The sequence below is a fragment of the Bradyrhizobium sp. SZCCHNS3002 genome, assembly GCF_032377435.1.
Taxonomy (GTDB): domain Bacteria; phylum Pseudomonadota; class Alphaproteobacteria; order Rhizobiales; family Xanthobacteraceae; genus Bradyrhizobium.
In genome coordinates, this window is sequence record NZ_JAUHHY010000028.1 from 1 (window position 1) to 48167 (window position 48167).

45 protein-coding genes are annotated in these 48167 nt (G+C 65.1%); 22 read left to right on the plus strand and 23 right to left on the minus strand.

Going from position 1 to position 48167, the window contains the following annotated elements:
- Positions 1-244: 244 nt before the first annotated feature.
- Positions 245-1360, minus strand: coding sequence for a PAS domain S-box protein (locus QW845_RS33455; protein WP_315805771.1), 1116 nt, complete (start codon positions 1358-1360; stop codon positions 245-247).
- A 324-nt stretch (positions 1361-1684) separates the two neighbouring features.
- On the opposite strand from QW845_RS33455, the gene QW845_RS33460 reads away from it, so the two are divergent.
- Entirely contained in the window at positions 1685-3364 is a 1680-nt protein-coding gene (locus QW845_RS33460) for a PAS domain-containing methyl-accepting chemotaxis protein (RefSeq protein ID WP_315805772.1), read from the plus strand.
- Positions 3365-3409: 45 nt separating this feature from the next.
- Here the strand turns inward: QW845_RS33460 and QW845_RS33465 are convergent, their stop codons facing one another.
- Both QW845_RS33465 and QW845_RS33470 read right to left on the minus strand, forming a co-directional pair.
- Entirely contained in the window at positions 3410-4588 is a 1179-nt protein-coding gene (locus tag QW845_RS33465) for a cytochrome P450 (RefSeq protein ID WP_315805773.1), read from the minus strand.
- Positions 4589-4678: 90 nt separating this feature from the next.
- The gene (locus QW845_RS33470) at positions 4679-5470 is read right to left on the minus strand and encodes a helix-turn-helix transcriptional regulator (RefSeq protein ID WP_315805774.1); all 792 of its coding nucleotides are present in this window, start codon (positions 5468-5470) and stop codon (positions 4679-4681) included.
- A gap of 176 nt (positions 5471-5646) precedes the next feature.
- Here QW845_RS33470 and QW845_RS33475 point away from each other — a divergent pair, with 176 nt between their 5' ends.
- Complete coding sequence (locus QW845_RS33475) at positions 5647-6792, plus strand: ABC transporter substrate-binding protein (protein ID WP_315805775.1); 1146 nt, start codon at positions 5647-5649, stop codon at positions 6790-6792.
- A gap of 290 nt (positions 6793-7082) precedes the next feature.
- Here the strand turns inward: QW845_RS33475 and QW845_RS33480 are convergent, their stop codons facing one another.
- The 5 genes from QW845_RS33480 to QW845_RS33500 form a co-directional block, all read right to left on the minus strand.
- Entirely contained in the window at positions 7083-8714 is a 1632-nt protein-coding gene (locus QW845_RS33480) for a GMC family oxidoreductase (RefSeq protein ID WP_315805776.1), read from the minus strand.
- A 63-nt stretch (positions 8715-8777) separates the two neighbouring features.
- Positions 8778-9371 (minus strand): GNAT family protein, encoded by a 594-nt coding sequence (locus QW845_RS33485; protein WP_315805777.1) that lies wholly within the window; start codon positions 9369-9371, stop codon positions 8778-8780.
- A gap of 186 nt (positions 9372-9557) precedes the next feature.
- Entirely contained in the window at positions 9558-10484 is a 927-nt protein-coding gene (locus QW845_RS33490) for an SMP-30/gluconolactonase/LRE family protein (protein ID WP_315805778.1), read from the minus strand.
- A 148-nt stretch (positions 10485-10632) separates the two neighbouring features.
- The gene (locus tag QW845_RS33495) at positions 10633-11502 is read right to left on the minus strand and encodes a GyrI-like domain-containing protein (protein WP_409998001.1); all 870 of its coding nucleotides are present in this window, start codon (positions 11500-11502) and stop codon (positions 10633-10635) included.
- Between the two features lie 49 nt (positions 11503-11551).
- Positions 11552-11878 carry a hypothetical protein gene (locus QW845_RS33500; RefSeq protein ID WP_315805808.1) on the minus strand — a complete coding sequence of 109 codons (327 nt, stop codon included), beginning with the start codon at positions 11876-11878 and terminating at the stop codon, positions 11552-11554.
- Positions 11879-12063: 185 nt separating this feature from the next.
- Between QW845_RS33500 and QW845_RS33505 the strand changes: the two genes are divergently transcribed.
- Positions 12064-12336, plus strand: a complete 273-nt coding sequence (locus QW845_RS33505) for a hypothetical protein (protein ID WP_315805780.1) — start codon at positions 12064-12066, stop codon at positions 12334-12336.
- Positions 12337-12359: 23 nt separating this feature from the next.
- On the opposite strand, the gene QW845_RS33510 is transcribed toward QW845_RS33505, so the two are convergent.
- From QW845_RS33510 to QW845_RS33520, 3 genes are all read right to left on the minus strand, one after another.
- Entirely contained in the window at positions 12360-12836 is a 477-nt protein-coding gene (locus QW845_RS33510; protein WP_315805781.1) for an HXXEE domain-containing protein, read from the minus strand.
- A gap of 308 nt (positions 12837-13144) precedes the next feature.
- On the minus strand, positions 13145-13579 hold the full coding sequence (locus tag QW845_RS33515; protein ID WP_315718052.1) for a cupin domain-containing protein: 435 nt from the start codon (positions 13577-13579) through the stop codon (positions 13145-13147).
- A 350-nt stretch (positions 13580-13929) separates the two neighbouring features.
- On the minus strand, positions 13930-14583 hold the full coding sequence (locus QW845_RS33520) for a glutathione S-transferase family protein (RefSeq protein WP_315805782.1): 654 nt from the start codon (positions 14581-14583) through the stop codon (positions 13930-13932).
- A 190-nt stretch (positions 14584-14773) separates the two neighbouring features.
- Between QW845_RS33520 and QW845_RS33525 the strand changes: the two genes are divergently transcribed.
- The gene (locus tag QW845_RS33525) at positions 14774-15994 is read left to right on the plus strand and encodes a polyhydroxyalkanoate depolymerase (protein WP_315805783.1); all 1221 of its coding nucleotides are present in this window, start codon (positions 14774-14776) and stop codon (positions 15992-15994) included.
- On the opposite strand, the gene QW845_RS33530 is transcribed toward QW845_RS33525, so the two are convergent.
- Positions 15984-17027 (minus strand): AraC family transcriptional regulator, encoded by a 1044-nt coding sequence (locus QW845_RS33530; RefSeq protein ID WP_315805784.1) that lies wholly within the window; start codon positions 17025-17027, stop codon positions 15984-15986. The two genes, QW845_RS33525 and QW845_RS33530, sit on opposite strands and share 11 nt — an antisense overlap.
- A gap of 131 nt (positions 17028-17158) precedes the next feature.
- Between QW845_RS33530 and QW845_RS33535 the strand changes: the two genes are divergently transcribed.
- The 3 genes from QW845_RS33535 (at position 17159) to QW845_RS33545 (ending at position 20337) form a co-directional block, all read left to right on the plus strand.
- A complete protein-coding gene (locus QW845_RS33535; protein WP_315805785.1) occupies positions 17159-17608 on the plus strand; it encodes a cupin domain-containing protein in 450 nt (149 codons plus the stop codon).
- Positions 17609-17896: 288 nt separating this feature from the next.
- The gene (locus tag QW845_RS33540; RefSeq protein ID WP_315805786.1) at positions 17897-19384 is read left to right on the plus strand and encodes an NAD(P)/FAD-dependent oxidoreductase; all 1488 of its coding nucleotides are present in this window, start codon (positions 17897-17899) and stop codon (positions 19382-19384) included.
- Positions 19385-19542: 158 nt separating this feature from the next.
- Complete coding sequence (locus QW845_RS33545) at positions 19543-20337, plus strand: extracellular solute-binding protein (RefSeq protein ID WP_315805787.1); 795 nt, start codon at positions 19543-19545, stop codon at positions 20335-20337.
- A gap of 78 nt (positions 20338-20415) precedes the next feature.
- Here QW845_RS33545 and QW845_RS33550 read toward each other — a convergent pair whose 3' ends face one another.
- From QW845_RS33550 to QW845_RS33565, 4 genes are all read right to left on the minus strand, one after another.
- Positions 20416-21213: a transporter substrate-binding domain-containing protein gene (locus tag QW845_RS33550; RefSeq protein ID WP_315805788.1), complete on the minus strand. Its 798-nt coding sequence runs from the start codon at positions 21211-21213 to the stop codon at positions 20416-20418.
- A 165-nt stretch (positions 21214-21378) separates the two neighbouring features.
- Positions 21379-21612, minus strand: coding sequence for a hypothetical protein (locus tag QW845_RS33555; RefSeq protein WP_315805809.1), 234 nt, complete (start codon positions 21610-21612; stop codon positions 21379-21381).
- A 164-nt stretch (positions 21613-21776) separates the two neighbouring features.
- A complete protein-coding gene (locus QW845_RS33560) occupies positions 21777-22682 on the minus strand; it encodes a hypothetical protein (protein ID WP_315805789.1) in 906 nt (301 codons plus the stop codon).
- Positions 22683-22843: 161 nt separating this feature from the next.
- The gene (locus QW845_RS33565; protein ID WP_315805790.1) at positions 22844-24037 is read right to left on the minus strand and encodes an MFS transporter; all 1194 of its coding nucleotides are present in this window, start codon (positions 24035-24037) and stop codon (positions 22844-22846) included.
- Positions 24038-24099: 62 nt separating this feature from the next.
- Between QW845_RS33565 and QW845_RS33570 the strand changes: the two genes are divergently transcribed.
- Positions 24100-24906 (plus strand): helix-turn-helix transcriptional regulator, encoded by an 807-nt coding sequence (locus tag QW845_RS33570; RefSeq protein WP_315805791.1) that lies wholly within the window; start codon positions 24100-24102, stop codon positions 24904-24906.
- A 126-nt stretch (positions 24907-25032) separates the two neighbouring features.
- Positions 25033-26382 carry a malonyl-CoA decarboxylase gene (locus QW845_RS33575; RefSeq protein ID WP_315805792.1) on the plus strand — a complete coding sequence of 450 codons (1350 nt, stop codon included), beginning with the start codon at positions 25033-25035 and terminating at the stop codon, positions 26380-26382.
- 943 nt (positions 26383-27325) lie between these two features.
- On the opposite strand, the gene QW845_RS33580 is transcribed toward QW845_RS33575, so the two are convergent.
- Positions 27326-27736 (minus strand): SRPBCC family protein, encoded by a 411-nt coding sequence (locus tag QW845_RS33580; protein ID WP_315805793.1) that lies wholly within the window; start codon positions 27734-27736, stop codon positions 27326-27328.
- Between the two features lie 424 nt (positions 27737-28160).
- Here QW845_RS33580 and QW845_RS33585 point away from each other — a divergent pair, with 424 nt between their 5' ends.
- Positions 28161-28793 (plus strand): hypothetical protein, encoded by a 633-nt coding sequence (locus QW845_RS33585; protein ID WP_315805794.1) that lies wholly within the window; start codon positions 28161-28163, stop codon positions 28791-28793.
- A 159-nt stretch (positions 28794-28952) separates the two neighbouring features.
- Here the strand turns inward: QW845_RS33585 and QW845_RS33590 are convergent, their stop codons facing one another.
- From QW845_RS33590 to QW845_RS33605, 4 genes are all read right to left on the minus strand, one after another.
- Positions 28953-30008 carry a hypothetical protein gene (locus QW845_RS33590; protein ID WP_315805795.1) on the minus strand — a complete coding sequence of 352 codons (1056 nt, stop codon included), beginning with the start codon at positions 30006-30008 and terminating at the stop codon, positions 28953-28955.
- Positions 30009-30541: 533 nt separating this feature from the next.
- Positions 30542-30790, minus strand: a complete 249-nt coding sequence (locus tag QW845_RS33595) for a DUF3297 family protein (protein WP_006614234.1) — start codon at positions 30788-30790, stop codon at positions 30542-30544.
- Entirely contained in the window at positions 30787-31263 is a 477-nt protein-coding gene (locus QW845_RS33600) for a glutathione peroxidase (RefSeq protein WP_315805796.1), read from the minus strand. The genes QW845_RS33595 and QW845_RS33600 overlap by 4 nt, the downstream gene beginning before the upstream one ends.
- Entirely contained in the window at positions 31263-32657 is a 1395-nt protein-coding gene (locus tag QW845_RS33605) for an amidase family protein (RefSeq protein WP_315805797.1), read from the minus strand. The genes QW845_RS33600 and QW845_RS33605 overlap by 1 nt, the downstream gene beginning before the upstream one ends.
- A gap of 463 nt (positions 32658-33120) precedes the next feature.
- Between QW845_RS33605 and QW845_RS33610 the strand changes: the two genes are divergently transcribed.
- Together QW845_RS33610 and QW845_RS33615 are read left to right on the plus strand one after the other, a co-directional pair.
- Positions 33121-34224 carry a lactonase family protein gene (locus QW845_RS33610; protein WP_315805798.1) on the plus strand — a complete coding sequence of 368 codons (1104 nt, stop codon included), beginning with the start codon at positions 33121-33123 and terminating at the stop codon, positions 34222-34224.
- A gap of 216 nt (positions 34225-34440) precedes the next feature.
- Entirely contained in the window at positions 34441-34875 is a 435-nt protein-coding gene (locus QW845_RS33615; RefSeq protein WP_315805810.1) for a group III truncated hemoglobin, read from the plus strand.
- Between the two features lie 52 nt (positions 34876-34927).
- On the opposite strand, the gene QW845_RS33620 is transcribed toward QW845_RS33615, so the two are convergent.
- Positions 34928-35185 carry a DUF6894 family protein gene (locus QW845_RS33620; RefSeq protein ID WP_172111173.1) on the minus strand — a complete coding sequence of 86 codons (258 nt, stop codon included), beginning with the start codon at positions 35183-35185 and terminating at the stop codon, positions 34928-34930.
- A 305-nt stretch (positions 35186-35490) separates the two neighbouring features.
- Between QW845_RS33620 and pqqA the strand changes: the two genes are divergently transcribed.
- From pqqA to QW845_RS33670, 10 genes are all read left to right on the plus strand, one after another.
- Positions 35491-35571 (plus strand): pyrroloquinoline quinone precursor peptide PqqA, encoded by an 81-nt coding sequence (gene pqqA, locus QW845_RS33625; RefSeq protein ID WP_012029362.1) that lies wholly within the window; start codon positions 35491-35493, stop codon positions 35569-35571.
- Positions 35572-35786: 215 nt separating this feature from the next.
- A complete protein-coding gene (pqqB, locus tag QW845_RS33630) occupies positions 35787-36716 on the plus strand; it encodes a pyrroloquinoline quinone biosynthesis protein PqqB (protein ID WP_315805799.1) in 930 nt (309 codons plus the stop codon).
- Positions 36717-36736: 20 nt separating this feature from the next.
- Positions 36737-37492, plus strand: coding sequence for a pyrroloquinoline-quinone synthase PqqC (pqqC, locus tag QW845_RS33635; RefSeq protein ID WP_409998002.1), 756 nt, complete (start codon positions 36737-36739; stop codon positions 37490-37492).
- A 301-nt stretch (positions 37493-37793) separates the two neighbouring features.
- Complete coding sequence (pqqD, locus tag QW845_RS33640; RefSeq protein WP_315805801.1) at positions 37794-38102, plus strand: pyrroloquinoline quinone biosynthesis peptide chaperone PqqD; 309 nt, start codon at positions 37794-37796, stop codon at positions 38100-38102.
- Positions 38099-39292 (plus strand): pyrroloquinoline quinone biosynthesis protein PqqE, encoded by a 1194-nt coding sequence (gene pqqE, locus QW845_RS33645; protein WP_315805802.1) that lies wholly within the window; start codon positions 38099-38101, stop codon positions 39290-39292. The genes pqqD and pqqE overlap by 4 nt, the downstream gene beginning before the upstream one ends.
- Complete coding sequence (pip, locus tag QW845_RS33650) at positions 39285-40274, plus strand: prolyl aminopeptidase (protein WP_315805803.1); 990 nt, start codon at positions 39285-39287, stop codon at positions 40272-40274. The genes pqqE and pip overlap by 8 nt, the downstream gene beginning before the upstream one ends.
- A 151-nt stretch (positions 40275-40425) precedes the next feature.
- Complete coding sequence (locus QW845_RS33655; protein ID WP_315805804.1) at positions 40426-41094, plus strand: DUF4286 family protein; 669 nt, start codon at positions 40426-40428, stop codon at positions 41092-41094.
- Positions 41095-41554: 460 nt separating this feature from the next.
- Positions 41555-43354, plus strand: coding sequence for an FAD-dependent oxidoreductase (locus QW845_RS33660; RefSeq protein WP_315805805.1), 1800 nt, complete (start codon positions 41555-41557; stop codon positions 43352-43354).
- Entirely contained in the window at positions 43324-45174 is a 1851-nt protein-coding gene (locus tag QW845_RS33665) for a 2-oxoacid:acceptor oxidoreductase subunit alpha (RefSeq protein ID WP_315805806.1), read from the plus strand. The genes QW845_RS33660 and QW845_RS33665 overlap by 31 nt, the downstream gene beginning before the upstream one ends.
- A 196-nt stretch (positions 45175-45370) precedes the next feature.
- The gene (locus QW845_RS33670) at positions 45371-46426 is read left to right on the plus strand and encodes a 2-oxoacid:ferredoxin oxidoreductase subunit beta (protein WP_315805807.1); all 1056 of its coding nucleotides are present in this window, start codon (positions 45371-45373) and stop codon (positions 46424-46426) included.
- A 207-nt stretch (positions 46427-46633) separates the two neighbouring features.
- Here the strand turns inward: QW845_RS33670 and QW845_RS33675 are convergent, their stop codons facing one another.
- Complete coding sequence (locus QW845_RS33675) at positions 46634-47899, minus strand: TMEM143 family protein (protein WP_315805811.1); 1266 nt, start codon at positions 47897-47899, stop codon at positions 46634-46636.
- Between the last annotated feature and the right edge of the window lie 268 nt (positions 47900-48167).

The window sequence follows — 48167 nt, forward strand, 5'->3', positions numbered from 1 at the left end:
CGTCTGGCACAGCCGTCACGTCCATCGCAGCCCGCCTCCACGTTCGTGACGACGCGTACGTCCCTCTGCTCGAGGCGGGATGGGCAAGACCATCGTCCTGATTTGCCCGACGACGCAAGCCGGCGCGGCTGCGGCAAACTAACTCGACGGGCATTTCGCGCATACGAAGCATGCGGAGATTGCCCGTCGGGCACATCTGGCCGGCGCTCCATCCAGATGTGAAGCCGTGAAGATCGGCTGACAATCAGCGGACGGACGGAGCAGCGGCGGCTTCCCCCCGCGCCGCAAGCGGCAATGACGCCTGCCTCAGACTTTCCGACGGCGTCTCACCGTAGATCTTTCGATACTCCCTGGCGAAATGCCCGGGATTGCTGAAGCCACATCGCAAGGCGATCGACGTCACCGTGTCACCTGCTTTCGCATCGTACAGCAAGCGGTGCGCATGTTGGATTCGCGTCAGCTTGATCTTCTCGGCCAAGGAGACGCCGCTCTTCGCGAAGTACTGATAGAGCGTGCGAGGGCTGACGCCGTAGCGAACCGCGAGCTGCTGGATCGATATCTTCTGATCCCAGTTCGTCTCAATGTGTTCCAGGATCCTGCGAATGGACTCCGGCACCTGGCCATCGCGATCGAGATGATCCGTGGTGACGTCGATCGTCGCACCGACGAGATGGGTTCGTCCGTCGGACGGGCTGTAGACAGAGGTCGCCATGCCACGGACCCAGCGCACCGTACCGGCTTTGCCAAGCACCCGGTAGTCGCGCGTATAGCCGGTTCGCTTCATGATCGCACGACGGATGACCTGCGCGAGCCCGTTCCGATCCTCGGGATGCACGTGGCACAACATGTCGCGCAGCGACGATGGCGACGCCGGCGGAAAATCTCCCTTGGAATCGTCTGCATCGACGATCAGGTTGAACGTCGACAGCCCAGCGAGCTTCTCCGCGGCCGCAAGCTGTTCTTCCAGGATCCTGGTTGTCGTGATGTCCTCGACTACGGCGCAGAACCACTTCAGGCGACCCCTGGCGTCCCTGACCGGATTGACGGTCACGCGTCCCCACACGATGCTTCCGTCCGGCCGGAGATAGCGCTTGTCGAGCTGATAGGTCGCGATCTCGCCTGCAAGCAGCTTGTCGTGCTGCAGCCGATTGCGCTCCCGGTCCTCTGGATGGGTCAGATCGACAAAGGTCAGCCCACTGGTCTTGAGCTGCTCCAGCGTGTATCCGACGATCCGGCAGCATTCGGCGTTCGCAAACCGGATATGTCCCGTTGCACTGTCGACGATCGAGATGCCGATGCCGAGGCTGTCGAGAAACACCCTCGGCACCGCGATGACTTCGGCAATGTCCTTCTCTGGCATGTCGAAGCCGATAGCATCCAATTTCCATTCAGCCTAGCTGCGAGGATCATGTCGATCTTGATCTAAGGCAATCCCGGCCCTGCGACACCTGAACACGCCCCGCAGATTCACGGCCATTCCTGCACAATCAGAACATCGCTGCAGATTGCTGCCTAACCGAATCTTACTGACGAGCTGTTAGATTGAATAAAGCCCCCGGAAATTTACGGGGATCATCGAGTTCAGGAATGATCGCAGTCAGCGCCGTCTCCGGATCACAGCAACTATCGCGTGATCACGAGCATGTGCACATCGCTGGCGTGATCGTTTGCACAGGAGACCATCATGTTTGGCCGCAAGAACAACGCCGCGTCCCTGGCCGCCCTGGCCGCAAACGCGATCACCGCGAAGGTGATGGTCGCTGACGACAAACTCAACATCGTCTACATGAACGAGGCGGTAAGGGCGCTGATGCGTGAGGCGGAGGCCGATCTCAAGACGCAATTGCCGAACTTCCGCGTCGACGGACTCATCGGCACCAACATCGACGTGTTCCACAAGGACCCGACGCACCAGCGCCGCATGCTGCAGGCCCTTACCTCCGAGCACCGGGCCACCATCAAGATCGGCAAGTGGACGTTCGATCTGGTCGCGCAGCCCTTGAAACACCCGGATGGAACCCGCGCCGGAACGGTCGTCGAGTGGTCCGACGCGAGCGTGCGGCTGCAGAACCTCGACTACAGCGCCCAGGTCGCGGCAATCGGCCGATCACAGGCCGTGATCGAATTCAACCTGGACGGCACGATCGTCACCGCCAACGACAACTTTCTGCATGCGCTTGGCTACAGCCTGCCGGAGATCCAAGGCAAGCATCACAGCATCTTCGTTTCGCCGCAGGAGCGCGACAGTGCCGGCTATCGCGAGTTCTGGGCCGCCCTGAACCGCGGCGAATACCAGGCCGCAGAATACAAGCGGATCGGAAAGGGCGGCAAGGAGGTCTGGATTCAGGCGTCCTATAATCCGGTGTTCGATCAGAACGGAAAGCCCTTCAAGGTCGTCAAGTTCGCCACCGACGTGACCGCCCAGAAGCTTCGGAATGCCGATCTCGCCGGACAGATCGCCGCCATCAGCAAATCGCAGGCCGTGATCGAGTTCGAACTGGACGGCACCATCATCAACGCCAACGACAATTTCCTGCAGGCGCTCGGCTATACGCTGTCCGAGATCAAGGGCCGGCACCATTCGATGTTCGTCGATCCGTCGGAGCGCGACAGTCCGGCCTATCGCAACTTCTGGGCCGCCCTGAACCGCGGAGAATATCAGGCCTCGGAATACAAGCGGATCGGCAAGGGCGGTCGCGAGGTCTGGATTCAGGCCTCCTACAATCCAATCCTCGACCTCAATGGCAAGCCGTTCAAGGTCGTGAAATACGCCACCGACGTCACCAAGCAGGTGCTGGTGCGGATGGGCAATGAGCGCGTTCGCGGCATGATGGAGTCCGTCGCAGCGGGTGCCGAGGAGTTGAACGCCTCGGTGCGCGAGATTTCCGAGGCCATGACCAAGTCGCGCGAGACCGCCATGGGGGCGGCTGACCGGGTCGCCTCAGCCGATTCGCAAGCCAAGCGGTTGAGCGAGGCGACACAGGCGATGAGCGGCATCGTCGAACTGATCGGCAACATCACCGGGCAGATCAACCTGCTGGCGCTCAATGCCACGATCGAATCGGCGCGCGCCGGCGATGCCGGCCGCGGCTTTGCCGTGGTCGCGTCGGAGGTCAAGAATCTCGCCACGCAGGCCAAGGCCGCCACCGACAAGATCGGCGCGGAGATCTCCGGACTGAACGGGATCTCCAGCGAGGTCGTGAATGCGCTGAACGCGATCAAGGTCGAGATCCAGAACGTCAGCGAATACGTCACCTCGACCGCCGCCGCCGTCGAGGAGCAGAGCACGGTCACCGGCGAGATGTCGTCCAGCATGCAGCGCGCAGCCGCAGAGGCGCAGGCGATCGCAGCAGGCAGGGCGTAGAGACCGCCCGAGCGCGGCGCTTCCCCGCGAGGGCCGCGGCCAGGATCAATCCCGCGTCGCGTCCCAGGTCACCGGCAGATTGAGCAGACCGCGAAACGCCCAGCCGCCGATGCGCACCGGCTCGGTGTCACGCAGGCGCAGGTCCTTGAGCCGCGCGAACAGCGTCGGCAGCGCGACGTCGGCGATCATCGCGCGCGAGGCCCAGGCGCCCGCGCAGAAATGCGGGCCTGCGCCGAAGGCGATGCTCTTGGAGACGTCGCGGCGGATGTCGAAGCGATCGGGATCGGTGAAATGCGCCTCGTCGCGGTTGGCCGAGCCGAACATCAGGAACACGCGCTCCTCCGGCTCGAAGGCGACGTCGCGGATGCTCCATGGCCTGGCGATCCGCCGCGGCGACATGCCGATCGGCGAGATCCAGCGGGCATATTCCTCGAACACCTGGAGCCAGCGCACCTCGCCAGTGATGGCCAGCGCGAGCTGCTCGGGATGCGTCAGCAGCGCCCACACCGTGCCGGCGATCGCGTCGCGCGGTTCGTTCTGGCCGCCCGAGATGGCGAGCTTGATGTTGGCGCGGATGCTCTCCATCGGCATTTGCGCGGCGAGCATCACGCCAAGCAGGCTCTGGTTCGGGGTCTTCTCCAGCACCGGCAGCATGTCGTCGATCGCGGCATCGATGCCGGCGGTCGCGGCGTTGCAACGCGCCTCGACCGCGGGATCGCCGGTGTAGTTGGCGATGCCGTCGATCATCGCCTGCGACCACGCATTCATGTCCTGGAAGCGCATGTTGGTGAGGCCAGTGATCAGCTTCAGGCATTCGGCCGAGAACGGCAGAGCGAAATCGCCGACGAGATCGATATCCATGGCTGGATCGAGCGCATCGATCAGCCGGTCGGCATGGGCCTGGAACTGCGCCAGCCAGTGCACGCGCACGGCGCGCGGCGACACCGCAGGCGCGATCGCCTGGCGCTCGGCCATGTGATCCGCGCCATCCTTGCGCATCATGTTGTGGCCCATCAGCCGGTTCATCAGCCCTTGCGGCTGATGCGAGCTGAAGACGTCGACCTGCTTTTCGGACACGAAGATGTCGTCGCGGCGGCACAACAGCGTGCTGCCGAGTTGCGGCACGAACGCGATCGGCGCTTCCTTGCGCATCCGCGCCAGCGCTGGATAGGGATCGGCCCAGAAAGTGGCAGTGTCGATGTCGAAGCGCGGTGCGGTGCTCACTGTCGATCTCCGGTCGGACGGCGCAAGCTAGCCCGCGCGCACAGGCGACGTCTGTCCCGGTGATGGGTGACAGCATGCGTGCTGCATCGCTCAGTTCAGCGGCCGCGGCGTCGACATCAGCCGCAGGGCGATCGCGAACAGCTCGTTCTGCGAGGCGATGCCGAGCTTCTCATAGGCGCGCTTGCGATAGGTGAAGACGGAATTGAGTGCGATGCCGAGATCACCGGCGATCGCCTCGGAGGTGAAGCCCGAGAGAATACGGCGGCAGACGTCCTTCTCGCGGACGGTCAGGACCGACAGCGGACCGCCGGCGGCGAACAGCAGCGCAAATTTGTCAGCCGGATCCATTGCAGCGGCGCGATCCTGGCAATGACGCGCGACGATGGCGCCCACGATCGGGGCGACTGCCGCGATGCGCTGGCGTTCGCCGGGCGCGAAGCCGCCTTGCGCAACGGTGCGATAGAAGTTCACGTAGGTACAGTGGTCGCCGATCCAGATCGCGGTGGCGGCCTTGTCCACGATCTCGGAATCCTCGAAGAACAGCTTGCGGTAGCCCTTCGGGTACATGCGGCGCGCGAAATTCGGCAGCAGGATGTGGTGCGCGTCCGCACGCTCGCGGAAGATGGCGTCCCGGTTCGGATCAGCGGTGTGGAAATGCTCCGAATAGGCCGCGCCGAGGTCGGGCCCGATCGCGATGTTCCCGGTGCTGAGCAGGCAGCGGGCGGAGTGCTGGTTCTCGAAGGTGAACACCATGCAGTGGCCGACATCGGCAACGATGCGCAACGTCTCGATCAGAACTTGGGGGAACGAGGGCTGTCCGATCGCGAGCACCATCGCGCCGACAGCGCCGGCCGCGTCGACATCAGGCCGCTGAGCCTCCATGCGTTCCTCCCGGATGTTTGTTCGCCGAAGCCTAGCAGCAACCCGCCTTGGCTGGAAGCGCCGCGCCCCGCGTCACCAACCATGGGGACAGACGGAGGCCCTTGGTCCGGCTACGCTCCTCCGCCAAAGTCTCGGCCAGTCAACGCGCCGAGCATGCTCAACGGGGAGGACATGCGATGAGAGCCGCACTCACGGCGATCGGAATTGCTGCAACGATGGCCTTCGGCTCGCCCGCGCGCGCCGACATCAAGGTCGGTATCGTGGTGTCCGCGACCGGGCCCGGCTCGGCGCTCGGGCAGCCGCAGATCAAGGCCGTGGCGGCGCTGCCGAAGGAGATCGGCGGCGAGAAGATCGTCTACATCGCGCTCGACGACGAGTCCGACAGCGTCAAGGGACTGCAGAACGCGCGCCGGCTGGTGATCCAGGATGGTGTCGACGTCATCATCGGCTCGTCGCTGACGCCGGTGACCATGCCGATGCTCGATGTCGCGCTCGAAAGCAGGACGCCGCTGCTGTCGCTGGCGGCCTCGACAGCGATCGTGCAGCCGATGGACGACAAGCGCAAATGGGCGTTCAAGGTGGTGCCCAACGATGACATCATGGCCGCGGCGATGCTGAAATACATCGCGAAAAGCGGGGTGAAGACGCTCGGCTTCATCGGCGTGTCCGACGGCTATGGCGAGGGCTACTATCAGGAGGTGAGCAAGCTGGCGCCGAAGCTCGGCATCACCGTCACCACCCACGAGGTCTATGCGCGCGGCGACACCAGCGCGGCCGGCCAGGCGCTCAAGGTGATCGCCACCAATCCGGACGCGGTGTTCATCGCCTCGGCCGGCACGCCCGCCGTGCTGCCGCAGCAGGCGCTGCGCGAGCGCGGCTATGCCGGCAAGATCTTCCAGACCCATGGCGTGGCGACGCAGGAGTTCATCAAGCTCGGCAAGGAGAATGTCGAGGGCGCGGTGTTCGCCGGAGAGGCGTTCTCGATCGCCGACGATCTCGCGCCTGAGGATCCGTTTCGCCGGGCCAACGACGCCTTCCTGTCAGCCTACCAGACTGCCAATGGCGACAGGCCGAACATCTTCGCCGCGCATCTGTGGGACACGGTCACCTTGCTGAAGGGCGCCATCCCCGGCGCGCTGAAGGCGGCCAAGCCCGGCACGCAGGAGTTCCGCGCCGCGCTGCGCGAGGAATTGGAGCGCGGCAAGGACATCTATCTCAACAACGGCCTCTCCAACATGAGCCCGACCGACCACAACGGTTATGACGAGCGCTCGGCGTTCTTGATCAAGGTCGAGGGTGGGAGATTCAGGCTGGTGAAGTAGGTGCTGTCGCATTGTCACGCCCAACTATCTCGGCACGAGCGGTGCAACCTCTCCCCGCCCTTTTTGCGGGGAGAGGTCGGATTGCGCAGCAATCCGGGTGAGGGGCATGGCACGTACAAAGCCACATCGTGGCTCTATCGGACGGGCACGGCGGCGTCCCGTAGCGGCACCGCCCGTGTGGCTGCCCCTCACCCCGGCCCTCTCCCCGTAAGAACGGGGCGAGGGAGCGCACCGCGCGCTCGGTGGCAGCTCGAATTCAAATGGCGAGGACGCGCCAATGGAGCCCTCGCCTACGCCGAGACGCTCTCGACCGCCGTCTTGCCGAGGATCAGGTCCGCCGCCTTGTCGCCGATCATCAGCGTCGCGGCGTTGAGATTCGCCGAGATCATGCGCGGCATGATCGAGGCGTCGGCGACGCGCAGGCCCTGCAGGCCGTGGACGCGGAGCTGATCGTCGACCGTGGCCCAGGTCGAGTCGGCCGGGCCCATGCGGCAGGAGCAGCCGGGATGGAAGGTGGTGGTGGCGCGCTGCGTCGCCGCGGCCAGGAACTCGTCGTCGCTGTTCACCTTCGGTCCCGGAAAATCCTCGTAAGCATAGTACGGCGCGAGCGGGGCCGAGGCCAGCAGGCGACGCGCCAGCTTCATGCCGGCGACGACCACGCGGCGGTCGAGCTCGGCGGTGAGATAGTTGGTCTGGATCAGCGGCGGCGCGAACGGATCCGCCGAGCGCAGCCGCACATAGCCGCGGCTCTCCGGGCGCTGCTGCCAGGACGCCACCGTCATGCCGGGCTCGTCCTCGAGCTGGCCCTGCACGCCCTCCTTGTAGCTTGCCGGCGTGAAGGTGAGCTGCAGGTCGGAGCTTTCGGCGGTCTCGCCGGAATGCCAGAAGCAGTAGACCATGGTCGGCGACAGCGACAGGATGCCGCGCCGCGTCACCGCCCATTTCAGCGCCTCGCCCCACAGATTGAGGCCGCGCGCGAGCTCGTTGACGGTCTTGATGTTCTTGACACGCGCCACCGTGCGGGGCGCGTAATGGTCCTGCAGGCCCTCGCCGACGCTTCGGAGTGCATGACGCACCTCGATGCCGTGCTCCTGCAGCAGCTCGGGCGCGCCGATGCCGGAGAGCTGCAAGAGCTGCGGCGAATTATAGGCACCACCGGACAGGATCACCTCTTTACGCGCGCGCACCTCGACCGGCACGCCGCCGCGCCCGCCGCGATGATAGCGCACGCCGACCGCGCGTTTGCCTTCCAGCACAACGCCGGTGGCATGGGCGTGGGTGCGAACCTCGACGTTCGGCCGCTTGCTGGCCGGACGCAGGAATGCGGTCGCCGACGACACGCGGCGGCCGTTCTGGATGGTGCGCTGGACGTAGGAGACGCCTTCCTGAATCGCGCCGTTGTAGTCCGGGTTGCGCGGGATGCCGAGCGAGACAGCGCCATCCATGAAGGCCTCGCACAGCGTGTCCTTCCACTCCATGGTGGTCACGATGAGGTTGCCGTCGCGGCCGCGATACTGGTCCTCGCCGGCGCCGATGCGCTTCTCCATGCGCTTGAAATTCGGCAGCACGTCGGAATAGCTCCAGCCGCGATTGCCCATCTGCGCCCAGGTGTCGAAGTCCTGACGCTGACCGCGATTGTAGACATGGCCGTTGATCGAGGAGGAGCCGCCGAGCGTCTTGCCGCGCGGCGCGTAGATGCTGCGCCCGGCCGTGTAGGGCCCCGGCTCCTGCTGATAGCCCCAGTTGATGCTCTTCATGTAGAAGGTCTTGATGAAGCCGGCCGGCAGATGGATGTAGGGATGCCAGTCGCGCGGCCCTGCCTCCAGCACGCACACCGTGACCTCAGGGTCCTCGCTGAGGCGGCTCGCCAGCACGCAGCCGGCGGAGCCGGCGCCCACGATCACATAGTCGAAGGTATCCATCTGGTCGTTCGTCCCGGTCTCATCGTCATCAGCCGCGCGAGGCGGCAAGCGGCCATAGCGCGGTCAGCGCGGCTTGTCATTCAATTGGTAGTCGAGATGCGCCTTCACGGTGGGCCATTCGGCCGCAGTGATGCTGTAGACGACGGTATCCCGCAGCGTGCCGTTCGGCGCGATCTGGTGGCTGCGCAAAATGCCGTCCTGCCTGGCGCCGAGCCGCTCGATGGCGCGGCGGCTCTGGTGGTTGAAGAAATGGGTGCGGAACTCGACCGCGATGCAGTCCATGGCCTCGAAAGCATGCGCCAGCAAGAGCCGCTTGCACTGGGTGTTGAGCGCACTGCGCTGCACCCGTTTCGCATACCAGGTCGAGCCGATCTCGACGCGACGGTTGGCGGCATCGACGTTCATGTAGGTGGTCATACCGGCGACGCGGCCGTCGGCATCGAGCACCGTGAACGGCAGCATGCTGCCGGCCGCGAGCAGGCCGAGCCGGCGCTCGATCTCCCTGGCCATGGTCTCGGGTTTCGGAACTGCGGTGTACCACAGCTTCCACAATTCGCCGTCACTGACGGCCTCGACCAGCGCATCGTGATGGTCCGCCGACAGCGGCAGAAGGCTCGCATGCGGGCCGCGAAGGGTGACTGGTTCAAGAAAGGGCATCAAAGACTCCTTCCCCTCATCCCGAGGAGCAGCGCGCAAGCGCTGCGTCTCGAAGGATGAGGCCACGATGGAGGCCTCATGGTTCGAGACGCGCCTGCGGCGCTCCTCACCATGAGGAGCAATTCCGACGACGTTCCAGCCAGCTGGTTATCACCGGCGCGCCGTGATGACGATGCCCAGCCGCATTCACTTGTTCAGAAAATTTAGCGGCAGGCCGGGCCGCGGCCAGTCCATCGCCACCAGCTCGCCCCGGCCCGACAGCGTGATGTAGGCGGTCTTCAGTTCGGGACCGCCGAAGGCGATGTTCGTCGTAACGCGGTCGCCGGTCGGGACCTGCTCGACCAGCGTGCCGTCCGGCGCGATCACGCTGATGCATCCGGAGATCAGCGTCGCGACGCAGACATTGCCGTTCGCTTCGACCGCGAGCGAATCGAACATCTGGTAGCCGCCGAGGCCGCAGATCGGCCGGCCGCGCTCACCACGATAGATCACCTCGCGCGGCTTGACGGTGCCGGGCTCCGGAACGTCGTAGGCCCAGAGCCGCGCGGTCGGCGTCTCCGCGATGTAGACGGTCTTTTCATCCGGCGAGAGCCCGATGCCATTGGCCGGCAGAATGCCGTGGACGGCCTCGACGATCTCGCTCATGCCGGGCTTGAGGTAATAGAACGCGCCGACGTCCATGTCGCGGGCGCGGCGCTTGCCGAGGTCAGAGAACCACAGGCCGCCGTGACGGTCGAAGACCAGATCGTTGGGCCCGCGCAGCGCGTGCTCGCCGCAGCGGCTGACGACGGTCTCGATCCTGCCGTTCTGCAGATCGACGCGCTGGATCGAGCCGCCGAGATAGTCCTCGGGCTGCGGGCCCGGCATGATCATCTTGCCAGTCGGAATCCAGGAGAAACCGCCATTGTTGCAGATGTAGATCTTGCCGTCGGGCCCCAGCGCCGCGCCATTCGGCCCCCCCGGAATCTGCGCCACGATCTCCTTGCGGCCGTCGGGAAACACCCGCGTCAGGCGCTTTCCGCGGATCTCGACCAGCACCACCGAGCCGTCGGGCATCACCACGGGCCCTTCCGGAAATTCCAGATCGGTGGCGAGCACGCGCATGTCGGACATCGGACGACCTCCCGCTTTCGTCGCCGCGCTGCGGCGCATTGTTGTTAGGCGTGAGGTTATCGCAAACGTGCCGCTGCTTGCCAAGCAATCGGCAGGGTCCGGCGCCGCAGGGCTGGCCTGCAGCGTCTCGACACAATTCGGGACCGCCTCAGCGAATCACCGGAACCCAGATCTCGAAGCCGCCATCACCGGTCCTGGAATCGAAGCGCTGATCGTAGCGTTCGAAATTCGGTGCATCGGCGACCGTGCAGCCCGATTGCGGCAGCCAGTGATTCCAGATCGTGCTGACGGTGCGACGGATGGTCGAGACGTGGCCCGGATGGGCGAACACGGCAAAGGTGGCCGCGGGAATCCGAACCTTGGCGAAGCTGCGCGGCAGGTTGGAGAAGTCGGCTACCGCGACGCCTGCGATATAGTCGAAGTTTCCGGCGTCGTCACCGTTGCAGCAGACGCCGTAAGCGACGTCGCCGACGCGCGCCGGGATATCCTGCTCGACCAGGTGGAAGCGCTGCCAGAGCGCCGGAATGCCGGCCCCGTTGTCATGGCTGAAGCGCTCGGCCACACCGGCAACGAGCAGCGGCTTGGCCGTGACGAAACGTGGTGCGGCGAGATCGGCGAGCGGAGTCTGGTCCATCATGATCGGCTCCTGAAGCGACAGGCCATCGAGGCGTGAGCTGGCGCGCACCGATTCCGGCGTGACGCCGAACTGGTCGCGGAACGCGCGCGTGAACGCTTCGTGGGAGCCGTAGTCGGCCTCGAGCGCGAGACTGAGAATGTCCGGCGCTCCCGAGGCCAGAGCCCGTGCCGCCTCGCTGAGACGGCGCAGCCTGACATAGCGCATCACCGAGACGCCGGTCGCCGCCGCGAACGCGCGCACGATGTGGAAGCGCGACACGCCGGCAATGGCAGCGACATCATCCAACGTCAACGGCGCCGACAGATGGCTCTCGATGAACCAGAGCGCCCTCTCGGCCGGGTTGTTGGACACGCGCCTCTCCTTGTCGAAGCGGCCGATCATGCGCGCGGACGTCCTCGTGCGCTTGATCGTTATTGCGCTGCGGACCGTGCTATTTGCCGGCCGGCTTCGCCGGCGCCGCGTCCTTGGCGCCCGGCGCATCGGCCTTCTTCCTCAGTTCGTCCGCAAGCTTCGCCTGCGACGCCTTCAGTTCGTCGATCAGGCCCTGCTGCGAGATCAGCGCAGCCTTCAGCGCCTGGATCTGCCGATTCGCCGCATCGAGCTTCTGCTGCTGATCGAGCGCTTGCTTGGTCATCGTCTTCTGCAGGAAATCGATGTTGCTCTGCAGACATGATGTCCGACGATCCATCGCCTTTTCTGCAGTGCATATCTCGATGCCCGGAATATCCTGCGCATATGCGGCAGAACTCACACACATCGCGAGCACACTCGCGGCAAAAATGATTCCCGCAGCAACGATTCTTCGCATCACAATTTTCTCATTGGCTTGCCCAACACATGATTTTGCGTGGAACTGAAGGAGTTTCCTGATTGATACCATACTGAGACCTCAATCGCGCATTGAAGTTCCGGCCGGGACCCGTTTTTAGGGAGATGGACAGAATGGCTACGCGCGAAAAACGGCTGGCGCAATTCGACGGCAGCGGTGAGCCGCCGCCCGGACAGACGGTCGAGGTGCTGTGCGAGGATCACAGCGGCACCTACCAACTACCGTTCCCCTGTTTCTACATTGATGGCAAATGGCACAACAAGGAATCCGGCGGCGCGCTCGAAGCCACCGTCATCGGCTGGCGCTTCCCACGCTCGCGATTTGACGAGCGCAATGGACGCCGTCCGCAGCCGAGCTTCGTTGCCGATCGCGCTTCGTCTTATTGATCATGCCGGGCCCTGAGTTCTGCTCAGGGCCGGTCTTGCCGAAAATATGGTTTCGAACGCAGATTGAGCATCACGACCGGATAGGCCATCAGCAGCGCGCCGGCGACGACCGCGAGGACAACCGTTCCAACGTCGAGCACACCGTCGCCCCACGCCCGCCGCCACATTGCAATGGCAATCGGAAAGAACAGAATCAGCGCCGTCGCCAGCCCCGGCGAGAATCTGCCTCCGCTGCGCAGGAACGGCAGAATGTGAAAGAAGATGGCGTTGATGATCATCAGCGCCGCGTAGGTGAGCGCGGCCGGCGGCCATGTCTCGGCAAGCTCCGCCTGCACCGCGCCGAGCACGACAACCAGCGCGTTCGTCACGTAGAAGTCGCTCCACTCGACCGGCAGCTTCATCACCGTACGCGCCCAATTGCGCCAATCGAACGTGTATTCCTCGAGAATATGCGCGCCGTAGGCCGCGAGCGCGAGCCAAGCCAATGTGGTCAAGGTCATGATCGATGCTCCCCTTGCGGGTGATGGACCGGCACCAGATCGGTCGCAAGGGGCAATGTGGAGCACCAAGGCGCGAGACAGGCAGCGCGCGTGCCGTGTGTCAAAACGCGACGGCGCTGCCTTGCAGTCTTAATCCTTGGAACGCTGCCGGAACGAATCGCGTCCGAATCGGACGCCGCATCTGGTGCGCGATCTGTTCACGCTAGATGTCGGACACATCGGAGACGACCCACCACATCGTGAGGAGACGCCTCCGGCCGCTTGCCGCAACCGGATGCCAAAGACTAACGGAGAAGGAGTTCAGGCGCTCAGGTCCAGGGCGTGACCGGCGGCACGTTGTCGGTCGCCGGCGGCATCTCGACCGTCTTGAAGTCGGCCGGGCTGACGATCTCCATATATTCCATGTCAGGGGAATAATCGTAGAGGTAGTGCACGATGCCGGGCCGCTGGTGCACGACGTCGCCGGCCTTCACCAGGGTCGGCTTGTCCTCGTACATGAAGCGGGCCCAGCCCTTCATCATGATGACGATCTGGAAATCGCAATCGTGGCGATGCCAGCCTGTGCCATCCACCGGCGGACAATCCGGATTGGCCTTGACGAGGTGGCAGATCACCTGCCCGCCGGTGGCGTCGGCGATGCCGAGATCGCGATACAGAAAGAAGTCGCGCAACCCACCGCCCTTGTAGTCGGTATCCTCGGGCTTCACGTGCGAGAACTTGGTCACCACTGCATGCTGGTTCATGACGGCCTCCACCGGTTGATTGCGACATCGGCGACCGTTGCGGCCCATCGATCGGCCACAGCGGCCACCACGTCAGAAAGCGGATTGTGCCATGCGAAAACCACGCCACGCCCTGTTCGCAACGCAAAGATCGGCAGGCGGTGACGGCATCGCGCGCCGAACTGATTGCCAACAACCGGGTTTTGGCCGACGCCACACGGCAATGGTGACGTGCTGACAGCTCACGCCACGCGCCGAGAGGACGCAAATCCGGCTTCAAATTGAGCAGCACCTGCCCGCGACATGAGCCGTTCTCGCCGGGGCCGGCGGCTGCCAAGGGCCGCGGGCATGGTCCGCTGACGGCAGGACACCTAGTACTCGACCTCCAGCTCCTCGATCTCCTCGGGCTCGGCCTTGGCGGCCTCGATCCATTGCTGCATCTCCGGCATCGCCATGATCAGGTCGGCATAGGCCCTGAGCTGCGGCTCCAGCTTCACGTCATAAGTCACGAAGCGCGTCACCACCGGCGCATACATCGCATCCGCCATGCCGCGCTGGCCGAACAGAAATGGACCGCCGGATCTCTCCAGGCAGTCGCGCCAGATCGCCCAGATGCGATCGATGTCGGCCTGCGCCCGCGTCCAGACCTTGAAGCCCGGAAAGTGGCCCTTGAGATTGACCGGCAGCGACGCCCGCAGAGTCGTGAAGCCGGAATGGATCTCGCCCGAAATCGAGCGGCAATGCGCGCGCTGGATGCGGTCGGCTGGCAGCAGGCCTGCCTCCGGAAAGGTCTCGTTGAGATACTCGCCGATCGCCAGCGTATCCCAGATCGTCGCACCATCGTGGCGCAGGCACGGCACCAGGATCGAGGACGACAGCAGCAGGATCTCGGCGCGAGCCGACGCGTCGTCCGGACCGACGATCACCTCGTCAAAATCCAGTCCGGCAAACCTGGCCAGCAGCCAGCCGCGCAGCGACCACGACGAGTAATTCTTGCTACTGATGGTCAACGTCGCTTTGGCCATGTCGCCCTACCCTGTTGCCGCATTGTCGATTGTCGTCCGCCCATCGTGCCGCTCGTGCAAGCGGCGCGATGGGCGGAGCCGGATATGTGAGAGATTTCATCGAGCAAGCGACATGCCAGTTTTTCAGGCAAGACTCGGCCGCTCTGGCTTCGATATTGCATACACCAATGCATGTAATGGATCGGACGCGATGGCGCTGCTGTACCAAGCCTATCAGAACCACATGGACCTGACCGAGCCGTGGCGCCAGAGCGCGGCAGCCGCCATGCGCTATCTCAACCTGATCCCATCAGGGCTATCCAGCCGTGCCATGCGGCGTCTGTCCGCCGCGCTCGAGCTGATCTCCCGCTCGGCCTTGACCTACGCCCGCCCGGCCTATGGCATCGACAGCGTGATGGTCGGCAACCGCGAGCTCGCCGTCACCGAAGAGGTCACGTTCAAGACGCCGTTCGGCTCGCTGCTGCACTTCAAGAAGGATGCCGCACCGGATCAGCCCAAGGTGCTGCTTGTCGCGCCGATGTCCGGCCATTTCGCCACCCTGCTGCGCGGTACCGTGAAGACGCTATTGCAGGATCACGACGTCTATATCACAGACTGGCACAATCCGCGCGACATCCCGCGCGATCATGGCCGCTTCGGCCTCGAAGATTACACCGATCATCTCATCACCTTCCTCGGCCAGCTCGGGCCGCGCCCTCACATGGTGGCGATCTGCCAGCCGTCGGTCTCCGCGCTCGCGGCCACCGCCGTGATGTGCGAGGACAACCATCCGTCGCGGCCAGCCACCTTGACCTTGATGGCCGGACCGATCGATACGCGGATCCAGCCGACCAAGGTCAACGAGTTCGCCAAGAGCAAGCCGATCGACTGGTTCGAGGACAACCTGATCCACTACGTGCCCTTTCAATGCAGGGGCGCCTTCCGCAAGGTCTATCCTGGCTTCGTGCAGCTCACGGCATTCGTCTCGATGAATCTCGAGCGACACGTGAAGCAGCACATGGATCTCGCCAACCATCTCGCCAAAGGCGAGGTCGAGAAGGCCGAGACGATCAAGACCTTCTACGACGAGTACTTCGCGGTGATGGATCTGCCGGCGGAGTTCTACATCGAGACTGTGCGCGACGTCTTCCAGGAACATCTGCTGCCGCAGGGCAGACTGATGCACCGCGGCCGTCCCGTCGACCCGAAGGCAGTCCGGCGCATCGGCCTGATGACGGTCGAGGGCGAGCGCGACGACATCTGCTCGATCGGCCAGACGCTCTCGGCGCAGGACATCTGCACCAACGTGCGCGCCTATCGCCGCGTCCATCACATGCAGGCCGGCGTCGGCCATTACGGCGTGTTCAGCGGCAAGAAGTGGAACAACGAGATCTATCCGCTGCTGCGGGATTTCGTGCACGTCAATTCGTGAAGCGGCCGCGCTGTGCGCGTTGCAGCGTGGCCGACGGCGCCTCCCCGAACTTGTCGCGATAGGCCCCCGCCATCCGCCCGAGATGGGTGAAGCCGAGGTCGAAGGCGATGTCGATGATCCGCGCCTCCGGCGCAGCCGTCATCAATTGCGCATTGAGCCGCGCCAGCCGGATGTCGAGCAGCATGTCGGAGATCGACATGCCGAAATGGCGGCGGAAGCCGCCCTGCAGCGCCCGGATCCCCACGCCTGACGATGCCGCAAGCTGCGCCAGATCGAGCGGTTCGGCTGCGTGCGCTGCCAGGAGATCACGCGCCCGGCGGACGGCCTGCGGCAGCGTCTCGACCCGGCCGGAATGCAGCCTGATCGCCTCCGCCAGGCCATTTCCCGGCTGCGCGAACAGAATATCCAGCAGCGTCTCGCGCCAATTGGCGGCCGCGACCGCTGGCAGTCCGCGCCCACCGCCGAGACGCTCGGCGAGGTCGGCGAGCCCGAGCATGTGAGCCCGGAGCCGCGAGCCATGACATCCCGACAACGCGATTGCGGGATCGAATTCGATCGGTTGCACCGCGCGCCCGGACAGCGCTGCTGCGCGCTGTTCCACGAGACGGCGGTCGAGCAACAGGATCAACTGAGCGCACCCCTCCCAGACCATGCGCGTGGGCAATGTCGGCGACAGCAGCGACGCCGCATGATCCGGCGCCGTCGCGACCTCGCCGGTCCCGGCGAAGACCCGCGCGGTCCCCGCCAGCGGGAGCTGCAGCAGGAAGAAGCGGTCGAGACAGCCCGGATCAATCGTTACCGCACCGCCATAGGCGACGTAGTTGATGGAAAAGCCATCGAATGCCGCGCAATTATGCAGAGCGAGGAAATCGCGCGCAGTATCCGCCTCCGGTTGCAGCCCATGCGGACAGAAGATGCGGCCTATTTGTTCAGCGGCCTCATCGACATCGTGCGTTGCAACACGACCATAGGCGGTCAGCCGCGGCACCGCCGGTGACTTCCAACTACGATCAGCGGCTGCATCTGCAGTCATGGCCTACATCGCCCGTCGAGATCGTTTGAAACCTATAATAATTAGCAACTGACGTCGAGGGATTCGTTTTCCGGATAGACTTGGGCAGGCCCCGGCTCGATCCTCCCATGCGTGCAGCAAGGAGATCCGCCATGATCACACTCGAAAAAGGCATCACGCGCGCAGGTACCGGCTATGCCGGCAAGACCTGGAATATCCTGGGTCAGCTCTATTATCCCAAAGCCGTCACCGACTCCACGTTCGCCTTCGAGACCAACAGCGAGCCCGGGCAGTTCGTGCCGGTTCACGTTCATCCCACCCAGGACGAGTTCATCCTGGTGCAGGAAGGCGTACTCGACCTCAAGCTCGACGGCGTCTGGGTCAAGGCGAATGCCGGCGACCTCGTGCGCATGCCGCGCGGCATTCCGCATGGCTACTTCAACAAATCCGACAAGCCGGCGCGCGCGCTGTTCTGGGTCTCGCCGATGCAGAAGCTGGAGGCGCTGTTCAACATGCTGCACAATCTCGCCGACCCGGCCGAAGTGGTGCGAATCTCGGCGGAGCACGAGGTCGACTTCCTGCCGCCGGAGGCCAACGACTAGGCGACAGCGCGGGCCCCAGCGAGCGCCCCCCGATTGTTGCGGTACGAACGGCGCGCGATCATCGCTGTCGGCTCCGTGCGCCTGCAGCATGAGCAGCCGCTGCGCTCGGACGAGATGCGACCGGCGAGATCCTTCTCGCCCTGATTTCGATGCCGACCCATCCGTCGGCATCGCACGTCTCGGTCGCGCCGAGCGACCTTCGTCACCATCGAACTCTCGCGGGCTTCTGCAGCGCGGCGGGCGAATGCCGCCCGAACGCGGCTGCGCGCTCGACAACAAGGAGGTCCCATGATCAGCCGAAAGAATGTCTGTGTGATCGGTGCCGGCGTCTCCGGCCTGGCTGCAGCCAAAGCATTCACCGCCCGCGGGCACGACGTCACCATCGTCGAGCGGAGCGCCGATCTCGGTGGCGTCTGGGAGCCCGCGCGGTCCTATCCCGACGTGCAGACGCAGAGCCCCAAGGAGCTCTATCGCTACACCGACAAGGCGATGCCGGATCACTACCCCGAATGGCCGAAGGGACCGCAGGTCTATGCGTATCTTGCCGACTACGCGAAATCCCACGACCTCATCCGCCTGATGCGGTTGAACACGACCGTGCTTGCGATGCAGCGCCGCAGTGACGGCAAGCCTGGATGGAGCCTCGACCTCAAAACCGGAGACCGAACGAGCCGGGAGGATTTCGATTTCGTCGCCGTCTGCACCGGTCAGTTCAACGAGCCGCAGACGTTGTCGCTTGGCGGCGAAGATCAGTTCGCGGCCGCCGGCGGCTTGATCCTGCATTCCTCGAAATACAACAATGCCGCGCTCACGAAGGGGCGCGACGTGGTGGTCCTCGGCGGCTCGAAATCGGCAACCGACATCGCAGTCAACGCCGTACGCGCCGGCGCGCGCTCGGTCACGATCGTGCTTCGCGAAGCGGTGTGGCGCATTCCCTACTTCGTCGGCGGTCTGATCAACTTCAAGCGCATCCTCTATATCCGTGCCCAGGAGCAGATGTTCGCAAGCTGGGGCATCGGCCCGCTCGCGCGCGTTGCCCATCTGCTGGCCAAGCCGCTCGTCTGGGCCAATTGGCGCGGCCTGGAGAGCGTGCTCAAGACGCAGTTGAAGCTCGCCAAATGCAACATGGTGCCGAAGGGCAGGATCGAGGACGGCGTGAACTGCTCCGTCCCGATCGCCACGCCCGACTTCTTCCCGATGGTCGCAGACGGCCGGATCAAGCCGGTCTACGGCACCTTCGACCACTACGAGCCGAACACCATCGTGACCAGCGGCGGTGAACGGATTCCGGCCGACGTCGCGATCCTCGCCATCGGCTACAAGCTCGGGGTCCCATTCCTGTCGGATGCCGACCGCGCCAGACTGGTCGATCCGGACGGGCAGTACCGGCTCTATCGGCTGATCGCCAATCCCGATCTTCCCGACATGGGATTCGTCGGCTTCAATTCGAGCTTCTGCACCGTGCTCTGTGCGGACATGGCCGCCAACTGGCTGGTGCGCTACGCCGACAAACAGCTGGCGCATCAACCGAGCGAGCGCGAGATGCGCGACAACATCGAGATGATGCTGCATTTCAAGCGGATCGAGCGCCCTGCCGCGGGCGTGTATGGCGGACTTTGCGTCGCGCCCTATCACTTCAAGCATTTCGACGAACTGCTTGCCGACATCGGCGCTCGGCGCCGACGGCGCAATCCATTGGCGGAGATGTTCACGCCGCCCGATGCGGACGCGTATAACGACTTTCTCGCATCCGCGCCGGCCTATCAGGCCGGCTGAGGTGGCGGCGAACAGTCTCGCCGCGCTGCAGACACAGTGACGCCGCGAGCGAGACGCATTGCGGAGGGATGGCCGGCCCCGCGGGGCGCTGGCCTTCCCGGCACAGTCGGGCTATCCAAAGCGCCCCCGGCCTCCAGCCGTTCGCCTCGGAGCCTGCCATGATCCTCTCGACCCATCTCCGCACCATCGGTCTCGCCGCTTCGGCCGCGTTCCTCCTGACCACCGCGGCCCAAGCCGCAGAAGTTCACGTCATGATCTCCGGCGGCATGACCGCTGCATTCAAATCCCTGGTGCCGGAGTTCGAGCGGCGCTCGGGTCACAAGGTCGCGATTGCGTACGGCCCGTCGATGGGAACAACCACGAATGCGATTCCGGTTCGCCTCGAGCGTGGCGAACCTGCCGATGTCCTCATCATGGTGGGCTACGCGCTCAGCGATCTCACCACCAAGGGCAAGGTGACGCCGGATAGCCGTGCGGACCTCGCCAACTCGCCGATCGGCGTCGCCGTCAAGTCGGGGACGCCGCATCCCGATATTTCGAACGCGGAAGCCGTGAAACGCATGCTGATCGCCGCCAAGACCATCGCCTATTCGGACAGCGCCAGCGGCGTCTATGTCTCCACCGAGATGTTCGACAGGCTTGGCATCAAGGACGAGATGAAAGGCAAGGCGCGGATGATTCCGGCCACTCCCGTCGGCGAGATCGTGGCCCAGGGCGAAGCGGAGATCGGCTTTCAGCAGATCAGCGAGCTCAAGCCGGTGAAGGGCATCGACATCGTCGGGCCGCTGCCGGCCGGACTGCAGAAGATCACCGTGTTCTCCGCCGGCATCGCCACGGCCGCCAAGGAGCCGGAGGCCGGCAAGGCGCTCATCAAGTTCCTGCAATCACCGGATGCGCGTCACGTCATCGCGGAAAGCGGCCTTGATCCGATCGTGAGGCGGGCGCCGAACTGATACCGAAGGAGCCCGGCTGAGACGATGGCTCTCCCCCGCCCCTGGCGCGGGAGAGTCCGGCAGGCAGCGTCGGTGCGCTTACTGGGTGAGCAAAGTCGACTCGCTCAGATTGTTGGCGCCGTAGGCCTTCTTGAGCAGACCGTTCGCCTTGGACTCCGTCATGAACTTGGTGACGAAGGCCAGCGACTGCGGATGCTTCAGCGGCACCGCAACCGCGGTGTCCGTCTTCTTGAAGGTCTCGGCCAGCACCTTGGTGCCGGGAATCTGCTTGGCGATGAGATTCAGTTGATCGCGGGCCAAGGCCAGCGCGTCGATCTCGCCGGCACTCAGCAGCGCATAGACTTCCTCATAGGACTTGAAGCCGGTGACGGTCGCCTTCTTCAGGAAGGCCTTGGCGCCGCGCATCACGGTCGTATCGTTGATGGCCGCAACCTCGGTGCCGGCATGGTCCAGCGCGGCGACGTTGGCGACGTCGAGACCGGCGCGGACGATGAAGGTGGTCTCGACCGAATCGTAGACCGGACCGAACGAGACCTTGGTTTCGCGCTCCGTGTCCCTCGGCATGAAGGCCACATCCCAGATGCCCCGCGCAGCATCTTCGGTGATCGCATTGGAATTCGGATGCTCGACGAATTCGACGGGCACACCGACCTGCGCGGCCATGGCCTTGCCCAGTTCGACCGGAACGCCTGAATAGCCGCTGTCCGACTTGACGCACCAGAACGCCCCGCCGGCGGCGCCGACGGCGATGGCGACGCGAAGCTTGCCGGTCGGCGCGATTTCTTCCTTCAAACCGGCTGCGCCGGCGGCGTTGCCGGCAAACGTGACTACCGCAGCTGCCAGGGCTGCGTCACGCAGCCAGCGCCAAAACGCCATGGCCCTCTCCCATCGAATTGCAAGTTGGATACGAGCCGCACCTTGCCGGGAGCACCGTTAAATACAGCTTACCTCGCTTGCGCAAAGCAGCATGCGACGCGCAAAACTTGCGCGTCGCAATTACGGTTTCAAATAACTCGATACCGAAAACCAATTAAGCGTCGCTTAAACGCAGCGCCGAACCGCGACGCCATTGACGATCACCGTGCGGCACGCCGCAGCCGCCACCGGCGGCTTGCGAACCACCACGGCGCCCGCCGCACCGGCGCAGCCGGCTCGCACGACGCCGCGTGCGCAGACCACGGCGTTGGCATCCGACATCGACACGAACGGCATTACCGCCAGGATGAACAATCCGCACAGCGTGGAAATAATGGCACGTGAAAGAATGGCGCTCATCTTCAAACTCCTGATCATGATCTGATTGGTCAAATATCCACCCTGTTGCGACCTTGCCTGGGACGTCCCCACCCGACAATTGGGACAATTTGGGTGGATTCGCTCTCCTGTGCATCCCCGCGTGCACTGCGGTGGTAACCGTGAACGGCGACAGCCGCCCTGCATCAGCGATTGGCCGCAAACTGCGCGAGCATGCCCTTGCAGCCAGGTGTCAGCGCACCGGCATTGGCCGCGAGGCACTGCGCGATCCGGCCGCCGCCCGGCTCGATGCCGCTGCACAACGCCCGCGCGTCCGCGCCGCAGGCGGCCCTCACGATGCGCAACTCCTCGAGCGGCCGCAGCGGTCGCAACACCAGCGCGGGCGCCGCCGGTGCAGCGGCGGTTGTCGCCGCGGGCCGGGCAACAGCCGCGGTCGCCGTCGATGCCCCGCTCGGCGTGACGCCGCCGCTCGAAGACGCCATCGCCTGAGCGCAGGGGCCGGACACTCTCACCTTGTTCTGCTCCAGGCACTGCAGCGCCGCCGCGCCGCCCGGCGGCACGCTGCTGCAGACCTTGCGGTAATCGGCGCCGCAGGCAGTTCGGATCGCGGCCACCTGGGCCTCGCTCGGCTTGCCCGCAGGCGCCGCCGCAGCCGGCTTGGCCGCGGCCGTGGCCAACTGGGCAGGCGCGGCCGGGACGGACGCGGCCGGCTGCGCCGCAGCCTTTGGAGGTTCGGCGGAAGGCTTGCTCGCCTCGGCGGCGACCGGCGCGCTCGCGGCCGGCGGCGCCGAAGCCGGCTTGGCCTCCACGACAGGCTTGGCGTCTGCCGGAGGCCTTGCCTCTGCCGCGGGCTCGAGCGCCTTGACCGCCGTCTGGCAAGCTGAGGACAGGCCCGCGATGTTCTTCTGCAGGCATTGGAACGCCGCCGCGCCGCCGGGCGGCACGCTGGCGCATTTCGACATGTAGTCCGACCGGCATGCCGACTTGATCGCGTTGCGCTGCGCATCGCTCTGCGCCAGCGCCTGCGTTGCTACGAGGCCGGCCGCCGCGGCCATCCCGAGCACCAGCAGTCTCTTGAAGCAATTGATCATCGGCGGATCCTCAATGGTATCGTGCTTCAATCTCTTGTCGCCACCGCAGTCGCCCGCAGGGTGGCCAATCGGGTCTCGTCAGTATCAGCACGCGCATATCGGCCAAGGCTGCGCCGGCGGCGCAGGCCTGGCAATTGGGAAAATTTGGGTGGATCGCATTCTCACTCCGCCGGCGCCTGCCGCAGCGCCGGCTGCGCCGCCGGAAGCTCCGGCGGCAGGATCAGCGCGGCGATGACCGCGACCAGGCAGAGCGCAGCGAAGGCCTGCAGCATGGTGGCGAAGCCGCCGTGCTCATACAGCCAGGCGACCAGGCCGACCGAGGCGCCGGCCGCGGTGAAGCCGATGAAATAGCGCACCGCATAGGCGCGCGAGCGCCACTCCTCAGCGGTGTACTTGCCGACCATCGCGTCGTTCACCGTGACCTGCCCGAATGCCCCCATGACGATGCCGATCGAGGCCACGATCAGCGCCCAGTCGCGGGCATCCGCGGCGAGATAGAGCAGCGGCGCCAGCACCAGCGACAGCGGCAGCGCGATCGTCTTCAGCGCGTGGCGGTCGAGCAGCCGCCCGATCGTATACTGCGTCATGGCGCCGAACACGTAGACGCCGGCCGCGATCACACCGAGCAGCGCCGGGCTCTGCGTCAGCCCCGCCAGCCGCTCCGCGAACAGTTTTGGCAGCGCCACGGTGATCGCGTTGAACGTCGTCGAGATCGCGATCACCACCAGCAGCAGCGCCAGCACCACGCGCCACATCTGATCACGCGCGACCCGGGCCTGCGCCGCCGCCTGCTTCGATCCGCGGCGGTCCTCATGCGCGACCGCCAGCGCGAACACCACGCCGATGCCGACCGTGATCACGCCGGGCACGATGAAGGCGAAGCGCCAGCCGAGATATTGCCCGACCACCCCGGTGACCAGCGCCGACGAGGCGACGCCGAGATTGCCGAACACGCCGTTCAGCCCCATGTCGCGGCCGAGCCGGTCGGCATAGGACACCAGCATCGCGGTTCCCACCGGATGATAGATCGAGGCAAACAGGCCGATCGCGAGCAGCGCCGCGCCGAGCTGCCAGGGCGTCTGCACCAGTCCGACCGAGATCATCGACAGGCCGATGCCGAGATAGAAGATCAGCATCATGTGCCGCCGGCTCCAGCGGTCGCCGAGCCAGCCGGTCAGGAGCGAGCCGGCGCCGAAGGCGATGAAGCCCGGCGTCGCATAGGGCAGCAGGTCCGCATAGGCCATGCCGAGCGCAGGGCCCATGATGATCACCGCGGCTGCGAAGATCAGCATCGCATAATGGTCGATGAAATGGGCCGCGTTGACGAAGCCGATGACGCGGCGGGGGCTGTTCATGGGAGCTGTCCTCGATTCCTGGCAGATCGGTTATAGTCGAGGTGACCAACGAGAAGCCGCCAATGACCATCGTGGACACGCCATTGAAGCCGCTCGGCGCCGACCGGGTGACGACCGAGCCCGGCGTCCACCTGATCGCGCGCCTCTATCACAAGGGCGCCCGGCTCGATCCGCACATGCACCGCGAGTCCCAGTTGATCTACGCCTCGCGCGGCACGATGCAGGTGACGACGCCGCGCGGACGCTGGCTGGTGCCGCCGGACCGCGCCGTCTGGGTTCCGGCGCGTCACGGCCATGCCATCGACATGCTGGCCGACAGCCAGATGCGCACGCTGTATTTCGAGCAGGACTGGCTGACGCGGGAGACGCGGGGCGTGCGGCTCGACCGCGAGTTCGTGGTGCAGGTCTCGCCGCTGCTGCACCAGGCGATCCTGGCGCTGTTCGCCGCCGACGGCGACCGTGCGCGCACCGCGCTGCTGGTGCGGCTCGCGCTGCTCGAATTGCGCCGCGCCGAGGATTCCTCGACCTTCATCCCCCTGCCGCAGGATCCGCGCGCACGCCGCGCCGCCCAGCTCGTCCTCGCCTCTCCCGCGAGCGAGGAGGATCTGGCGACCCTGGCGGGCAAGGTCGGCAGCTCGGCCCGCACTCTGTCGCGGCTGTTCGCGGCGGAGACGCGGCTGAGCTTCAAGGCGTGGTGCCAGCGCGCCCGGATCGCCGCCGCGATCGAGCGGCTGTCCACCGACCGTCACCTCTCCGTCAAGCAGCTCGCCGCCGATCTCGGCTATGCCAGCGTGCCGGCGTTTTCGCATGCCTTCAGGCAGGTCACCGGCCGCACTCCGACCGAATTCGCGGAGCAGACAGGTGCATGACACGCCGGCCGCATATGCACGCCGCGGCGGCGGCGTTGACGATTTGTTATGTTTGAATGTCGCCAGCTTTGCCATAAATCCATGTAACATCGCCCTCATCACGCTCCGGGATTCGACCGACATCAGATGGCCAACGCCTTTTTCACCGACCTGATCACCACAATTTCCGAGCGAGGCCGGACGCTGCTGCGCGGCGGCGGCACCCCTACCGACAAGCATGATGCGAAAAGCCTGGCCGAGCTGTGCGAGGCGCTGGTGTCCGGCGCCGGCGAGGCCTCGGGCACGGCGATGGCCCGCGACGTGCTCGACGGCTATCACGATCTCGACCCCGAGGGCCGCAAGGCGTTCTTCACCGCGCTGGTGCATGATTTCGGGCCCGACAAGGCCAAGCTCGCCAAGGCGATCGACGATTGGCGCGCGGCACCGTCGGACGAAGGCGCGAGCGCGCTGCATTTCGCCTCCGAGCCGCGCCGGCAGGAATTGATCCGCCGGCTCAACCGCGCGCCGGGCGGCACGCCCGAACTCGTGGCGATGCGCACCGATCTCCTGGATCTCATCAAGGGCAATCCGGAACTCGCCGCGCTCGATCGCGACGTCGTGCATCTCTTGAGCTCATGGTTCAACAGGGGGTTTCTCGTGCTGCGTAAGATCGACTGGTCGACGCCGGCGAACATTCTGGAGCAGATCATCCGCTACGAGGCGGTGCACGAGATCCACGACTGGGACGACCTGCGCCGCCGCATCGATCCGGTCGATCGCCGCTGCTACGCCTTCTTCCATCCGGCGATGCCCGACGCGCCCTTGATCTTCGTCGAGATCGCGCTGACCGAGACCATCCCCGGCGCCATCGCGCCGCTGCTCGCGGTCGACCGTCCGCCGGTGCCCGCCGACCGCGCCCGTACCGCCGTGTTCTATTCGATCTCCAACACCCAGCGTGGCCTCGGCGGCATCTCGTTCGGTAACTTCCTGATCAAGCAGGTGGTCGAGGAGCTCCGCCGCGAGCTGCCGAAGCTCGACACCTTCGTCACGCTGTCGCCGGTGCCCGGCTTCATGAACTGGCTGAAGTCGACCCCCGATGCGACCGAAGAGGATCGCAACGTGCTCAAGCTGCTGAACGAGCCGCGCTGGGTCGAGGATGCCGAGATGACCGCCGAGCTGCGCCCGGTGATCGAGCCGCTCGCCGCGCACTACTTCCTCAAAGCGCGCACGTCGAAGGGCAAGGTGATCGATCCCGTCGCCCGCTTCCACCTCGGCAATGGCGCCAGACTCGAGCGCATCAACTGGCTCGGCGACCTCTCCTCCAAGGGCCAGCGCGAATCCGCAACCGTGATGGTGAACTACCTGTACCGGCTCGAGGACATCGAGAAGAACCACGAAGCCTATGCCAATGACGGCGAGGTCGTCGCCTCCAGCGCGGTGAAGAAGCTGCTGCGCGGCGAAGGCCGGCGGCTGCTGGATATGCGGCTGTCGTCGTAGTCTTGCACTCACAAGGCTCATGAGACGGAACGCTCAAGCTACAAAGTCAGTGTCATCCCGGTGCACGCCGGGATCCATAACCACAGGCAGTCGTTTGAGGCAGGTCCGGTCGTTAGACCTCGCCAGGCCACATCCGCCGCGGCGTATGGGTCCCGGATCGGCGCCGCGACGCGCCTTGCGCGTCACGGCTTGTCCGGGACGACAGCGGAGGAAAACGGCTGCGTCGGTAGCTCTCAATGGCCTCCATGAGGCAGCGCGCTCCTGCAACAACCACCGCGTCATACCGGCGAACGCCGGGATCCATAACCACAGGACCTCGTTTGAGGCAGGCTCGTCGTTGGACCTCGCCAAGCCACTTCCGCCGCGGCGTATGGGTCCCGGCGTTCGCCGGGACGACGATGGGGCTAGACCGGATTCACATCTCAAACAGCTCAAAGGACGTGCGACCGTAGCCTCGCGGCGCGTGGCGCCCGAGTTCTGCATCGACATGTCCCCCTGATCAAAGACAGAGGGCGCAGGGAAGACCGGGTGCTGGCCACACCCATGGCCCCCGTGCGAGAAAAATGCACGGGGCAGGAACCACAGGTACGACCGATGCATTCCGGCCTTCCCTGCGCGATGGTTTTCACGGTGTCCTTCGTGCTCTCCCTGGGGATCGGGCTTTCTTGCCCCCATCGCCCGCGCGTGCCGTCAAGCAACAACGCAGACTTGACCTCAGCGTCGAGAGGCCAGGACCACACGACTTCTCCGTCCGCAAGGACGCCGGTCGTCTGCCGACATCCTCACAGCCACCGCATCCCTGCCCCGACGTTCGTGACGACGCGTACGCCCCTCTGCGATGAGGCAGGATATCAGCAATATTGCTGATTTTCGGAATTTGTCAAGGGAGAAGATTCAGGCCGTTCACGACGCCCCCCATCGGGACGCCGTGCGCCCGGCACGCTCAGGACGCCTTCGCCTCCACGTGCCGTTTGAAATTGTCGAGAATGGCCTGCCAGCCTTGCTGTTGCATCTCGACCGGGTGCGTCGTTTCAGGATCGAAGACAACGCGAACGAGAACGCCGTTCGGACCGGTCTCGAAATGGACGTCCGCTTTCCGGTCGCCGAAGGCGTAGGCGATCAGCTTGTGCTCGACGATCTTCGTGTAGGTCCCGGCGAAGTCGAAGCCCATGCTGCCGTCCTTGGCCTCCATGCGAGAGGAGAAATCTCCGCCCTCCCGCAGATCGATCGTGGCCTTGGTCGTATGCCAGTCGTCCGAGGCAGCGTTCCACTTCACGATATCGGCCGGCGTCGTATAGGCGCGCCAGACCTGATCGATCGGGGCTGAGACGGTGGTTTCGACGGTGATCCGCATGACCATTGCTCCTTGGTTCGATTTGACGGCTCGCTGCAGACGTGCAGGAGTTTGTGCTCGAAGGACGATACAGACTGGCAGATGCCGACAGACCGTAGAACAAATCTTGCCTCCAGGGATGCCGCAGGCTTGCGATGGGAAAAGCGATACGAGCGTCATTCGTTGCCGCCACCGCGCTGATTGGCGGCGCGCTTGGAGCGGTCGGTCTCGGCTACACGGCCTTGGCAGCCGGCTTCTTTGCTCTCAGTTTCGCGCCTAGGGGCATTCACAGCGACTGGAGCATGCTGGCGCTGTTGGGTGTCGTGGTTGGCATAGGTCTGGGCGGCCTCCTTGGAATTTGGGCGGGCGTGACAGCGGCAAAATTCTTGCTCCGGGAGAAGCAGACACCGGAACTCCGAGGACATTCCGACACCGAGAGATATTCATGAGCACCTCAGCGGAGATTTCGAAACGCATATCCGAATTGCTCTCGGAAGATGGCTTTCGGCAGCCTTCCCGCGGGATCTATGTGAAGCCATGGACCAACGCGTGGCGAGGATGGATCGGTGTGGACTCCGGACGTTACAGCCTGGGCCCGGTTGTCGGCGTGTTCAACGACGAGTTCCTGAAGGCCAGCAGCGAAGCGCTGAAGATGTCGGGTGCTCCATGGCGATACGGCAAGAATGGACCGCCACTGATCATGATCAACTTGCAGCAACTTGCCGAACAGGACGCTGGCAATCGGGCTAGGATTTCTTGGACTTATCGCGGCAAAGCGTTGGAGCCAACCGTTGCGGACGACATCGTTCACTGCATCCGGACCTGCGGGTACCCATACATTCAGGCGCACACCAACATAGAGTCCTTGTGGCGCGAAGCCGTGGCTGAACGAAGGGCATCACCTGCCTTCGTGATGTATGTGCCGATCTTCCTCATCAAGCTCGGCCAGCTCGATACCCTTCGTCAATACGTCGCTGCCAACCGGGAGCGCCCTGTCAGCGCCGATCTCTCTGTCAGCTACCCGCAATATGTCGATGCGATGCTGAAAATCCATGGCATCGCACCGCTCGGATCGTAGCGTCGCGCCCAGGCGCCAACCGCTCGGGGCTCATGGTTCGAGACGCGCCGCGAGCGGCGCTCCTCACCATGAGGAACGAAGCCGTCTCAGCGGATACGGACCTCGTCCTGAGGAGCGCGCCGAAGGCGGGCGTCGCGAAGAAGGGCCGTAGCGCAGGCTTTAGGCCGCGGCTTGCTGCGGCCGCAGCCGCAGCACCGCTGCCGGCAGATTGGCCGTGAGCCACGCCGCAATCACCTTCTGCTTCCTGTGATACGCCAGCCCCACCGCCACGACCGCGACGCCGATCAGCGACAGCGCGAACGGGAATAGCAGCGAGTTCTTGAACACGACGTCGGCGAGGTGGCCGAGATACATCGTGATGCCGATGGCGCCGAACACGGCGTAGGCGCGGCGGACGATGATGACGGCGATGGCGAGCAGGCCGACGTTGAGCAGACAGTAGACCGCCTTGCCGAGCTCGGTCGCGCCTTCGGTGGCGCTGATGCCGCCCCAGAAGGCCATCAGGCCGAACAGGTGCAGCCAGAAGCCGAAGTCGCGGCTGCGGCTGTTGTAGTCGACGGTCCAGGCGACCGCGAGAATGCCGAGGCCGAACCAGATCGAGACGATGCGGCGTATCTCCCAGTCGATGTGGCTGACGTTGAAGATCCAGGGCGTGAGGTCCATCGACATGAACCACAGCGCGACCGAGATGATCGCGACGATGAAGGGCACGCGATAGAAGCGTAGCGCGATCGCGCCGGCCGCGAGGGTGGCGAGCTCCATGAACAGCCAGCTGCCCTTGATCCAGACGTAGAAGTCCTGAACCGTGCCGGGCTTGCCGAACCTGCCCCACCAGCCGAGCTCCTCCTGCACGCCGTAGACGGCGAGCGGCGCCATCGACACGGCGATGGCGATCAGCAGGCCGCCGGGGACGCGCAGGCCGCGGCGCCAGAGGTGGTTGCCGGCGAGACCGAAAGCCGCGGCGTAAGCGAGCGCGCAGGCGGTCAGCGCGCGGCCGCCCAGCTGCGAGAACGCCACCGTCGAGAACAGGCCCATCGCGCCGATCACGATCAGCGCGCCGGCGTACCAGAGCAGATGCGCGGCATCGAATTGGGCGCGGGAGGCGTCGGTGGAGGGGGCGCGCTGGTGGAGATAGGTGAGCAGCCGTTGCAGCTCGTCCGGGCTGATGGCCCCGGCGCTTGCGGCGGCGCGGAGGTCGGTTTCGGAATAGGACATGGTCGTCACCTCAAATGGTCCGCCGGAAAGCATGCGCGTCCGGTCGCGCAAACGCTGCTCGCGTTGCGCGTCACGGGCCGATGCCGGCGTCGCATAAGGGTGAGTGTAGCGAAACGTGAGCGACGTTCAAGAAATATTTGAGCGACGCTCAAATATTCTCAAGGTGCGGGCTTAGGCGCCCCAGTATCGTGCATCGGCTTCCTGTCTGTGGGGTCGACGTCGCCCTCACCCTTGCTGTCATTCGCCGCGAAGGTGGGGAATCCAGTACGCCGCGGCCTCTCGATCAATCACTGCCGCCTCTGGAATACTGGATCGTCCGCCTTCGTGGACAATGACAGCAGAGTGTGAGGGGGCCCCGTCCGCCCCACCGGCGTCATGGCCGGGCTCGTCCCGGCCATCCACGTCGTGCCGCGACGAAGGACGTGGATGCCCGGGTCAAGCCCGGGCATGACGAGGTCTGGGTTGGCGGTTGCCTGATCTCAGAGGCCAGAGACCGGCTGATAGGGATATGAGCAGGTCAGCGTCCCCGCCCCTCAATCCTTGAAATACGGCTCCACCGGGCCGTGCACCTTGATGGTCAGCGGGTTGCCGTGGCGGTCCTTGGCGGTGCCGGCGGCGACGCGGATCCAGCCTTCGCTGATGCAGTATTCCTCGACATTGGTCTTCTCGGCGCCCTTGAAGCGGATGCCGACGTCGCGCGACAGGATCTCCGCGTTGTAATAGGGGCTCTTCGGATCGACCGAGAGGCGGTCGGGGAAGGTGAAGGTCTCGTTGTCGCTCACAGCAGTGCCTCGATCTCTTTCTTCAACGCCTCGGGCGTGGTGGTCGGCGCATGGCGCGACACCACGTGGCCGGTGCGATCGACCAGGAATTTGGTGAAATTCCATTTGATCGCCGAGCCCAACAGGCCGGTCTTCTCGCCCTTCAGGAACCTGTACAGCGGGTGCGCGTCAGCGCCGTTGACGTCGATCTTCGCAAACAGCGGGAAGGTGACGTCGTACTTGCCGGCGCAGAACGCGCCGATCTCCTCGGCCGTGCCGGGCTCCTGGGCGCCGAACTGGTTACAGGGAAAACCGAGCACGGCAAAGCCCCTGTCCGCATAGGCGCGGTGCAGCGCCTCCAGGCCGCGATATTGCGGCGTGAAGCCGCAGGCGCTGGCGGTGTTGACGATCAGGAGCACTTGGCCCTCGAAGCGCTGCAGCGGCACCTCCTCGCCCTTCAGCGAGGTCGCGGTGAAATCGTAGATGCTGGCCATCAGCCCAGCACCGGATCGATCGGTGACGGCGGCGTGCCGCCGGCCTCGATGGCCTCGCCCGCGGCAAGGCACATGTCCTCGCGAAAACGCTGGCCGACGAGCTGCACGCCGACGGGGACGCGGCCGACCATGCCAGTGGAGACCACGAGGCCCGGCAGGCCGAAGAAGGGAATGGCGATCTGCGTGAGCTGGGCATGCCAGACCTGCCTGAACGACTCCTCGTCCTTGCGGTCGAGCTGGTCGGCGAACGGCAGCATGCCGGAGACCGGCATCAGCAGCAGCGGATGCTGCTCCATGAACAGGAGCCATTGCCGGGTCAGCGCGGCGCGGCGGGCCAGCGTCGCCGAGAGGTCGAACGGATGAACCTTGTCACTGACGCCGCGCAGGCAGGCCAGCGCGCCGGGATCGCCTTCCTTCTCGGCTGCGGCGAGCTGCGCCTCGTAGCCGTCGCCGAGCCAGAGCCGGGTCTGCAGCAGCGCGGCCTCCTGCAGCGGCGGCGTGTCCTGGATCTCCTCGACCGTCCAGCCGGCCGCTTCGAGACGCCTGGCGGCATCGCGCAGCGCGGCGACCACCTCGGGCACCGGGTTCAGTCCGTCGGGGTTGACGCAGAGCGTGACGCGCTTGGGCAGCGGCGGTCCCTCGAGCGGCACCGGCATCCACCAGACATCGCGGACGTCGCGCGCCGACATCGCCGCCAGCGCGATCCTGACGTCGTTGATCGTCCGCGCCAGCGGGCCGGAGACGGCGCTGATCTGCGGGCCGATCGGACGCTCCGGCAGGCAGGTGTTGAAGGCGGGGATGCGCCCGACCGTGGGGCGCAGGCCGTGGATGCCGCAGGCGTAGGCGGGATAGCGCACCGAGCCGGCGATATCGGTGCCGTGGCCGATATGGCCGATGCCGGCGGCGGTCGCCGCGCCGGCGCCGCCGGAGGAGCCGCCCGGGGTGATGCCGGGGTCGCGCGGGTTCCTGGTGTGCCCGTGGATGAGGTTGCTGGTGAACCAGCGGTAGGACACCGCCGGGGTGTTGGTGCGGCCGAGCAGCACGGCGCCGGCCTTGACGAAGTTGTTGACGACCGGATTGTGCGCCGACGCGATCGCGTCCTTCTGCAGGTTGAGGCCGTTGGTGGTGGCGAAGCCTGTCTGGTCGACATTGACCTTGATCGTCACTGGCACGCCGGCGAGCGGCCCGGGGTCCTCGCCGTTCGCCAGCCGGGCGTCGATGGCGTCGGCCTGTTTCAGAACCTCGTCTGGACGGTGATCGATCACGGCGTTGATCGCGGGGTTCACCGCATCGAGCCGCGCCAGCGCGGATGTCGCGGCCTCGCGGGCGGAGACCTGTTTCGACTTGATGAGGGCGGCAAGATCGGCAGCCGGCAGGCGCCAGAGATCGGTCATGGGGAGCTCCGTGGTGGTCTCGCGTTCTTAGCGCGACGGAGAGCACGGAGAAAGCCGCGCCAGGCGAGGTGGCCATGCACAAGCGCGGTCCCGCTGGCCTGCGTCTCACGCTCATGTTGCAGAGCAGCCGTGCCCGCGGCCGTCCTTCGAGACGCCCGCCTGCGGCGGGCTCCTCAGGACGAGGGTTGAGGGTGTGCGCCGAATGTTCGCGGCACATTGCAATGCCTCCCCTCATGATGAGCGAGCTGCTCATGGTCAATGTGCCGCGCCGGCCTCGCTACCAAATCCTCATGGTGAGGAGCCCGCCCCAGGCGGGCGTCTCGAACCATGAGGCCTGGATGCCTCGACGCGACGCCCGAACGATCGATACCCAACCTGCATCGATCGATCCGGAATCAGGCTTGGTCAAGCTTCACATTCGACTTTAAGAGCTGAAGCAACAACATCACAAAGGGGGAAACAGATGATCAGACCGGGCACCATCATGGCCGCAACCTTCGTTCTCGCCGCTGCAGCAACGCTGGCGCCGCGCGCCGGCCAGGCCGAGACCTACGCCTATGTCGGCAACGCCGACAGCAACGACATCAGCGTGTTCAAGTTCGACGCCGCCTCGGGCGAGATGACCCCGGTGCAGACGGCTGCCTTCGTGGGCGTGGAGAAGCCGGGCTCGTCGACCCCGCTCGCGGTCAGCCCGGACAAGCGGGTGCTGATCGCCGGCGTCCGCTCGCAGCCATTCGTCGCCGAGAGCTTCGCCATCGACGCCAAGACCGGGCGGCTCAGCCACATCGGCAACGGGCCGCTCGCCGACAGCATGGCCAACATCGCCTTCGACCGCACCGGCAAGGTGCTGTTCAGCGCCTCCTATGGCGGCAACAAGGTGGCGGTGAACCCGGTGCAGGCGAACGGCGTCGTCGCCGCACCTGGCCAGGTGATCCCGACCGGGCTGAACGCGCATGCCTTCCTGCCCTCGCCCGACAACCGCTTCGTGTTCGCGACCAATCTCGGCTCCGACCAGGTGCTCGGCTTCGCCTTCGACGCCGCGACGGGCACGCTGACGGCCAAGGAGGCGCTGACGGTGAAGACGCCGGAGAAGTCCGGGCCGCGGCACTTCATCTTCCACCCGAACGGCAAGTTCATCTACCTTCTGCACGAGCTCAACGCCGATCTCGCCGTCTACGCCTATGATGCCGAGAAAGGCACCTGGAGCGAGCAGCAGCGCACGACCGCCCTGCCCTCGGGCTTCACCGGCAAGCCCTGGGCGGCGGATCTTCATGCGACGCCCGATGGCAAGTTCCTCTACGCCTCGGAGCGCGGCTCGAACACGATTGCCGGCTTCAAGGTCGATGCGGCCAGCGGGCGCCTGACGGCGATCGGCAGCGTGCCGACCGAAACCCAGCCGCGCGGCTTTGCCATCGATCCCACCGGGCGCTACCTCGCCGCTGTCGGCGAAGTGTCGAATGGGATGACGGTGTATCGGGTCGACCCGGCCAGCGGCGTGCTGGAGAAGACGAAGTCGTACGCGGTCGGCAAGAAGCCGAACTGGGTGGAGTTCGTCAGCCTGCCGTGACCGGCGGGCTGCAACACCGCTGTTGCGGCCATCCTTCGAGACGCCCGCCTCCGGCGGGCTCCTCAGGATGAGGGGCTGAGGGTGCGGCAGGAATTCTTCCGCGTTGTGATGCCTCCCCTCATGGTGAGGAGCCCGCCGGAGGCGGGCGTCTCGAACCATGTGGCCCGGATGGCTCCAGCGTTTCCATCCGCGCTGCGAGTGCCTATATCCAACGCCATGACCATGCCTGCCGCCCAGCCCGACCGCCATCCCCTCGCCGTTCAACATCCGGACCTCGACGACGCCTCGATCCGCCTGCTGGTCGAGACCTTCTACGGCCGCGCACGGGAGGACGAGCTGATCGGCCCGATCTTCAACCGTACGGTGGAGGATTGGGACGAACATATCGGCAGGATCAGTGATTTCTGGTCGTCGATGTTCCTGAAGACGGGCCGCTACAGCGGCGCGCCGATGCGGCCGCATCTGCTGCTGGAGTTGCAAGGCGGGCATTTCGACCGCTGGCTGCGGCTGTTCGAGACGACGGCGAAGGACCTGTTCGCGCCCGAACTCGCGGAGCTCTTCATCGTCCGCGCCCGCCGCATCGCCGACAGTTTCGAGATGGGCATCGCCAGCACGCGCGGCGACATCGCGCGCCCGCGCCATTCGGTCTGACCTCGGCCGCAAGCACGCCGGCGTTCGGAAGCGCCGATGCGGCCGTCTGCGCTCAATGGCGCGTCATCGACTGCGCCGGCATGTTGAAGATCGCTTCGGAGAACGGGAACTCGAGCACGATCTCGCCGTCCTCGTCGGTGACCTCGATGACGGCCGTCATCAGCGCCGCGTTGCCACCTTCGGTGCGCAGCAGTTCCTTGATCATGTCGCGCGCGACTTCCCAGGCGCGGTCGGGATTGCGCAGCACCTCGCCGTCGGTGTCGGAGACCAGTTCCTCGCCGATCCGTGTGTTGAAGAAATATCTAGGCATCATCAGCTTCCAATGGGGTCGCGCGCTGGGGTTTTGAAGTCTCGAACATCTCACGACTGCTTTATCCGGCCAGCTCAGCCCCTCAAGCTAGGGGCTGAATTGTACGGCGTTGCGAAGCCATCGATCACGAATTCGTTGTTTTCACGGCTCAATCCGACGAAAACGGCAGCAACTCGCATCTGCAACTTCGCACTGCAATAAACAGGCCTGAGAGGCTCAAACAAAAAGATTCCACTGGCGAACTTTTCGTAGCACGGTAGTTTATTGCTGAGGACGATAACCGTCCCGTCTTGAAGGAGAGGACAATGGCCTGGAAAGCACCGAAGATCGTTGAAGTGCCGGTCGGCATGGAAATCAACATGTACGCCTGCGCGGCCCGCAAATAATTCGCGGGTGTGACGTCCAGGTCTCGGCGATCAGGACGTCGACGCTTGAGGGTGGGGATCAGCGACCGCGTATGTGCCAGCCCGTGCGCTGGTCGGATGTCCCACCCTCGTCACCTTCCCTGCGGGCGATCCTGACCGTCGGTCAGCGTGTCCGTCGGTGATCCTGCCGCTGGTAATCGCGTGCGCCACCACAGCTGAATTCCAGGAGACGGCTCATGCTTCGCCTCGTCGTCCTGGGCGCCGCCGCGGGCGGTGGAGTGCCGCAGTGGAATTGCGGCTGCGCCGTGTGTCGTGCCGCGCGCACCTCACATCCCGAGATCAGCAACAGTCAGGCCTCGGTTGCGGTCAGCGCAGATGGCGCCAACTGGTTCCTGATCAACGCCTCGCCCGATCTGCGTCAGCAGGTCACCCGCACGCCGCAGCTGCATCCGAAGCCAGGCGCCCTGCGCCACAGTCCGATCGCCGGCGTGATCCTGACCAATGGCGAGATCGATGCGGTGACCGGCCTGCTGTCGATGCGCGAGAGCTCGCCATTTTCGATCCATGCGCACCCCAAGGTGCTTGCGATCCTCCGCTCGAACAACATCTTCGATGTGCTGAAGGACGAGACCGTCAAGCGCGTGCCGATCGTGATCGACGTGCCGTTCCGGCCGCTGCTGCAGGACGGCAGGCCCTCGGGCCTGGAGATCACGGCCTTCGCCGTCTCGGGAACGAGCGCGTGGTATCTGCGCGACAAGCAGCATCCCGGCGGCAGCTCCTCGACCGGCGACACGCTGGGCCTGAAGATCGCCGATCTCGAAGGCGGGCAATATTGCTACGTCATCGCCGCCTGTGCGGTCGTGGACGATGATCTGAGAACGAGATTGAGGGGCGCGCCCTTGGTGCTGTTCGACGGCACGGTGTGGCGCGACGACGAGATGATCCAGGCCGGACTCGGCAACAAGACCGGGCAGAGCATGGGACATATCGCGATGTCCGGAGAAAGCGGTGCGATCAAGCAGCTGGCGGACCTCGCGATCGGCAGGAAGGTCTTCCTGCACATCAACAACTCCAATCCGGCGTGGCTGCACGCCTCACCCGAGCGGCAAACGTTGGAACGCGAGGGATGGGAAATCCCCGCTGAAGGGATGGAGATCGTACTGTGAGTGAGGTCAATCTGAGCGGAATGACGGCGCTGTCGATCGGTAGCGGCGTAACGCTGAACAATGCGAGCGAATTGGAAGCGGCGCTGCGCCATATCGGCGCGACGCGCTATCACAACCACCACCCGTTTCATAAGCTGCTGCACGGCGGCAAGCTCAACAAGGGCCAAGTGCAGGCCTGGGCGCTGAACCGCTACTACTACCAGTCGACGATCCCGCTGAAGGATGCGATGGTGATGACGCGCTTCCGCGACCGCGCCACGCGGCTGGAATGGCGGCACCGCATCGAGGATCATGATGGCGATGTCGGCAGCGAGGGCGGCATTGAGCGCTGGATCAAGCTGACCGAAGGCCTCGGCCTCGACACCGCCTACGTGGAATCCACCGAAGGCATCCTGCCGGCCACGCGCTTTGCGGTCGAAGCCTATGTGCATTTCTGCCGCGACCGCTCGCCGCTGGAGGCGATCGCCTCGTCGCTGACCGAATTGTTCGCGCCGAGCATCCATGAAGAGCGCATCTCGGGCATGCTCGAGCACTACGATTTCGTCAACAACGACACCATGAGCTACTTCAAGCGGCGTCTCACCCAGGCGCCGCGCGATGCCAATTTCGCGCTGCATTACGTCAAGGAGCACGCCACCACGCCGGAGCAGCGCGCCGCGGTCTGCAACGCGCTGATCTTCAAGACCAACGTGCTGTGGGTGCAGCTCGACGCGCTGTATCATGCGTATGTCGAGGGGCACATTCCGCCGGGTGCGTTCGTGCCGAAGGAGGGGTGAGTGGTTGCATCGGAGCAACGCCGCCTGGTCCGGGGGGCCTCATGGTTCGAGACGCGCCGCAAGCGGCGCTCCTCACCATGAGGGGCAAGCGGCGGAGCGGCCGCTGCATACGGGACCATGAACACGCTGTTAGCGTGTTCATGGAGAGGGTTCAGGATATCGCCGCAAGTTCCGCCCTCGTCCTGAGGAGCCCGCCGCAGGCGGGCGTCTCGAAGGACGCTGGCAGGCGCGGCGGCGGCTCCGAACTCCAAATCTGCGCGATCTCGCCGTTTGATCACAGCTGCTGCTAGAGAACCCCACCATGGCCCCGCGTCACATCCAAGTCACCGAGACCAGCCGCGTGGTGCTGCCGCGGCATACGAAGTTGAAGTTCGACGAGACGCGCCAGGTCTGGGTGATCCTCGCCCCCGAGCGGGTGCTGGCGCCGGATGAGATCGCGGTCGAGGTGCTCAAGCTGTGCGACGGTACGCGCAGCGTCGCCGGGATCATCGACGAGCTGGCGGCGAAATACGCCGCGCCGCGTGACGTGATCGCGATCGACGTCGTCGCCATGCTGCAGGATCTCGCCGACAAGGGATTCCTGACCGAGGTTCGGGAGACGACATCATGACCGAGCTGACCGACACCTCACCGCCCAGCGACAGCAATGACGGCCTCGCCGTGCTGGAGCGGCGCGGCTCCGTGGCCGAAACCTTCGGCATTCCGCTCGCCGTGCTGGCCGAGCTCACGCATCGCTGTCCGCTGCAATGCCCCTATTGCTCCAACCCGCTGGAGCTCGACCGCGCAGGCCAGGAATTGACCACGGGGGAGTGGAAGAAGGTGCTGTCCGAGCTCGCCGAGATCGGCGTGCTGCAGATCCACTTCTCCGGCGGCGAGCCGACCGCGCGCAAGGACCTGGTCGAGCTGGTGCAGCATGCCAACGACGTCGGACTCTACACCAACCTGATCACCTCGGCCGTGCTGCTGACGCGCGAGCGGCTGAAGGAGCTGGCCGATGCCGGGCTGTCCCATGTCCAGATCAGCTTCCAGGGCAATGAGCCTGATGTCGCCGACCGCGTCGGCGGCTACAAGGGCGGCCACGCCAAGAAGCTCGAGGTCGCGCGCTGGACCCGCGAGCTCGACCTGCCGCTGACGGTGAACGCCGTGATGCACCGGCAGAACCTGCATCAGCTGCCCGACATCATCCAGATGGCGGTCGATCTCGATGCCGACCGGCTCGAGGTCGCCAACGTGCAATATTACGGCTGGGCGCTGAAGAACCGCGCCAGCCTGATGCCGACCTATCAGCAGCTCGAAGAGACCGACCGCCTGGTCGAGGAGGCGCGCGAGCGGCTGAAGGGCACGCTGACCATCGACTACGTCGTCCCGGACTACTACGCGCTGCGGCCGAAGAAGTGCATGGGCGGCTGGGGCCGGCAGTTCTTCAACATCTCGCCGTCGGGCAAGATCCTGCCGTGCCACGCCGCCGAGAGCATCACCGGGCTCGACTTCATGTCGGTGCGCTCGAACCATTCGATCGCCTGGATCTGGCAGAACTCGGAGGCCTTCAACCGCTATCGCGGCACCGGCTGGATGAAGGAGCCGTGCAAATCCTGCGAGTTCCGCGAGATCGATTTCGGCGGCTGCCGCTGCCAGGCCTTTGCGCTGACCGGCGACGCCGCCAACACCGATCCGGCCTGCACGCTGTCGCCGCTGCACGAGAGCATCTTCAAGCAGGCCGAGCGCGATGCCGCCTCCGGCCAGGACCGCTTCCTGTATCGCAACTTCGCCGGCGGCACGCCCGAGAGCAATGATGCCTGACGCCGAAGCCGGCCGCGCCTCCGCGCGCCGCAGCGATCCGTTCGCGCCGCTGACCTCGGAATGGCTCGACGTCTCCGGCGGCCATCAGATCTATGTCGAGAGCGCCGGGCGAGTCGGCGGCCTACCCGCCGTCTACCTGCACGGTGGGCCCGGCTCCGGCTGCCAGCCGGATCACCGCCGGCTGTTCGATCCCGAGCGCTTCCACGCCGTGCTGTTCGACCAGCGCGGCGCCGGCCGCTCGCGTCCCGCGCGCAGCCGCGACAACAACACTCTGCACGATTTGATCGCCGACATGGAGGCGATCCGCACGAAATTCGGCTTTGAGAAATGGATCGTCGCCGGCGGCTCCTGGGGCGCGACCTTGGCGCTGGCCTACGCCCAGGCGCATCCCGCGCGCGTGAGCGGCCTGGTGCTGCGCGCGACCTTTCTCGGCACCCGCGCGGAGGTGGAGACGGCGTTCGGCGAGACGCTGGCGCGCTTTCACCCTGCCCTGCATCGCGACTTCCTGGAGATGCTGCCGGAGAACGAGCGCGCCAACCCCTGCGAGGCCTATTTCCGCCGCATCCTCGATCCCGATCCGGCGATCCACGGTCCGGCCGCGCGCGCCTGGCACGACACCGAGCGGGCGCTGTCCGAGATCAAACCGGCGCGCGCCCATCTGGATCGGCTCGCCATCCGCTCCGGCAGCGCGCTGCCGGCGACGCCGTTCATGGAGGCGCATTACTTCTCTCAGGACAGCTTCATGGCGAAAGACCAGTTGCTGCGTGATGCGAGCAGGCTCAGCGGGATTCCCGGAATCATCGTGCAGGGCCGCTACGACCTGCTCTGTCCGCCCTCCACCTCGGCAAGGCTCGCGGACATCTGGCGCGACGCCGAAATCCGTGTCGTCGAAGCCGCAGGTCACAATCTTTATGACCCCGGCATCCGCGATGCGGTCATGAAAGCCATCTGCGATCTGGCGACGCGCACGACAGCGCCTTAAACACATCACTCATTCCCCTCATGCTGAGGAGGCGCGCCAGCGCCGTGTCGAAGCATGAGGCCCGCGACGCTTCGGGCCTCATGCTTCGACACGGCCGCCTTTGGCGGCCTCCTCAGCATGAGGATCAGCCACACGCACCAGGAGGCTCGAGATGCCCATCGCCGGGAAAGGCATGCTGTTGACGTCGATGAACATCGATGCCGCTCACGAGGCTGACTTCAACCACTGGTACGACAGCGAGCATCTCGAAGAGCGCGTCGCCATTCCCGGCTTCATCGAGGCGCGACGCTATGTCGCCGAGCAGGGCAGCCCGAAATATCTGTGCCTGTACTCCGCCGAGACGATCGGCGTGCTCGACAGTCCGGCCTATCGCGCCCGGCTGGAGTCGCCGACAGAATGGTCGAAGGCGGTGATGGCGCGGTTCAAGAACATGATCCGCAGCGTCGCACGCATCACGATCTCGAAAGGGGCCGGCCGCGGCGCCGTGCTCGGCATCATCCGGCTGCGCCCGAAGCCGGAGCAGGACAAGGCGTTGCGCGAGGCATTGCAGATCGAGCTTGACCCGTACGACCTCAAGGGCGTGATCTCGATGCACCTGCTCGAAGGCGATGCGGATCTGTCCGGCCCCGCCGCTAGCGTTCCAGCGAGCTCGCGCGACGCCGACTGGTTCATCCTGATCGACGGCACCGACGGCCACGCCATCGCGACCTTGATGACGACGCGTTTTGCGGCTGTCGACGGCCCGCTGGCGACGCAGATTTCCGCCGGGATCTATCGCCTGATGTGGGACCTCAGCCGCGCTGATATTGCGGCGCGTTAGTTGGCCAGTCTGATTCCCCGCCGTCATGGCCGGGCTTGACCCGGCCATCCATCCTCTTCGGAGATCTTGGAAAGGTGGATGCCCGGGTCAAGCCCGGGCATGACGACCGAGTGCGGAGCAACTCGCGTGTCCGCTCATTCGTTCTGTAAAGGCCACCATCGTCACCAGTCCGTCATCGTTTGTCGCACCACCTCCCGCATCGCAACACGCGGCGGCATCGCGCCTGCAATGCGGCAGCGCACACTGTGCATGAGGGGCAGCGTTGCAAATTTGCCTTTGTGTGCGCCTTGGAATGGCTCTAGTCTGATAAGACTATTCAATTGAGCCATTCAAAAAGCAGAAGGGCGACGAACAGGACCTGCTCCGGACCCACATCGATCCCCAGCCGATCCTGAACAAACAGTCGTCCTCACGTCAGGAAGGCCGCGCGCTCATGGTTCGCCGCGCGGACAGGGTATGAATGAGAGCGACTGATATCTCGGCTCCCGACTACTTTCACAAAGTGGTCGATTGCCAATGGGCTTGTCCCGCCCACACGCCGGTCCCCGAATACATCCGCCTGATCGCCGAGGGTCGCTACAGCGACGCCTACATGATCAATTGGAAATCGAATGTATTCCCGGGCATTCTCGGTCGCACCTGCGATCGCCCCTGCGAGCCCGCCTGCCGACGCGGGCGCGTCGAGGAAAGCCCGGTCGCGATCTGCCGCCTGAAGCGCGTTGCGGCCGATTTCAAGGACGACGTGCACCAGCGCATGCCGCGCCCTGCCCCGAAGAACGGCCGGCGCATCGCGCTGGTGGGCGGCGGCCCGGCCTCGCTGACCGTCGCACGCGACCTCGCGCCGCTCGGCTATCACTGCACCGTGTTCGACGCCGATCCCAAGCCCGGCGGCATGATGCGCTCGCAGATTCCCAAGTTCCGCCTGCCCGACAGCGTCATCGACGAGGAGACGGGCTACGTGCTCAGCCTCGGCGTCGATTACAAGGCCGGCCATCGCGTCGACAGCCTCAAGACGCTGCTGGCCGAGAACTACGATGCCATCTTCATCGGCTCCGGCGCGCCGCGCGGCCGCGAGCTGAACATCCCCGGCCGCAAGGAAGCCGCCGCGAACATCCATCTCGGCATCGACTGGCTGTCCAGCGTGTCGTTCGGCCATACCGACAAGATCGGCAGGCGCGTGATCGTGCTCGGCGGCGGCAACACCGCGATGGACTGCTGCCGCACCGCCCGCCGCCTCGGCGGCGAGGACGTCAAGGTCATCGTGCGCTCCGGCTTCGAGGAGATGAAGGCGTCTCCCTGGGAGAAGGAGGACGCGCTGCATGAGGATATTCCGATCCTCAATTACCTCGTGCCGGTCGCGTTCACTCACGACAATGGCAGACTGACCGGCGTCACCTTCCAGAAGGTGAAGGCCGAGTATGACGCCGACGGCCGGCGCTCTCTGGTGCCCTCCGGCGAGCCCGACGTCACCTATGAGTGCGACGACGTGCTGGTCGCCGTCGGCCAGGAGAACGCGTTCCCCTGGATCGAGGCCGATTGCGGCGTGGCGTTCGACAAATGGCACATGCCAAAGGTCGACCCGGCCACCTTCGTCTCGACCAACCCGAAAGTGTTCTTCGGCGGCGATGCCGCGTTCGGCCCGAAGAACATCATCTGGGCGGTCGCGCAGGGCCACGAGGCGGCGCTGTCGATCCACCGCCTGCTCTCCGGCGACGACATCACCGAGCGGCCGCTGCCCGAGGTGCACGTCTCCTCGCAGAAGATGGGCATCCACGAATGGAGCTATGACAACGACGTCTCGCCGGAGAAGCGCTTCAAGGTGCCGCACCGCGACAAGGTGGTCGCGCTGAAGGACATCCGCGCCGAGGTCGAGCTCGGCTACGACGTCAAGCTCGCGCTCGGCGAGGCGCATCGCTGCCTGAACTGCGACGTGCAGACGGTGTTCTCCGACACGCTGTGCATCGAATGCGACGCCTGCGCCGACATCTGCCCGATGGACTGCATCACCTTCACCGACAATGGCGAGGAGGCCGATCTGCGCGCGCGGCTGAAGGCGCCGTCTGTTCATCCCGACCAGAGCCTCTACGTGTCGTCGGATCTGAAGACCGGGCGCGTGATGGTGAAGGACGAGGACGTCTGCCTCCATTGCGGCCTGTGCGCCGAGCGCTGTCCCACCGGTGCGTGGGACATGCAGAAATATTTCATCGAGACGACCCACGCAGGTAACGCATGTCCCAGCAAGCGCCGCTCAGCAGCGTAAACGACTTCGTCGTCCGCTTCGCCAACGTCAACGGCTCCGGCTCGGCCAGCGCCAACGAATTGTTCGCGCGCGCCGTGCTTCGTCACGGCGTGCCGGTCAGCCCCCGCAACATCTTCCCGTCGAACATTCAGGGCCTGCCGACCTGGTACGAGGTGCGCGTCACCGAAGCGGGCCATCTCGGCGCGCGAGGCGGCGGCACCGACCTGATGGTCGCGATGAATCCGCAGACCTGGGACAAGGACGTCGCCGGCATCGTGCCCGGTGGCTACCTGTTCTACGATTCGACGAAGCCGATGCCGTCGACCAAGTTCCGCGACGACATCACCGTGATCGGCGTGCCACTGACGGCGATCACCAACTCGACCTACTCGGATCCGCGCCAGCGCCAGCTCTTCAAGAACATCATCTATCTCGGCGCGCTCTCCGCCCTCCTCGACATGGACCCGAAGCTGATCGAGCAACTGATCGGCGAGCAGTACAAGGGCAAGGAGAAGCTGCTCTCCTCCAACGTCCATGCGCTGCATCTCGGGCGCGATTGGGCGCTGCAGAATTTGAAATGCCCGATCGGCCTGCGCATCAGGAAGGCCGACAAGGTCGGCGACCGCATCTTCATCGAGGGCAACAACGCCGCCGCGCTCGGCGCCGTCTATGGCGGCGCGACTGTCTGCGCCTGGTACCCGATCACGCCGTCGTCGTCGCTGGCCGAAGCGTTCAGCAACCACTGCAAGAAGCTGCGGCACGATCCGGAAACCGGACAGGCCAAATACGCGATCGTGCAGGCCGAGGACGAGCTCGCCTCGATCGGCATCGTGGTGGGCGCCTCCTGGAACGGAGCCCGCGCCTTCACCACGACATCAGGCCCCGGCGTGTCGCTGATGACCGAGTTCATCGGCCTGTCCTACTTCGCCGAGATTCCGGCCGTGATCATGAACGTGCAGCGCGCCGGCCCTTCCACGGGCATGCCGACCCGCACCCAGCAATGCGACCTGATCGCCTGCGGATACGCCTCGCATGGTGATACCAAGCATGTGATGCTGTTCCCGGAGGATCCGGCGGAGGCGTTCGAATTCGCGGCGGCAGCGTTCGATCTGGCCGAGCGGCTGCAGACCACGATCTTCCTGATGCTCGACCTCGACATCGGCATGAACCAGCGGCTGTGCCGGCCGCTGAAGTGGGACGATGCCAAGCAGTATGACCGCGGCAAGGTGATGACGGCCGAGATGCTCGACGAAGGCCGCGACTTCGGCCGCTATCTCGACGTCGACGGCGACGGCATTCCGTTCCGCACCTACCCCGGCACGCATCCGACGAAGGGCTCCTACTTCACCCGCGGTACGTCACGTGATCGCTACGCGCGCTATTCCGAGGAAGGCGCCGTCTATGCCGACAACGTGCAGCGCCTGCTGCGCAAGTTCCAGACCGCGCAGGACATGGTGCCGCGGCCGCTGCAGGCCAACGCCGCCAAGCCGACCAAATACGGCGTGATCTATTTCGGCTCGACCGCGCCGGCGATGGACGAGGCGATCGAATTGCTGGAGGCCCGCGGCCACCAGCTCGACCGGCTGCGCATCCGCGCCTTCCCGTTCCATTCGAGCGTGGCGAGCTTCATCGCCGAGCACGACTTCGTCTACGTGGTCGAGCAGAACCGCGACGCCCAGCTGCGCCAGCTGATCGTCACCGAGAACGGCATCGATCCGGTCCGTCTCGTGCCGATCCTGCACTATGACGGCACCCCGATCACCGCGCGCTTCATCGCGGATGCGATCGGGACCCATCAGGACCAGATCAAGGTCACCCCGCTGCGGAAGGCCGCGTCGTGATGCGGCCTCGGCTCTCTCCTTCGTCATGCCCGGGCTTGACCCGCCTGCGCGGCCGTGGCCGCTTCGGCGCGGCGAAGGCCCGGGCATCCACGTCTTTCATTTTCCGGGCTCCCACGTGGATGGCCGGGACATCTTGGCGAAGACGCGCTCCGCGCTTTAGCCCGGCCATGACGAATTCGAGATCCATGGTGCTCTCATGACCTACATCGCAAAGCCGAAATTCCAGCATCCCGGGATCAAGAAGAACGCGCTCGGCTACAGCCATCGCGACTACGAGGGCAAGATCTCGACCCTGTGCGCCGGCTGCGGCCACGATTCGATCACGGCCTCGATCATCGAAGCCTGCTTCGAGCTGTCGATCGAACCGCATCGCGTGGCAAAAATCTCCGGCATCGGCTGCTCGTCGAAGACGCCGGACTATTTCCTCGGCAATTCGCACGGCTTCAACACCGTGCATGGCCGCATGCCGTCGGTGCTGACCGGCGCCAACCTCGCCAACCGCGAGCTGATCTATCTCGGCGTCTCCGGCGACGGCGATTCCGCCTCGATCGGCTTCGGTCAGTTCGCCCATGCGATCCGGCGCGGCGTCAACATGACCTACATCGTCGAGAACAACGGCGTCTACGGCCTGACCAAGGGTCAGTTCTCGGCGACCGCCGACCGCGGCTCGAAGTCCAAGAAGGGCGTCACCAACACCGACAACCCGATCGACCTCGTCGGCATCGCGCTGCAGCTTGGGGCCACCTATGTCGCGCGCTCGTTCTCCGGCGACAAGAAGCAGCTGGTGCCGATCATCGCCGGCGCGATCCAGCACAAGGGCGCCGCCTTCATCGACGTGATCAGCCCGTGCATCGCCTTCAACAATCACGCAGGCTCGACCAAGAGCTTCGACTACGTCCGCGAGCACAATGACGCCGTGAACCGGCTCGACGTGCTGACCGGGCGCGACCCGATCGAGATCGACCAGGATCCGGGCACGGTGCAGATCGTCGAGCAGCACGACGGCTCGCGGCTGGCGCTACGCAAGATCGACGCCGACTACGACCCGCACGATCGGCTGGGCGCGATGACCTTCCTCCAGAAGCATGCGGCGCAGGGCCAGATCGTGACCGGGCTGCTCTATGTCGACCCTGAGGCCGACGATCTGCACAGCCATCTCAACACCGTGGAGCAGCCGCTGAACCGGCTGGAGGCCGCGGATCTCTGCCCGGGACAGGCGGCGCTCGACAAGATCAACGCGAGCCTGCGCTAGGCTGATCGCTACGTTGACAGCTTCCCCGTAGCCGTCCTTCGAGACGCCCGCCTCCGGCGGGCTCCTCAGGACGAGGTCTGAATGTGTGGCGCCCCTCCTTCAAGGGCGCCTCGCCGTCACCCCTCATGATGAGGAGCGCCGCGCCACCGGTCGCGCCATCGTCAACAGCCGGCCTGACGGCGCGTCTCGAACCATGAGGCCCCGATCTCATGACCGCAGCGCATTCGCCCACACCCGTTCGAGCTGCACAATCGCATCGGGCAACGGCAGCGCCGACAGCGCATCATCACCGCCGCTGATAAGGCCGAACTCGCGCAACCTGATCAGCGCCTCATCGATATTGAACGCCCGACCCAGCCCGAACATCTGCTGCAGCAACTCCTCGACATGACTGCCCAATGCAGCCCGCGAGAGCGGCACCGACGCCAGCAGCAGGCCGCCATAGGCCAGCACGGCCTCCTTCCAGTCCTGGTCCTCGGCCTCGCCGATCAGGTAGTTGAAGATACCGGAATTGTTGTTGACGTTACGGAAGTAGATGTTGTCGGTGACCTGCTTCTGATGGATCAGCGACCGGCGATGGAAGTTGCCCCATTGCCTGAGAATGAAGGCGCCGAGCGCGAACAGGCCCGACAGCGCCGCCAGCGCCTGCTCGGTATCGTTGTCGTGCACGGTGCCGCTGAGGCCGAGATAGAAGCCGGCGACGATGAACAGCACGGTGAGCGTCGAGGCCAGCTTGAGCAGAATCGGCACGCCGCCGACCAGCGCCGGCACGCCCAGCGTCAGTTGCTCGCGCAGCCCCATGACGACACGGACGTTCGGCAGCAGCGCCTCGAGATCGAAGCGCGCGATGTGACGGAAATATTTGAACAGCACCGCCCCGCCGCGGATCTTGTTGCGGCCGCGCCAGGCGGCAGTCTTGCGCTTCGTCCGGGTCGGCTCGTCGGGCCTGGTCGCGACCATCAGGATGATGTCGTCATAGACCTCGATCTCATGCTTGCGCCGGCGCAGCCCATACAACATGGGGACCTCGATCGTCTCCTGATGCTGGCCGCGCCGGAACATGCGGACGGCGCGGTAGTCCGAGATCGACGCCTTCAGCTTGACCCTGACAAGCGCATGCTCGGCAAACGCGCGCTCGATCTCGGCATGGCTGATCTCGATGAAATTGGCCTCGCCGAGCACCTGCACGACTTCGTCGGCGAGGCTGCGATAGGCCGCGTCGAGCTCCTCGGGCGATCGATGGCGGCCGGCCGGCACTTCGGGATCGAAGTCGAAATAGGCGTCGCGCAGGCGATCGAGCTCGTCGAAATACTCGTGATGCAGGATGGCACCGAGCATCTGGGCGAGCCGGCGCAGGTCGGCCGATTGCGTGTCGTCCAGTCCACCGTGCGAAATCACGGCGTCGAGGACCTCGGACTTGCGTATCGGAATGAACCGGTCCCGCCGGCTCGTCGTCTCCCCTGGTCCAACCACGCGTGTCACGCCCGATTTGCCACGTTCTCAACAGCCGATCCCGTTGCTGCTGCCGGGCGGCTGCCCCGTAACATAGCGAGCTCAGCCGACTTGCGCTACTCGCCGGGGACCGGATTGCGCGCGCTCCTCAGTGACGCAAGACGATGCCCGTATGCATAACGCCAAGTCGACGGCGGTTGCTGTTCTCGCGCTCGTCATGCCCGGGCTTGACCCACGGCTGTCCGGTTCAGCTTCCGCATATTGCGAGGCTCAACTGTTGTGGGTTTTT

Bases quoted from the DNA above. Each gene is read 5' to 3' on its own strand.
- QW845_RS33530 (WP_315805784.1), bottom strand. From the start codon at position 17,027: ATGACTGCAGATGCAGCCGCTGATCGTAGTTGGAAGTCACCGGCGGTG.
- QW845_RS33585 (WP_315805794.1), top strand. From the start codon at position 28,161: ATGAGCACCTCAGCGGAGATTTCGAAACGCATATCCGAATTGCTCTCG.
- QW845_RS33620 (WP_172111173.1), bottom strand. From the start codon at position 35,185: ATGCCTAGATATTTCTTCAACACACGGATCGGCGAGGAACTGGTCTCC.
- QW845_RS33460 (WP_315805772.1), top strand. From the start codon at position 1,685: ATGTTTGGCCGCAAGAACAACGCCGCGTCCCTGGCCGCCCTGGCCGCA.
- QW845_RS33490 (WP_315805778.1), bottom strand. From the start codon at position 10,484: ATGTCCGACATGCGCGTGCTCGCCACCGATCTGGAATTTCCGGAAGGG.
- QW845_RS33550 (WP_315805788.1), bottom strand. From the start codon at position 21,213: ATGGCGTTTTGGCGCTGGCTGCGTGACGCAGCCCTGGCAGCTGCGGTA.
- QW845_RS33520 (WP_315805782.1), bottom strand. From the start codon at position 14,583: ATGGCCAAAGCGACGTTGACCATCAGTAGCAAGAATTACTCGTCGTGG.
- QW845_RS33480 (WP_315805776.1), bottom strand. From the start codon at position 8,714: ATGGATACCTTCGACTATGTGATCGTGGGCGCCGGCTCCGCCGGCTGC.
- QW845_RS33590 (WP_315805795.1), bottom strand. From the start codon at position 30,008: ATGTCCTATTCCGAAACCGACCTCCGCGCCGCCGCAAGCGCCGGGGCC.
- QW845_RS33495 (WP_409998001.1), bottom strand. From the start codon at position 11,502: ATGATCGGCCGCTTCGACAAGGAGAGGCGCGTGTCCAACAACCCGGCC.
- QW845_RS33660 (WP_315805805.1), top strand. From the start codon at position 41,555: ATGAGAGCGACTGATATCTCGGCTCCCGACTACTTTCACAAAGTGGTC.
- pqqD (WP_315805801.1), top strand. From the start codon at position 37,794: ATGGCCCCGCGTCACATCCAAGTCACCGAGACCAGCCGCGTGGTGCTG.
- QW845_RS33505 (WP_315805780.1), top strand. From the start codon at position 12,064: ATGGCTACGCGCGAAAAACGGCTGGCGCAATTCGACGGCAGCGGTGAG.
- QW845_RS33565 (WP_315805790.1), bottom strand. From the start codon at position 24,037: ATGAACAGCCCCCGCCGCGTCATCGGCTTCGTCAACGCGGCCCATTTC.
- QW845_RS33525 (WP_315805783.1), top strand. From the start codon at position 14,774: ATGGCGCTGCTGTACCAAGCCTATCAGAACCACATGGACCTGACCGAG.
- QW845_RS33515 (WP_315718052.1), bottom strand. From the start codon at position 13,579: ATGAACCAGCATGCAGTGGTGACCAAGTTCTCGCACGTGAAGCCCGAG.
- QW845_RS33500 (WP_315805808.1), bottom strand. From the start codon at position 11,878: ATGTGTGTGAGTTCTGCCGCATATGCGCAGGATATTCCGGGCATCGAG.
- QW845_RS33655 (WP_315805804.1), top strand. From the start codon at position 40,426: ATGCCCATCGCCGGGAAAGGCATGCTGTTGACGTCGATGAACATCGAT.
- QW845_RS33665 (WP_315805806.1), top strand. From the start codon at position 43,324: ATGTCCCAGCAAGCGCCGCTCAGCAGCGTAAACGACTTCGTCGTCCGC.
- QW845_RS33560 (WP_315805789.1), bottom strand. From the start codon at position 22,682: ATGATCAATTGCTTCAAGAGACTGCTGGTGCTCGGGATGGCCGCGGCG.
- pqqE (WP_315805802.1), top strand. From the start codon at position 38,099: ATGACCGAGCTGACCGACACCTCACCGCCCAGCGACAGCAATGACGGC.
- QW845_RS33485 (WP_315805777.1), bottom strand. From the start codon at position 9,371: ATGCCCTTTCTTGAACCAGTCACCCTTCGCGGCCCGCATGCGAGCCTT.
- pqqA (WP_012029362.1), top strand. From the start codon at position 35,491: ATGGCCTGGAAAGCACCGAAGATCGTTGAAGTGCCGGTCGGCATGGAA.
- QW845_RS33545 (WP_315805787.1), top strand. From the start codon at position 19,543: ATGATCCTCTCGACCCATCTCCGCACCATCGGTCTCGCCGCTTCGGCC.
- QW845_RS33540 (WP_315805786.1), top strand. From the start codon at position 17,897: ATGATCAGCCGAAAGAATGTCTGTGTGATCGGTGCCGGCGTCTCCGGC.
- pqqB (WP_315805799.1), top strand. From the start codon at position 35,787: ATGCTTCGCCTCGTCGTCCTGGGCGCCGCCGCGGGCGGTGGAGTGCCG.
- QW845_RS33455 (WP_315805771.1), bottom strand. From the start codon at position 1,360: ATGCCAGAGAAGGACATTGCCGAAGTCATCGCGGTGCCGAGGGTGTTT.
- QW845_RS33555 (WP_315805809.1), bottom strand. From the start codon at position 21,612: ATGAGCGCCATTCTTTCACGTGCCATTATTTCCACGCTGTGCGGATTG.
- QW845_RS33670 (WP_315805807.1), top strand. From the start codon at position 45,371: ATGACCTACATCGCAAAGCCGAAATTCCAGCATCCCGGGATCAAGAAG.
- QW845_RS33475 (WP_315805775.1), top strand. From the start codon at position 5,647: ATGAGAGCCGCACTCACGGCGATCGGAATTGCTGCAACGATGGCCTTC.
- pqqC (WP_409998002.1), top strand. From the start codon at position 36,737: ATGACGGCGCTGTCGATCGGTAGCGGCGTAACGCTGAACAATGCGAGC.
- QW845_RS33600 (WP_315805796.1), bottom strand. From the start codon at position 31,263: ATGGCCAGCATCTACGATTTCACCGCGACCTCGCTGAAGGGCGAGGAG.
- QW845_RS33510 (WP_315805781.1), bottom strand. From the start codon at position 12,836: ATGACCTTGACCACATTGGCTTGGCTCGCGCTCGCGGCCTACGGCGCG.
- QW845_RS33610 (WP_315805798.1), top strand. From the start codon at position 33,121: ATGATCAGACCGGGCACCATCATGGCCGCAACCTTCGTTCTCGCCGCT.
- QW845_RS33605 (WP_315805797.1), bottom strand. From the start codon at position 32,657: ATGACCGATCTCTGGCGCCTGCCGGCTGCCGATCTTGCCGCCCTCATC.
- QW845_RS33535 (WP_315805785.1), top strand. From the start codon at position 17,159: ATGATCACACTCGAAAAAGGCATCACGCGCGCAGGTACCGGCTATGCC.
- QW845_RS33615 (WP_315805810.1), top strand. From the start codon at position 34,441: ATGACCATGCCTGCCGCCCAGCCCGACCGCCATCCCCTCGCCGTTCAA.
- QW845_RS33570 (WP_315805791.1), top strand. From the start codon at position 24,100: ATGACCATCGTGGACACGCCATTGAAGCCGCTCGGCGCCGACCGGGTG.
- QW845_RS33470 (WP_315805774.1), bottom strand. From the start codon at position 5,470: ATGGAGGCTCAGCGGCCTGATGTCGACGCGGCCGGCGCTGTCGGCGCG.
- pip (WP_315805803.1), top strand. From the start codon at position 39,285: ATGCCTGACGCCGAAGCCGGCCGCGCCTCCGCGCGCCGCAGCGATCCG.
- QW845_RS33575 (WP_315805792.1), top strand. From the start codon at position 25,033: ATGGCCAACGCCTTTTTCACCGACCTGATCACCACAATTTCCGAGCGA.
- QW845_RS33580 (WP_315805793.1), bottom strand. From the start codon at position 27,736: ATGCGGATCACCGTCGAAACCACCGTCTCAGCCCCGATCGATCAGGTC.